The organism is Paracoccus niistensis (assembly GCF_042432925.1).
GTDB lineage: Bacteria > Pseudomonadota > Alphaproteobacteria > Rhodobacterales > Rhodobacteraceae > Paracoccus > Paracoccus niistensis.
Genome location: NZ_JBHLWE010000047.1, coordinates 113,751 through 169,326, shown reverse-complemented (window position 1 = coordinate 169,326; position 55,576 = coordinate 113,751). Strand labels below are relative to the sequence as shown.

The 55,576-nt window shown below is 68.1% G+C and carries 55 protein-coding genes, 1 tRNA gene, 1 pseudogene and 1 riboswitch (2 of these 58 only partly in view); of the genes and pseudogenes, 36 read left to right on the top strand and 21 right to left on the bottom strand.

The window, feature by feature from the left end; all coding sequences use genetic code 11:
• Nucleotides 1–558, bottom strand: the 5' portion of a protein-coding gene (locus ACFFII_RS15975; protein ID WP_377699859.1) for a class I SAM-dependent methyltransferase. Its footprint begins 252 nt before the window's first position; only the first 558 of its 810 coding nucleotides appear in the window; its start codon is at nt 556–558; the stop codon falls past the left edge of the window.
• Nucleotides 559–654: 96 nt separating this feature from the next.
• Between ACFFII_RS15975 and gloB the strand changes: the two genes are divergently transcribed.
• From gloB to ACFFII_RS15925, 10 genes are all read left to right on the top strand, one after another.
• Nucleotides 655–1,395 (top strand): hydroxyacylglutathione hydrolase, encoded by a 741-nt coding sequence (gloB, locus tag ACFFII_RS15970; protein ID WP_377699969.1) that lies wholly within the window; start codon nt 655–657, stop codon nt 1,393–1,395.
• Between the two features lie 187 nt (nt 1,396–1,582).
• A complete protein-coding gene (clpA, locus tag ACFFII_RS15965) occupies nt 1,583–3,898 on the top strand; it encodes an ATP-dependent Clp protease ATP-binding subunit ClpA (protein WP_377699858.1) in 2,316 nt (771 codons plus the stop codon).
• A gap of 160 nt (nt 3,899–4,058) precedes the next feature.
• Complete coding sequence (ppk2, locus tag ACFFII_RS15960) at nt 4,059–4,955, top strand: polyphosphate kinase 2 (RefSeq protein ID WP_377699857.1); 897 nt, start codon at nt 4,059–4,061, stop codon at nt 4,953–4,955.
• Nucleotides 4,956–4,965: 10 nt separating this feature from the next.
• Nucleotides 4,966–5,283, top strand: a complete 318-nt coding sequence (locus ACFFII_RS15955; protein ID WP_377699856.1) for a DUF1330 domain-containing protein — start codon at nt 4,966–4,968, stop codon at nt 5,281–5,283.
• Between the two features lie 46 nt (nt 5,284–5,329).
• Complete coding sequence (locus ACFFII_RS15950; RefSeq protein ID WP_377699855.1) at nt 5,330–5,785, top strand: tellurite resistance TerB family protein; 456 nt, start codon at nt 5,330–5,332, stop codon at nt 5,783–5,785.
• 64 nt (nt 5,786–5,849) lie between these two features.
• Entirely contained in the window at nt 5,850–6,665 is an 816-nt protein-coding gene (locus tag ACFFII_RS15945; RefSeq protein WP_090754728.1) for an ABC transporter ATP-binding protein, read from the top strand.
• Nucleotides 6,666–6,688: 23 nt separating this feature from the next.
• The gene (locus ACFFII_RS15940; protein WP_377699854.1) at nt 6,689–7,477 is read left to right on the top strand and encodes a transporter substrate-binding domain-containing protein; all 789 of its coding nucleotides are present in this window, start codon (nt 6,689–6,691) and stop codon (nt 7,475–7,477) included.
• Between the two features lie 49 nt (nt 7,478–7,526).
• Nucleotides 7,527–8,411, top strand: coding sequence for an ABC transporter permease subunit (locus tag ACFFII_RS15935; RefSeq protein ID WP_377699853.1), 885 nt, complete (start codon nt 7,527–7,529; stop codon nt 8,409–8,411).
• Nucleotides 8,408–9,235, top strand: coding sequence for an ABC transporter permease (locus tag ACFFII_RS15930; protein ID WP_377699852.1), 828 nt, complete (start codon nt 8,408–8,410; stop codon nt 9,233–9,235). The genes ACFFII_RS15935 and ACFFII_RS15930 overlap by 4 nt, the downstream gene beginning before the upstream one ends.
• A gap of 4 nt (nt 9,236–9,239) precedes the next feature.
• On the top strand, nt 9,240–10,574 hold the full coding sequence (locus tag ACFFII_RS15925; protein WP_377699851.1) for a glutamine synthetase family protein: 1,335 nt from the start codon (nt 9,240–9,242) through the stop codon (nt 10,572–10,574).
• Between the two features lie 18 nt (nt 10,575–10,592).
• On the opposite strand, the gene ACFFII_RS15920 is transcribed toward ACFFII_RS15925, so the two are convergent.
• Entirely contained in the window at nt 10,593–11,219 is a 627-nt protein-coding gene (locus tag ACFFII_RS15920; RefSeq protein WP_377699850.1) for an SOS response-associated peptidase, read from the bottom strand.
• A 174-nt stretch (nt 11,220–11,393) separates the two neighbouring features.
• The gene (locus ACFFII_RS15915; RefSeq protein ID WP_377699849.1) at nt 11,394–11,960 is read right to left on the bottom strand and encodes a YciE/YciF ferroxidase family protein; all 567 of its coding nucleotides are present in this window, start codon (nt 11,958–11,960) and stop codon (nt 11,394–11,396) included.
• Nucleotides 11,961–12,301: 341 nt separating this feature from the next.
• Here ACFFII_RS15915 and ACFFII_RS15910 point away from each other — a divergent pair, with 341 nt between their 5' ends.
• Nucleotides 12,302–13,303 (top strand): SDR family oxidoreductase, encoded by a 1,002-nt coding sequence (locus ACFFII_RS15910; protein ID WP_377699848.1) that lies wholly within the window; start codon nt 12,302–12,304, stop codon nt 13,301–13,303.
• A gap of 131 nt (nt 13,304–13,434) precedes the next feature.
• Complete coding sequence (rbsK, locus tag ACFFII_RS15905) at nt 13,435–14,367, top strand: ribokinase (protein ID WP_377699846.1); 933 nt, start codon at nt 13,435–13,437, stop codon at nt 14,365–14,367.
• On the opposite strand, the gene ACFFII_RS15900 is transcribed toward rbsK, so the two are convergent.
• A complete protein-coding gene (locus ACFFII_RS15900) occupies nt 14,343–14,831 on the bottom strand; it encodes an ureidoglycolate lyase (protein ID WP_377699845.1) in 489 nt (162 codons plus the stop codon). The genes rbsK and ACFFII_RS15900 overlap by 25 nt on opposite strands.
• A gap of 110 nt (nt 14,832–14,941) precedes the next feature.
• On the opposite strand from ACFFII_RS15900, the gene uraH reads away from it, so the two are divergent.
• Nucleotides 14,942–15,289 (top strand): hydroxyisourate hydrolase, encoded by a 348-nt coding sequence (gene uraH / locus ACFFII_RS15895; RefSeq protein ID WP_377699844.1) that lies wholly within the window; start codon nt 14,942–14,944, stop codon nt 15,287–15,289.
• A 1-nt stretch (nt 15,290) separates the two neighbouring features.
• Complete coding sequence (locus tag ACFFII_RS15890; RefSeq protein WP_377699843.1) at nt 15,291–16,511, top strand: urate hydroxylase PuuD; 1,221 nt, start codon at nt 15,291–15,293, stop codon at nt 16,509–16,511.
• A gap of 100 nt (nt 16,512–16,611) precedes the next feature.
• On the opposite strand, the gene ACFFII_RS15885 is transcribed toward ACFFII_RS15890, so the two are convergent.
• Entirely contained in the window at nt 16,612–17,508 is an 897-nt protein-coding gene (locus tag ACFFII_RS15885) for a LysR family transcriptional regulator (RefSeq protein ID WP_377699842.1), read from the bottom strand.
• 108 nt (nt 17,509–17,616) lie between these two features.
• On the opposite strand from ACFFII_RS15885, the gene xdhA reads away from it, so the two are divergent.
• From xdhA to ACFFII_RS15810, 15 genes are all read left to right on the top strand, one after another.
• The gene (gene xdhA, locus ACFFII_RS15880; protein WP_377699841.1) at nt 17,617–19,056 is read left to right on the top strand and encodes a xanthine dehydrogenase small subunit; all 1,440 of its coding nucleotides are present in this window, start codon (nt 17,617–17,619) and stop codon (nt 19,054–19,056) included.
• A 3-nt stretch (nt 19,057–19,059) separates the two neighbouring features.
• On the top strand, nt 19,060–21,399 hold the full coding sequence (gene xdhB, locus ACFFII_RS15875) for a xanthine dehydrogenase molybdopterin binding subunit (protein WP_377699840.1): 2,340 nt from the start codon (nt 19,060–19,062) through the stop codon (nt 21,397–21,399).
• Nucleotides 21,396–22,124 (top strand): xanthine dehydrogenase accessory protein XdhC, encoded by a 729-nt coding sequence (gene xdhC / locus ACFFII_RS15870; protein ID WP_377699839.1) that lies wholly within the window; start codon nt 21,396–21,398, stop codon nt 22,122–22,124. Before xdhB ends, xdhC begins: the two co-directional genes overlap by 4 nt.
• Nucleotides 22,125–22,138: 14 nt before the next feature.
• Nucleotides 22,139–23,434, top strand: a complete 1,296-nt coding sequence (gene guaD, locus ACFFII_RS15865) for a guanine deaminase (protein ID WP_377699838.1) — start codon at nt 22,139–22,141, stop codon at nt 23,432–23,434.
• 114 nt (nt 23,435–23,548) lie between these two features.
• On the top strand, nt 23,549–24,982 hold the full coding sequence (locus ACFFII_RS15860; RefSeq protein WP_377699837.1) for a Glu/Leu/Phe/Val family dehydrogenase: 1,434 nt from the start codon (nt 23,549–23,551) through the stop codon (nt 24,980–24,982).
• An 82-nt stretch (nt 24,983–25,064) separates the two neighbouring features.
• A riboswitch (TPP riboswitch) is annotated at nt 25,065–25,169 on the top strand.
• Nucleotides 25,170–25,216: 47 nt separating this feature from the next.
• Nucleotides 25,217–26,011, top strand: a complete 795-nt coding sequence (gene thiD, locus ACFFII_RS15855; protein ID WP_377699836.1) for a bifunctional hydroxymethylpyrimidine kinase/phosphomethylpyrimidine kinase — start codon at nt 25,217–25,219, stop codon at nt 26,009–26,011.
• Nucleotides 26,008–26,997: a glycine oxidase ThiO gene (gene thiO / locus ACFFII_RS15850; RefSeq protein WP_377699835.1), complete on the top strand. Its 990-nt coding sequence runs from the start codon at nt 26,008–26,010 to the stop codon at nt 26,995–26,997. Before thiD ends, thiO begins: the two co-directional genes overlap by 4 nt.
• Complete coding sequence (thiS, locus tag ACFFII_RS15845; RefSeq protein WP_377699834.1) at nt 26,975–27,172, top strand: sulfur carrier protein ThiS; 198 nt, start codon at nt 26,975–26,977, stop codon at nt 27,170–27,172. The genes thiO and thiS overlap by 23 nt, the downstream gene beginning before the upstream one ends.
• 1 nt (nt 27,173) lies before the next feature.
• Nucleotides 27,174–27,938 (top strand): beta/alpha barrel domain-containing protein, encoded by a 765-nt coding sequence (locus ACFFII_RS15840; protein ID WP_377699833.1) that lies wholly within the window; start codon nt 27,174–27,176, stop codon nt 27,936–27,938.
• Nucleotides 27,939–27,976: 38 nt separating this feature from the next.
• Nucleotides 27,977–28,573, top strand: a complete 597-nt coding sequence (locus ACFFII_RS15835; protein ID WP_377699832.1) for a thiamine phosphate synthase — start codon at nt 27,977–27,979, stop codon at nt 28,571–28,573.
• A 128-nt stretch (nt 28,574–28,701) separates the two neighbouring features.
• Nucleotides 28,702–29,652, top strand: coding sequence for a HesA/MoeB/ThiF family protein (locus ACFFII_RS15830; protein WP_377699968.1), 951 nt, complete (start codon nt 28,702–28,704; stop codon nt 29,650–29,652).
• Entirely contained in the window at nt 29,652–30,590 is a 939-nt protein-coding gene (locus ACFFII_RS15825; RefSeq protein ID WP_377699831.1) for an ABC transporter substrate-binding protein, read from the top strand. The genes ACFFII_RS15830 and ACFFII_RS15825 overlap by 1 nt, the downstream gene beginning before the upstream one ends.
• A complete protein-coding gene (gene tenA, locus ACFFII_RS15820; RefSeq protein ID WP_377699830.1) occupies nt 30,587–31,261 on the top strand; it encodes a thiaminase II in 675 nt (224 codons plus the stop codon). Before ACFFII_RS15825 ends, tenA begins: the two co-directional genes overlap by 4 nt.
• Nucleotides 31,251–31,937, top strand: coding sequence for an ABC transporter ATP-binding protein (locus ACFFII_RS15815; protein WP_377699829.1), 687 nt, complete (start codon nt 31,251–31,253; stop codon nt 31,935–31,937). The genes tenA and ACFFII_RS15815 overlap by 11 nt, the downstream gene beginning before the upstream one ends.
• A complete protein-coding gene (locus ACFFII_RS15810) occupies nt 31,934–32,662 on the top strand; it encodes an ABC transporter permease (protein WP_377699828.1) in 729 nt (242 codons plus the stop codon). Before ACFFII_RS15815 ends, ACFFII_RS15810 begins: the two co-directional genes overlap by 4 nt.
• Before the next feature lie 25 nt (nt 32,663–32,687).
• On the opposite strand, the gene ACFFII_RS15805 is transcribed toward ACFFII_RS15810, so the two are convergent.
• Both ACFFII_RS15805 and ACFFII_RS15800 read right to left on the bottom strand, forming a co-directional pair.
• On the bottom strand, nt 32,688–33,446 hold the full coding sequence (locus ACFFII_RS15805) for a CbiX/SirB N-terminal domain-containing protein (protein ID WP_377699827.1): 759 nt from the start codon (nt 33,444–33,446) through the stop codon (nt 32,688–32,690).
• Nucleotides 33,443–34,015: a DUF4202 domain-containing protein gene (locus ACFFII_RS15800; protein WP_377699826.1), complete on the bottom strand. Its 573-nt coding sequence runs from the start codon at nt 34,013–34,015 to the stop codon at nt 33,443–33,445. The genes ACFFII_RS15805 and ACFFII_RS15800 overlap by 4 nt, the downstream gene beginning before the upstream one ends.
• Nucleotides 34,016–34,116: 101 nt before the next feature.
• Here ACFFII_RS15800 and ACFFII_RS15795 point away from each other — a divergent pair, with 101 nt between their 5' ends.
• A complete protein-coding gene (locus ACFFII_RS15795; protein ID WP_377699825.1) occupies nt 34,117–34,722 on the top strand; it encodes a sulfotransferase family protein in 606 nt (201 codons plus the stop codon).
• Here the strand turns inward: ACFFII_RS15795 and ACFFII_RS15790 are convergent.
• Nucleotides 34,683–35,162 carry a type II toxin-antitoxin system RatA family toxin gene (locus tag ACFFII_RS15790; RefSeq protein WP_377699824.1) on the bottom strand — a complete coding sequence of 160 codons (480 nt, stop codon included), beginning with the start codon at nt 35,160–35,162 and terminating at the stop codon, nt 34,683–34,685. The genes ACFFII_RS15795 and ACFFII_RS15790 overlap by 40 nt on opposite strands.
• Before the next feature lie 51 nt (nt 35,163–35,213).
• Here ACFFII_RS15790 and ACFFII_RS15785 point away from each other — a divergent pair, with 51 nt between their 5' ends.
• The gene (locus tag ACFFII_RS15785) at nt 35,214–35,399 is read left to right on the top strand and encodes a hypothetical protein (protein ID WP_377699823.1); all 186 of its coding nucleotides are present in this window, start codon (nt 35,214–35,216) and stop codon (nt 35,397–35,399) included.
• A 3-nt stretch (nt 35,400–35,402) separates the two neighbouring features.
• On the opposite strand, the gene ypfJ is transcribed toward ACFFII_RS15785, so the two are convergent.
• Nucleotides 35,403–36,251, bottom strand: a complete 849-nt coding sequence (gene ypfJ / locus ACFFII_RS15780) for a KPN_02809 family neutral zinc metallopeptidase (protein ID WP_377699822.1) — start codon at nt 36,249–36,251, stop codon at nt 35,403–35,405.
• Nucleotides 36,252–36,372: 121 nt separating this feature from the next.
• Here ypfJ and ACFFII_RS15775 point away from each other — a divergent pair, with 121 nt between their 5' ends.
• From ACFFII_RS15775 to gyrA, 3 genes are all read left to right on the top strand, one after another.
• Nucleotides 36,373–36,969: a DedA family protein gene (locus ACFFII_RS15775; RefSeq protein WP_377699821.1), complete on the top strand. Its 597-nt coding sequence runs from the start codon at nt 36,373–36,375 to the stop codon at nt 36,967–36,969.
• Between the two features lie 13 nt (nt 36,970–36,982).
• Nucleotides 36,983–37,480, top strand: coding sequence for a disulfide bond formation protein B (locus ACFFII_RS15770; protein WP_377699820.1), 498 nt, complete (start codon nt 36,983–36,985; stop codon nt 37,478–37,480).
• A gap of 76 nt (nt 37,481–37,556) precedes the next feature.
• Entirely contained in the window at nt 37,557–40,331 is a 2,775-nt protein-coding gene (gene gyrA, locus ACFFII_RS15765) for a DNA gyrase subunit A (protein ID WP_377699819.1), read from the top strand.
• 103 nt (nt 40,332–40,434) lie between these two features.
• Here gyrA and ACFFII_RS15760 read toward each other — a convergent pair whose 3' ends face one another.
• The 4 genes from ACFFII_RS15760 to ACFFII_RS15745 all read right to left on the bottom strand — a co-directional run bounded on the left by ACFFII_RS15760 (nt 40,435) and on the right by ACFFII_RS15745 (nt 46,081).
• Nucleotides 40,435–42,996: a mechanosensitive ion channel family protein gene (locus ACFFII_RS15760; protein WP_377699818.1), complete on the bottom strand. Its 2,562-nt coding sequence runs from the start codon at nt 42,994–42,996 to the stop codon at nt 40,435–40,437.
• 5 nt (nt 42,997–43,001) lie between these two features.
• On the bottom strand, nt 43,002–44,033 hold the full coding sequence (locus tag ACFFII_RS15755; protein ID WP_377699817.1) for a cysteine synthase A: 1,032 nt from the start codon (nt 44,031–44,033) through the stop codon (nt 43,002–43,004).
• Nucleotides 44,034–44,105: 72 nt separating this feature from the next.
• Nucleotides 44,106–45,185 carry an NUDIX domain-containing protein gene (locus ACFFII_RS15750; RefSeq protein ID WP_377699816.1) on the bottom strand — a complete coding sequence of 360 codons (1,080 nt, stop codon included), beginning with the start codon at nt 45,183–45,185 and terminating at the stop codon, nt 44,106–44,108.
• Nucleotides 45,182–46,081 carry a hypothetical protein gene (locus ACFFII_RS15745; protein WP_377699815.1) on the bottom strand — a complete coding sequence of 300 codons (900 nt, stop codon included), beginning with the start codon at nt 46,079–46,081 and terminating at the stop codon, nt 45,182–45,184. Before ACFFII_RS15745 ends, ACFFII_RS15750 begins: the two co-directional genes overlap by 4 nt.
• 108 nt (nt 46,082–46,189) lie before the next feature.
• Between ACFFII_RS15745 and ACFFII_RS15740 the strand changes: the two genes are divergently transcribed.
• Together ACFFII_RS15740 and ACFFII_RS15735 are read left to right on the top strand one after the other, a co-directional pair.
• Nucleotides 46,190–46,279 (top strand) — tRNA-Ser (locus ACFFII_RS15740).
• 783 nt (nt 46,280–47,062) lie between these two features.
• Nucleotides 47,063–48,049, top strand: a complete 987-nt coding sequence (locus ACFFII_RS15735) for a LysR substrate-binding domain-containing protein (protein WP_377699814.1) — start codon at nt 47,063–47,065, stop codon at nt 48,047–48,049.
• Here the strand turns inward: ACFFII_RS15735 and ACFFII_RS15730 are convergent.
• The 8 genes and pseudogenes from ACFFII_RS15730 to ACFFII_RS15695 all read right to left on the bottom strand — a co-directional run.
• Entirely contained in the window at nt 48,046–49,302 is a 1,257-nt protein-coding gene (locus tag ACFFII_RS15730) for a TRAP transporter large permease (RefSeq protein ID WP_377699813.1), read from the bottom strand. The two genes, ACFFII_RS15735 and ACFFII_RS15730, sit on opposite strands and share 4 nt — an antisense overlap.
• Nucleotides 49,303–49,315: 13 nt before the next feature.
• The gene (locus ACFFII_RS15725) at nt 49,316–49,876 is read right to left on the bottom strand and encodes a TRAP transporter small permease (RefSeq protein WP_377699812.1); all 561 of its coding nucleotides are present in this window, start codon (nt 49,874–49,876) and stop codon (nt 49,316–49,318) included.
• Nucleotides 49,873–50,841: a TRAP transporter substrate-binding protein gene (locus ACFFII_RS15720; RefSeq protein ID WP_377699811.1), complete on the bottom strand. Its 969-nt coding sequence runs from the start codon at nt 50,839–50,841 to the stop codon at nt 49,873–49,875. The genes ACFFII_RS15725 and ACFFII_RS15720 overlap by 4 nt, the downstream gene beginning before the upstream one ends.
• Nucleotides 50,842–50,898: 57 nt before the next feature.
• Nucleotides 50,899–51,651, bottom strand: coding sequence for an SDR family NAD(P)-dependent oxidoreductase (locus tag ACFFII_RS15715; protein ID WP_377699810.1), 753 nt, complete (start codon nt 51,649–51,651; stop codon nt 50,899–50,901).
• A 42-nt stretch (nt 51,652–51,693) separates the two neighbouring features.
• Entirely contained in the window at nt 51,694–52,725 is a 1,032-nt protein-coding gene (locus tag ACFFII_RS15710; RefSeq protein ID WP_377699809.1) for a transketolase family protein, read from the bottom strand.
• Nucleotides 52,722–53,576, bottom strand: a complete 855-nt coding sequence (locus ACFFII_RS15705) for a transketolase (protein WP_377699808.1) — start codon at nt 53,574–53,576, stop codon at nt 52,722–52,724. Before ACFFII_RS15705 ends, ACFFII_RS15710 begins: the two co-directional genes overlap by 4 nt.
• A gap of 395 nt (nt 53,577–53,971) precedes the next feature.
• Nucleotides 53,972–54,892, bottom strand: coding sequence for a hypothetical protein (locus tag ACFFII_RS15700; protein WP_377699807.1), 921 nt, complete (start codon nt 54,890–54,892; stop codon nt 53,972–53,974).
• 167 nt (nt 54,893–55,059) lie between these two features.
• Nucleotides 55,060–55,576, bottom strand: a pseudogene (locus ACFFII_RS15695) (transposase); its annotated part runs 394 nt beyond the window's last position; the annotation flags it as partial.

The window sequence follows — 55,576 nt, the reverse complement described above, 5'->3', positions numbered from 1 at the left end:
CCGGTCCGAGGGCGGGATGTAGACGGCGGCCCCGGTCGCCTCCGTCACGAAGCCTGCGGCCCGCGCCTGCGCCTCGAGCTGGCCGCGCGTATAGCTGCGCCCGATGCCGAAGGGCGTGGCCTCGCTTTGCGCCCAAAGCCCGGCGCGGTTCGGCACCATCACCATCAGTCGCCCGCCGGGGCCGAGGACACGCCAGCATTCCGACAGCACCGCATCGGCGTGGTCCGCCGTTTCCAGCCCGTGCAATACGATCAGGCGGTCCACGCTGCCGGTTTCCAGCGGCCAGGCGGTTTCCTCGCACAGGACGCTGTGGTTCGGCGCGCCCGCGGGCCAGGGCATCACGCCCTGCTGGGCCGGCATCAGTGCGATGACATGGCGACCGCGCGCCAGATAGGGCCGCAGCAGGGGGGCGGCAAAGCCGTAGCCCGCGACGGTCATGCCAGAGGTCCGCTCGGGCGGCCACATCGCCGTCAGCCGGTCGCGCAGGATGCGCTGGACCACCCGGCCCAGCGCGCGCTGGTAATAGAAGCTGCGCAGGTCGAGAACGTCGTGATGCATGGCGCCATCAGGGCCCCGCGCAACTCTGCCGTCAAGCCGATGCCCCGGTTTGCCAAGCGGCCCGGCCGCACCTAACCTCACCCTGACAAGGAGGACATCATGGCCGAACTGGTGACGATCCGCTGCCTGACCGACAACTATGCCTATCTGGTCCACGACCGGGGCTGCACGGTGCTGATCGACGCGCCCGAGGCGGAACCGGTCCTTTCGGAACTGCGGGGCCGGGGCTGGAGCCTCGATGTCATCCTGCTGACCCATCACCATGACGACCACATCCAGGCCGTGCCCGAGATCGTGGCCGCAACAGGCGCACAGGTCTGGGGCAACATGGCCGACACGAGCCGCCTGCCGCCGCTGGACCGGGCGCTGGAAACGGGCGAGTGGACCGAGGTCTGCGGGCAGGCGCTGAACGTCATCGACGTGCCGGGGCACACGGTCGGGCATGTCGCCTTCCACATGCCCGACGCGGGCCTGGTCTTCACCGCCGACAGCCTGATGGCGATGGGCTGCGGGCGGCTGTTCGAAGGGACGGCCGCGCAGATGTGGGCCTCGCTGACCCGTCTGGCGGCCCTGCCGGACGACACGCTGGTCTGCTCGGGGCACGATTATGCCCGCGGCAACGGCGCCTTCGCGCTGTTCGTGGACCCCGAGAACCCGGCGCTGCGCGAACGGGTGGACGCGACGCTGGCGGGCGATCGCCCGGCCTCTCCTGCCACGCTGGGCGAGGAGAAAGCCACCAACCCCTTTCTGCGCGCGGCCGAACTTGCCCGGCCCGGCGAGCCTCCCCTGGACAGCTTCACGCGCCTGCGCGCGGCCAAGGACGGGTTCCGGGGCTGAACGGGGTGCTTGAAACCGGCCCCTCGCGTGATCACATCTGCCTCAACCGCAACTTATCGGCCGCGTCATCCCAACGAATCCCTTGCGCCGCGCCGAAATGCACCAATTCTTAATCGTATCGTGACAGTCTGGTCAGGTGGGATCCTCACGGGCCCCAGACCGCCAGTCGACTGACAGGAGCAGTGCCGTGCCGTCCTTCTCGACCACCCTGGAACAGGCGATCCATTCCGCCTTGTCGCTGGCCAACCGCCACCGCCATGAACTCGCCACGCTTGAACATCTTCTTCTGGCCCTGACCGATGAACCCGACGCGGTGCGCGTCATGCGCGCCTGCAACGTCGACCTGAACGAATTGCGGCGCATGCTGACCGAGTTCATCGACGACGACCTTTCGACCCTGATCACCGACGTGGACGGGTCCGAGGCGGTACCCACCGCCGCCTTCCAGCGCGTCATCCAGCGCGCCGCGATCCATGTCCAAAGCTCGGGCCGCAGCGAAGTCACGGGCGCCAACGTGCTGGTCGCCATCTTCGCCGAGCGGGAATCCAATGCCGCGTTCTTCCTGCAGGAACTCGACATGACCCGCTACGACGCAGTGAACTTCATCGCCCATGGGGTGGCGAAGAACCCCTCGTTCTCGGAATCGCGGCCCGTCAAGGGCGCCGAGGCCGAGCAGTCACAGACCGAGGAACGGCAGGGCAAGGAGGATTCGGCCTTGGCCAAGTATTGCGTGGACCTGAACGCCAAGGCCTCGCAGGGCGACGTCGATCCGCTGATCGGCCGCGCCGACGAGGTCGAGCGCTGCATCCAGGTGCTCTGCCGCCGCCGCAAGAACAACCCGCTGCTGGTGGGCGATCCGGGCGTCGGCAAGACCGCCATCGCCGAAGGGCTGGCGCTGAAGATCACGCGGGGCGAGACGCCGGACGTGCTGGTGGGCGCCACAATCTTCTCGCTCGACATGGGGGCGCTGCTCGCGGGCACCCGTTATCGCGGCGACTTCGAGGAGCGGCTGAAGGCCGTCGTGAAGGAACTTGAGGAGCATCCCGACGCGATCCTTTTCATCGACGAGATCCATACGGTTATCGGCGCAGGCGCGACCTCGGGCGGGGCGATGGACGCGTCGAACCTGCTCAAGCCCGCGCTGTCGGGCGGCAAGCTGCGCTGCATGGGGTCCACGACCTACAAGGAGTTCCGCCAGCACTTCGAGAAGGACCGGGCGCTTTCCCGCCGCTTCCAGAAGATCGACGTGAACGAGCCTTCGGTGCCGGATGCGATCAAGATCCTGATGGGCCTCAAGCCGTCGTTCGAGAAGCACCACGAGCTGCGCTATACCTCGGAAGCGATCAAGACCGCCGTCGAACTGGCCTCGCGCTACATCAACGACCGCAAGCTGCCGGACTCGGCCATCGACGTGATCGACGAGGCGGGGGCGGCGCAGCATGTGGTGGCCGAAAGCCGTCGCAAGAAGGTGATCTCGCCCAAGGAGATTGAGGCGGTCGTCGCCAAGATCGCCCGCATTCCTCCGAAAAGCGTCAGCAAGGACGACGCCGAGGTGCTGCGCGACCTTGAGAAGACGCTCAAGCGGCTGGTCTTCGGGCAGGATAGCGCCATTGAGGCACTCGCCTCCTCGATCAAGCTGGCCCGTGCCGGCCTGCGCGAGCCGGAAAAGCCCATCGGCAACTACCTGTTCGCGGGGCCGACCGGCGTCGGAAAGACCGAGGTCGCCAAGCAGTTGGCGAACACCCTGGGCGTCGAACTGCTGCGCTTCGACATGTCGGAATACATGGAGAAGCATGCGGTCAGCCGCCTGATCGGCGCGCCTCCGGGCTACGTCGGCTTCGACCAGGGCGGGCTGCTGACGGACGGCGTGGACCAGCATCCGCATTGCGTGCTGCTGCTGGACGAGATCGAGAAGGCGCACCCGGATGTCTACAACATCCTGCTGCAGGTGATGGACCACGGGAAGCTGACCGACCACAACGGCCGGCAGGTGGACTTCCGCAACGTGATCCTGATCATGACCTCGAACGCGGGCGCCGCCGATCAGGCCCGCGCGGCCATCGGCTTCGGACGCGACCGCCGCGAGGGCGAGGACAAGGAGGCGATCGAGCGGACCTTCACGCCCGAGTTCCGCAACCGTCTGGACGCGGTGATCTCCTTCGCGCCGCTGTCGCGCGAAGTGATCGTGCAGGTGGTCGAGAAGTTCATCCTGCAGCTGGAAGCCCAGCTCATGGACCGCAACGTCCATATCGAGCTGACCTCCGAGGCGGCGAACTGGCTGGCGGAAAAGGGCTACGACGACCGGATGGGCGCGCGTCCCCTGGCCCGTGTGATCCAGGAAACGATCAAGAAGCCCTTGGCCGAGGAGCTTCTGTTCGGCCGCCTGATCAAGGGCGGGATCGTCCGGGTCCGCATCGAGGACGACAAGCCCGTCTTCGACATTGAAGGCCCCGGCACGCCCCGGCTGGGCAAGGACCGCACCCCGCTGCTGACGGCCGAGTAAGGCCCCCGACTTTGAAAGGCGCCCTTCGGGGCGCCTTTTTCCATGCTTCCACGGCCAGAGCGCCCCCCCCCGCGCCCCGCGCCTTCGTCACCCGGCCGTCATGATCCTGTCACCTGTTCATGCTTCAAGGCCTGTCTGATCATCGGAAAGGGACTGGAACATGGTAAAGAGCCTCGATCTGCGCGCATTCGACGAGGCGCTCGACGAGGACGTCGAACTGGAGCTCGAGGATACGGCGATGCCCCTGCAGATCGCGGCAGCCTATCGCGAGATGCATCCCAATCCGCTTCCCAAGAAGATCTATTTCCACGAGCTGCTGCGCCTTCAGGCCGAGCTGATCAAGCTGCAGAGCTGGGTCGCCCATCACAAGGAAAAGGTCGTCGTCATCTTCGAAGGCCGCGATTCGGCCGGAAAGGGCGGCGTCATCAAGCGCATCACCCAGCGCCTGAATCCGCGGGTCGTGCGCACCGTGGCCCTGCCCGCGCCCTCGGACCGCGAAAAGACCCAGTGGTATTTCCAGCGCTATGTCCCGCACCTGCCCGCGGGCGGCGAGATCGTGCTGTTCGACCGCAGCTGGTACAACCGCGCGGGCGTTGAGCGCGTGATGGGCTTCGCCACCGAGGACGAGGTCGAGCAGTTCTTCCGCGACGTGCCCGAATTCGAGAGGATGCTGGTCCGCTCGGGCATCCGGCTGGTGAAATACTGGTTCTCGATCACCGATGTCGAACAGCAGATGCGCTTCCTCATGCGAATCCACGATCCCCTGAAGCAGTGGAAGCTGTCCCCGATGGACCTGCAGTCCCGCGTCCGCTGGGAGGCCTATACCAAGGCCAAGGAGGACATGTTCGAACGCACCTCGATCCCCGAGGCGCCCTGGTATATCGTTCCGGGCAACGACAAGAAGCGGGCGCGGCTGAACTGCATCAGCCATCTGCTGAGCCTGATCCCCTATACCGAGGTCGAATACGAACCGATCACCCTGCCCGAGCGCGTCTTCAACCCGGATTATGAGCGCGACGTCCTGCCGCGCGACCTCTTTGTTCCCGAACGTTACTGAAAGCACTCCGATGCCCAAGGCCTACTGGATCGCCCATGTCACCGTCGATGACCCCGACGCCTACGGCGCCTATCGCGAGGCCAACGCGGCCGCGTTCGGGAAATACGGCGCCCGCTTCCTTGTTCGGGGCGGCGACCAGCAGGTGATGGAGGGCACGCTTCGCCCCCGCGCCGTGGTGATCGAGTTCCCCTCGCGCGAGGCGGCCGAGGCCTGTTACCACAGCCCCGAGTATCAGGCCGCGCTGGCGCTGCGGCAGCCCGTCAGCACCGCCGACCTAGCCATCGTCGACGGCTGGGATCAGCCGGATCGCGCCGATGGAAGTAACTGATCTTCTTTAACTTGCGCAGGCTGGAAAGGGCACTGATAATAAAGCCATGTTCCGTAGCCTGCTGCCTCGCCTACTGGGAGAAGATCCCCCCGAAACCACGCTGTCGCATGATGACGCGGAGGTTGCGATCGCCGCGTTGATGGTGCGGATCGCGCGTGCCGACAATCATTACGGCAAGGACGAGCGGACCCATATCGACGCGCTGCTGGCCCGCCGCCGCAATCTGTCTGCGGCGGATGCGGCCGACCGCCGCGCTGCGGCCGAGATGATCGAGGCCGAGGCCCCCGACACCGTGCGCTTCACCCGCGCCATCAAGGATCGCATCGCGCTGGAAGAACGGGCCGAGATCATCGGCGCCCTGTGGGAAATCGCGTTGGCCGACGGCACGCGCAGCCCCGACGAGGACGCGATGATCCGGCTGGTCGCCAGCCTTCTGGGTGTCAGCGACGTGGAAAGCGCGCAGCAGCGCCAGCAGGTCGCCGGCGCCGCTTCGGGGCGCTGAGCGCGCCTGACGTTCCGACATCCCCGTTGCAATCCAGCCCGGATTCACGCCAGATGCGCAGGCAATGACAGCGCAAGCCCTTCGATCCCGCCTGCCCGCCGACGACGCGGCGCCCGCCCCGGTCATCCAGATCCGTGGGCTGCACAAGGCCTATGGCCCGCTGCAGGTGCTCAAGGGCGTGGACATGACGGCGCCGCGCGGCCATGTCGTCACGCTGATCGGCTCGTCCGGCTCGGGAAAGTCCACGCTGCTGCGCTGCTGCAACCTGCTGGAAATCAGCCAGGCGGGCGAGATCGTGATCGAGGGCGAGCCCGTCCGCTGGACCGGCGCCGGCCCCGACCGCCAGCCCGCCGACCGCGCGCAGGTCCGCCGCCTTCGCACCAACCTGTCCATGGTGTTCCAGCAGTTCAACCTGTGGTCCCACATGACCATCCTGCAGAACGTCATGGAGGCGCCCGTGACCGTGCTGGGCCAGCCCGCGGGACAGGTCGAGGCGCGCGCCCGCAAGCTCTTGGACAAGGTCGGCATCGGCGACAAGGCCGACGCTTGGCCCGCCCAGCTTTCGGGTGGTCAGCAGCAGCGCGCCGCGATTGCCCGCGCGCTCTGCATGGAGCCCCGCGCGCTTCTCTTCGATGAACCCACCAGCGCGCTCGACCCCGAACTGCAGCAGGAGGTCGTGAAGGTCATCAAGGATCTCGCGGCCGAGCACCGGACCATGATCCTCGTCACCCACGACATGCGGCTGGCGGCCGATGTCAGCGACCACGTGGTGTTCCTGCACCAGGGCCGGATCGAGGAGGAAGGCCCGCCCGACCAGATTTTCCGCGCCCCCCGGACCGACCGGCTGCGCCAATTCCTCAGCGCGACGATGAGCGCCTGAGACATAACCGACGGGAGACCACGATGAAGAACCTGCTGATCGCCGCCGCCGTGCTGGCCCTGAGCGCGGGCGCAAGCCTGGCCGAGCCGCTGCGGATGGGTACCGAGGGCGCCTACCCTCCCTACAACTTCGTCAACGAGAAGGGCGAGGTGGACGGCTTCGAGATCGAGCTGGGCAACGAGCTGTGCAAGCGCATCCAGGCGGAATGCACCTGGGTCCGCAACGACTGGGACTCGATCATCCCGAACCTCGTCAGCGGCAACTACGACACGATCATGGCGGGGATGAACATCACCGAGGAACGCCGCAAGTCGATCGCCTTCTCGGACGCCTACACGCCGCCCCCGCCCTCGGCCTATGTGGCGCTGACGCCCGATGCCGACGTGAAGGGCATCGTCGCCGCGCAGACTAACACCATCCAGGCGGGCTATGTCGCCGAATCCGGCGCGACCTTGGTCGAGTTCGCCACCGGTGAGGAAGCCATCGCCGCCGTCCGCAACGGCGAGGCCGACGCCGTCTTCGCCGACCGCGACTTCCTCGTGCCCTTCGAGCGCGACTCGGAAGATCTCGTCTGGGTCGACGGCCAGGACCGCGTCGTCGTGGGCGAGGGCCTGGGGATCGGGATGCGCCAGTCGGACACCGAACTGAAGGCCCGCTTCGACAAGGCCATCGCCGACATGAAGGCCGACGGCTCGCTGGACGCGCTGATCGTCAAGTGGCTGGGCGCCGAGGCCAAGACATTCGCCGGCATGGCCGCCGAGGGCGGTGCTGCCACCGACGCCGCTGCCGCGCCCGCCGCCGCCTCGAACTGACCCCTGAAAGGGGCCGCCGTCCCGCTGCGGACGGCGGCCTGCCCCGATCATGTTCGCCATGTGCGCCGACCCCAAGGCCCTTGAAGGGCTCGCCTGGATGCTGTGCTACCTCACCTCGGGGACGCACATGCTGTTCTATGCGTCCTTCGGCACGGTGCTGGGGCTGCTGGCGGTGACCGCGCCCGCGGCGCTGCTGCTGGGCTTTCTGGGGGCGCTGGCCGCGCGCTCGCCCGTGGCGCCGCTGCGCTGGATCGGGCGCACCTACGCCGCCATCGTGCGCGGAGTCCCGGACGTGGTCTTCTTCCTTTTCGTGCCCATCGCGCTGGACCAGGGAATCGAGTGGCTGCGCTCGCGCGTCCTTTGCGATCCTTCGGTCCCGGTTCGGCAGGGCAACGAGTTCGTGGTCTGCGCCGCCGCCAAGATGCCCCTGTCCACCAGCCCCGAATGGGTGCACGATCTTTATGGCATCGCCTTGGCCGTCGCGGCCTTCGCCTTCGTCTTCGGGGCCTTCGCGGCCAACGTCCTTTACGGGGCGATGGGTGCGGTGCCACGCGCTCAGCTTGAGACGGCCGAGGCCTATGGCATGACCCCGCGCCAGATCAACCGGCGCATCCTGATCCCGCAGATGTGGACCTATGCCCTGCCCGGCCTGTCGAACCTGTGGATGATCCTCATCAAGGCGACGCCGCTCCTGTTCCTGCTGGGCGTCGAGGACATCGTCTACTGGGCGCGGGAACTGGGCGGGTCCAAGACCACGACCTATGCCTATCCGCATGGCGACTGGCGCGTGTGGTATTTCCTGGCGCTGCTGGTCTTCTATCTGGCCATGACCTGGATCTCGCAGCGGCTGATCGACCGGCTGGCGGGCCGCCTGTCGCGCGGACAGGCGACCATGGCGGGCGAGGCCATGCGCAAGGCGGGCACCACCGCATGAACGAGTGCCTGCAAACCATCGCGGATTATGGCCTGCGCTCGGTCGGGATCGGCGAGCGGCTGCTGCCGCGGACCGACTTCACGCTGTGCCAGCAGTTCGTGCTGATCGGCTCGGGGCTGATCTGGAACCTTTACTTCGTCACCCTGTCGCTGGCTTTCGGCTTTGTTCTGGCGAACGGGCTGGCGCTGGCCAAGGCCAGCCGCAACCCCTGGCTCCGCCGCCCGGCCGATGGCTTCATCTTCGTCTTCCGGGGCAGCCCGCTCTTCATCCAGTTCTTCCTGGCCTATTCGGCGCTGGTGCTGCTGCCGCGCGACGGCGTGCAGCTTTTCGGCCTGACCCTGCCGACCGGCTGGCTGACCCGCGCCTGGGCGGGGGCGCTGATTGTCCTGACACTGAACACCGCCGCCTATTCGGCCGAGATCTTCCACGGCGCGCTGAGGAACGTGCCCAAGGGCGACCTCGAGGCCGCCGACGCCTATGGCCTGACCGGCTGGAAGCGGTTCCGGCGCATCGTCTGGCCGACGATGATGCGGCTGGCCTGGCCCGCGTATACCAACGAGGCGATCTTCCTCTTCCATGCCACGACGCTGGTGTTCTTTTCGGCCTTTCCGGCCATCCAGCAGATGGGCGACAGCCTGTATTACGCCAGCTACTTCGCCGACAAGACCTTCAACCCCTTCGTGGCCTATCCCATCGTGGCGGGCTACTTCATCCTTCTGACCCTGTGCCTGATCGGGCTTTTCGGGGTCGTCAACCGGCGGCTGAACCGCCATCTGCCGGGCGCGGCCAAGCGGCTGCGCTATCGGCCCAATCTTTTCAGGTGACATCATGGACTGGCTGAGGGAACACCCTGAAGTCAAGACGATCCGCGTGGCCGCGTCGGACCTGAACGGGGTCGCGCGCGGCAAGCGCGTGCCCGCCCGCTTCGCCGACAAGCTGCTGACAGAGGGGACCAAGTTCCCCTATTCGGTCCTGAACATGGACATCTGGGGCGAGGACGTCGAGGACAGCCCCCTCGTCTTCCAGGCCGGCGACCCGGACGGGCTGCTGATGCCGACCGAGCGGGGTTTCATGCCGATGCCCTGGCTGGACGCGCCCACGGGCCTGCTGCCCTTGTGGATGTTCCACCCCGACGGGCGCCCCTATGACGGCTGTCCCCGGCAGGCGCTGGCCCGCGTCATGGACCGCTACAAGGCGGCCGGGCTGACCCCCGTGGTGGCGACCGAGCTGGAATTCTTCCTGATCGACGACAGCAAGTTCGGCGAATTGCAGGTGCCGCCCTCGCCCCGGTCCGGCAAGCGGCGGACGGGGGCGGAAACACTGTCCCTGCGCGCGCTCGACGCCTTCGACCGTTTCTTCACGCAGCTTTACGACGGCTGCGAGGCGATGGACATTCCCGCCGATACCGCGATCTCGGAAGCCGCACCGGGGCAGTTCGAGATCAACCTGATGCACCAGCCCGATCCGCTGAAGGCGGCGGACGACGCCTGGCTGTTCAAGATGCTGGTCAAGGGCATCGCCCGGCGCTTCGGCTTCGCCGGGTCCTTCATGGCCAAGCCCTATGACGTGTTCAACGGCAACGGGATGCACATGCATTTCTCGATCCTGGACGCCGAGGGGAACAACATCTTCGACGACGGGACCGAGGCCGGGTCGCCCATGCTGCGCCACGCCGTCGCGGGTTGCCTGCGGGCAATGCCGGGCTCGACCCTGCTGTTTGCGCCGCACGAGAACAGCTATGACCGGCTGGTCCCGAATGCCCATGCCCCCACCGGCATCGGCTGGGCCTACGAGAACCGGACCTCGGCCATCCGCATCCCGTCCTCGCACCACAAGGCGCGCCGGATCGAGCATCGGACGCCCGGCGGCGACGTGAATCCCTACCTGACGGTCGCGGCGATCCTTGGCGCGGCGCTGAACGGGATCGAGGACCGGCTGGACTGCCCGGCACCGATCACGGGCAATGCCTATGACCATGACCTGCAGCAGTTGCCGGGCACCTGGGCCGGGGCCATCGACTGTTTCGAGAAATGTCCCGACATCCGGTGCATCTTCCCGCAGCACCTGATCGAGAACCTGCTGATGACCAAGCGGCAGGAACTGCACTACATGGCCGAGCTGTCGGACGCCGAGACGATCGAGCTGTATCTGGACACGGTCTGACGCGCACCGGGCGGGCCGCTACAGCGGCCTCTCGACCAGCCGCAGCGCCCCGTCCGGCAGAGGGCGCTGCAAGGCGCGGGCCTGCTCGAAGGGGGCGGTCAGCCATGCGTCCCATTCCTCGGGGGTGGTCAGGATGACCGGCATGGCCTTGGGGTGGATCGCGCCCACCTCGGCGTTCGGCGGGCAGGTGAGAAAGGCGTAAAGGTCGTCGGTGGTCTCGCCGTCCTTCACCTTGCGCACCGACCGCCAGCCGCGCACCTCAAGCCCCGCGAAGAACATGGGCGCGTCCTTGTCCGCTGGCGCGAACCACTGGTTGCCGCCTTTGCTGCGCTCGGCGAACGAGGTGAGCGGAACAAGGCAGCGGTGTGCAGGCCCCAGCCAGCGCCGCCAGTGGGGCGAGCCGGTATTGCGCACGTTGGTCACGCCGGGATCGCGTTGCGTCTTGAGGACCGAGGGCGGCGATGGCAGCCCCCAGCGCGCCAGGGCCAGTTCCAGCCCCTCGCCTCCGTGGCGCAGGATGGGCGCGCGCTGGTCCGGATAGACCTGCCCCCCTTCAAGGTTGCCTGCGTTGTTCTGAAAGGACTGGCCGGGGAAAAGCTGGCGAATGGCATCCACCGCCCGCGTGTGGCTGTAAAGATTGCACAAGATGGTGGTCCTTTCGTCCTGCTCCCGCGGCCGTGCCCCGTGCCAACGCACGACTGCTGCCTTGGATGCGCGAAGGGAGCCTGCGGCTCCCCTGCGGAATGACGAAGCCGCGGCGCGATGGCGCCACGGCTCGTTCTGCAGGCAATCCTGCAGGCGCGGGGGCTGCGGCAGGGATTACTCGCGGTCTTCGCCGCCTTCCATCTGCTCGCCCTCGGGCTGGCCTTCGCCGCCTTCCTGCATCTCGCCCTCGCCCTGGTCGGCCTGCTGGTTGGCGCGCTCGGCGATCTGGGTCAGCAGCTCGTCGGTGCGCTTTTCCTCCTCCAGCGTTTCCTCGAGCAGGCGGGCGGCATCCTCCATGCCGAGCTGCTGGGCCCAGGTGCGCAGGGTGCCATAGCGGGCGATCTCGTAATGCTCCATCGCCTGGGCGCCAGCGATCAGGACGGCGTCGGCGGCGTCGCTGTCCTTGAACTCCTCGAGGTGGTCCTCAAGCTCGGCGTTAAGGCCCTGGATGCTTTCGCAGGTCTTGCCGCGCGCCGCCTTGCCGATGATCTCGAAGACCTGCTGAAGACGCTCGATCTGTCCTTCGCTTTCCTGCGCGTGCTGTTCCAGCGCCTGGCGCAGCTCGTCGTTCTGGGCGGCCTTCGCGGCCTTCTTCAGCGCGCGGACCGAGGTGCGCTCGGCATAAAGGACGTCCTTGAGGCCATTGTTGAACGCATCCTCGAGGGTTTTCTGAGTCGCCATGAGAAGCTCCTGTCTGTGTTGGTCGATCCATGGCCGGGTCCGCGGCGGCCTCGGCCAGGCTGCGAGAGGTAAGTTCCTGACCCCCTCTCGGGTGCCGCGGCTTGTGACTAAAAAATGATAAGGTCGACAGGCGGGCCGGATCGAACGTCCCCCGCCTGTCGTTCGGCCCGGAACCACGCATGAGGCATCGGGAAGATGATCAACACGCGAACGCATGGCATCATGGACGACGCGACCGGCGCGCTTCCTCTTGTCGCGCCCTCTCCTTTCGGCCTCGCCGCCGGCAGGATCGAGCGATCGCTGCCGACGACCCGCCGCAACCCTGCGCGGATGGTGTGACCATGGCGGTGAAGCTGAAACCCCTGTCGAAGCAGGTCATGGTCATTACCGGCGCCTCCAGCGGCTTCGGGGCCGAGACGGCCCTGATGGCCGCGCAGCGCGGCGCCAAGGTCGTCTTGGCCGCCCGCAGCGGCGCGGCCCTGCAGGAAATCGCGCAGGAGATCATCGCGGGCGGCGGCGAGGCGCTGGTCGTCGCCACCGACGTCGCGCAGCGGTCCGACCTGGAACGGCTGGCCCGCCTTGCCGTGGAACGCTTCGGGCGCATCGACACCTGGGTCAACAACGCGGGCGTCGGCATCTGGGGCACGCTGGAGCAGGTCCCCGAGGAGGACATGCGCCAGCTCTTCGAGGTGAACTTCTGGGGCCTTGTCAACGGCTCGATGGTAGCCATCCCGCACCTCGAAGCGGCGGGCGGCGGCGCGCTGATCAACATGGGCAGCGTCGGGTCCGACCGCGCCATCCCGTTGCAGGGCATCTATTCGGCCTCGAAGCACGCCGTCAAAGGCTTCACCGACGCCCTGCGGATGGAGCTTGAGCATCGCGGCGCGCCGATCTCGGTCACGCTGATCAAGCCCTGGTCCTCGGGGACGCCCCTGCCCGACAAGGTCCGGAACTACACCGGCCGCAGGCCCAAGCTGCCGCCGCCGGTCGTGGACCCCTCGCGCATCGCCCGCGCGATCCTGAACGCGGCGCAGCATCCGGTGCGCGACTCCTTTGTCGGGGCAAACGCGCCGGTGACGGCGGGCTTGTCCAACGTCGCCCCCCGCCTGATGGACCGTCTGAGCGAGGCCATGATGTTCGAGGCCCAGTTGGGCGAGGAAACCGGAAACTCGCCCGGAAACCTGCGGGAAGGCGGCGGCGAGGCGCATGTCCGTGGCGTGGACGGCAGCAAGCGCCCGACCGCGCCGATCGCCGAGGCCGCCATGAACAGTCCCGTGACCGCCTCGATCCTGGCGGCGACCGTGCTGGGCTCGCTGGGCTATCTGGTTTTGCGGCGCCGCTGACAGGCGAAAACCGCCGCGGTCGTCCTTGCGAGGACGGCCGTTCAGTCCGGCTTTGACGATCCCGAGACGTTGCGGTTTGATCCGGCAGGCGCGCCCGGGGGCGCGTGGGAACAGCGCGGAAGGGATCATGCATGGCGGGACGGATCGCGGTGATCGGATCGAACAACGTCGATCTTGTGACCAACGTGCCCCGGATGCCGGGACCGGGCGAAACGCTGGCAGGCTCGCATTTCGCGACCCACTTCGGCGGCAAGGGCGCGAACCAGGCCGTCGCGGCGGCGCGGCTGGGGTCGCAGGTGACGATGGTCACGCGGGTCGGCGACGATTCCCTTGGCGGGGACGTGCTGCGGAACCTCGGGGACCAAGGCATTGACCTGACCCATGCGCGGGTGGCTGAAGGCACGGCGAACGGCGTGGCCTCGATTTTCGTGGATCCTTCGGGCGAGAACGTGATCGTCATCGTGGCCGGGGCGAATGGCACGCTGACACCCGCCGACGTGGACGCGGCGGCGGAGGATCTGGCCCGCTGCGACCTGATCCTGCTGCAACTCGAAGTGCCGCTTGAGACGGTCTACCACGCGATCAGGCTCGCCCAGCGGATCGGCGTGCCCGCAATCCTGAACCCCGCCCCCGCCGCACCGGGGCTCGATCTGGCGCAGCTTCACGGCCTCGCATGGCTCTGCCCCAACGAGACCGAGCTTGCCCTGCTGACCGGCCTGCCCGTCACGACCGGGGACGAGATCGCCGCCGCCGCGCAGAGCCTGTTCGCCCACGGCATCGGCAACGTCGTGGTGACTCTGGGCGCGCGCGGCGCCCGTCTGGTGACGGCTGACGGCGTGACGGCGATCCCCGCCATCCGCGTGCGGCCTGTCGACACGACCGGCGCGGGGGACGCCTTCATCGGCGCCTTCGCTCATTTCCTTGCCGAGGGTGAGGCGCCCGAGCAGGCGCTGGCCCAGGCTGCCGGCTATGCCGCGCTGTCGGTGACGAAGCCGGGCGCACAAGGGTCATATGCCTCGGCAGAGGAGTTCGCGGCCTTTCAGAGAACCACAGTCCAGTCCTGATCCCAGCGGTATTCCTGAAGGTTCGGCCCCTCGGCGCAGCGGTCCACTACCGCGAACAGGCCCGGATCAGCCAGTGGCGTCAGCACGCCGTGCCATGCCCCGCGTGCGAGATTGATCCCCTGCCCGGGCGCGGTCACGAAGGCCCGTGGCCGCCCCGGCTGGCCGCCTTCGTCCGGGGCAACGATCACAAGGAAGGGATGCTCGGTCATCGGCAGGAAAGCCTGGCTGCCCAGCGGATGCCGCTCGACCAGCCGGAAGGCGTGGGGAAGCCCCACCGAATGCGACCGGAAAATCGAGATCCCTGTCCGCCCCTCCACATCCAGCCGCGCACGGTCATGCCACCGGCCGCAGCGGCCCTCGTTGATGATGCGGTCGGGCTCGCCCGTGGTTTCCAGCACCTCGCCCCATGGCGCGAAGGCTTCGGCCGTCAGCGGCTCGGCCCTGATGATGCGGTCGTTGTCCATCCCTTCCCTCATTCTTCTGCGAAACGATAAGCTGAATGTGGTCTGGGCCACTGTCCAGCGCGGGTGAACCTGCCCTATCACGGCAGCAGCAAAGATGAACGGGGGGCCGGATGGCCGGATTTCTGACGACCCATGTGCTGGACACCGCGCGGGGACGCCCGGCAGCGGGGATGCGCATCACGCTCTACGCGCTGGACGGCGAACGGCGCCAGTTGCGCGAGGTGATCACGAACGCGGACGGCCGCACCGATGGCCCGATCCTGCCCGAGGCCGAGTTCAAGCTCGGCCGGTACGAGCTGGTCTTCCATGTCGGCGCATGGCTGGACATCGACGAGGACGCCGCCGCGCCGCGCTTCCTGGACGAGGTGCCGATCCGCTTCGGCATGGCGGAGGACGACCATTACCACGTCCCGCTGCTGATCTCGCCCTTCGGCTATTCCACCTACCGGGGCAGCTGAGATGGACGGCGTCAACCTTCACGACTGGGCGGCCTTCGCGATCCGCTGGCTGCATGTCATCACGGCCATCGCTTGGATCGGGTCGTCCTTCTACTTCATCGCGCTGGACCTCAGCCTGCGGAAGGCCCCCGGCCTGCCCGAAAAGGCGCATGGCGAGGAATGGCAGGTCCACGGCGGCGGCTTCTACCACATCACCAAGTACCTGGTCGCGCCCGAGCGGCTGCCCGAGCACCTGACCTGGTTCAAGTGGGAAAGCTACGCCACCTGGCTGTCCGGTGCGGCCATGCTGATGGTGCTTTACTGGGCGCAGGCCGAGCTTTACCTGATCGATCCGGCCAAGGTCGAGCTGTCCACCTGGGCGGCCGTCCTGATCTCGGCCCTGTCTCTGGGGATCGGCTGGGTGATCTATGACCGGCTGTGCAAGAGCAGGCTGGGCGAGAACCCCACGACACTGATGCTGCTGCTGTTTGCGCTGCTGGTCGTCATGGCCTGGGGCTACGACCAGGTCTTCACGGGCCGCGCGGCACTGCTGCATCTCGGCGCCTTCACGGCGACGATCATGACCGCCAACGTCGCCATGATCATCATCCCGAACCAGCGGATCGTCGTGGCCGACCTCAAGGCGGGCCGCACGCCCGACCCGAAATACGGCAAGATCGCCAAGCTGCGATCGACGCACAACAACTACCTGACCCTGCCGGTCGTGTTCCTGATGCTGTCGAACCACTATCCGCTGGCCTTCGCGAGCCGCTACAACTGGCTGATCGCCGCGCTGGTGTTCCTGATGGGCGTGACCATCCGGCACTTCTTCAACAGCTCGCACGCGGGCAAGCCCAAGCCGTGGTGGACTTGGGGCGCGACCGTGGCGCTGTTTCTGGGCATCGTCTGGCTCTCCTCGCTGGGCACCCAGCGGCTGGAGGGCGAGGCCGACCTGACCGCGCGCGAGGCACGCCTGACCGCCGACCCGCATTTCGAGGCCGTCCGCGACATCGTCGCGGGCCGCTGCTCGATGTGCCACGCGGCCGAGCCGAGCTGGGAAGGCCTCGCCACCGCCCCCAAGCGTGTGGTGCTGGAAAGCGACGCGCAGATCGCCCGCCACGCGCGCGAGATCTTCCTGCAGGCCGGCCTGACCGATGCCATGCCTCCCGGCAACGTCAGCTATATCGAGCCCGAGGAACGCGCCACCCTGCGCGCCTGGTTCGACAGCGCCGGGCGGGGCTGATCCCACCTGAAGACAGGGTCAGGAGGAGCCCCGCAGCTTTTTCCTGACCCGAATACCCTGGGGTAAGCCGTCCGCAGGACTGCGAGGGGCGAGACCCCTTCTACCCCAGCGCCCCCTTCAACTCGCGCGCGGCGAAGTCGATGAACAGCCGCACCTTGGGGTCCTGCAACTCGCGGTGCGGCGTCAGCACGCCGAACTCGGCGGCAAGCGGCGGCGTGTCGGGCAGCACCTCGATCAACCGCCCGTCCGCCAGCGCCTCGGCCACCTCATAGCGCGGCCGGTTGGCGATCCCGGCGCCGCCCAGCGCCCAGGACGTCAGCACTTCGCCGTCATCGGAATCGAAGGCCCCCGCCACGGCCAGCTTCTTCGGCCCCTCGGGTGTCTGCAGCATCCAGAAATACTCGGGCGAGCGTGGAAAGCGCAGCAGCAGGCAGTTGTGACGCTTGAGGTCCTCGGTCGCCTCGGGGGTGCCGTGCTGCGCCAGATAGGCAGGCGCGGCCACCAGCACGCGCGGGCAGTCCGCGATCTTGCGGCGGATCAGCGTCGAGTCCTCGGGCTGGCCCAGGTAGAAGGCCATGTCGATCCCGTCCTCGACGATGTTGACCGCGCGGTCCGACAGGCGCAGGCGCACCTGCACCTCGGGGTTCTCGGCCACGAAGCGCGGCACCAGCGGCGCGACCAGCCGCCGCCCCGCGCCCAAGGGGGCCGCCACGCGCAAGGCACCCTGCGGGGTGCCCGAGTGGCTCGCCACGGCGGCCTCGGCCTCATCCAGCGTCGCCAACACGCGGCGGGCGTTCTCATACAGCACCTGCCCGATCTCGGTCGGCGTCAGCGTCCGCGTCGTGCGGTTCAGCAGTCGCGCACCGAACTTCGCCTCGAGGTCGCGGATGCGGGTCGAGGCGGCAGCGGGTGACAGGCGCATGTCACGCCCGCCGGCCGTGATCGAGCCAAGTTCGACCACGCGCACGAAGACCCTGAGGCTTTCCAGATAGGACATCACGGCGTATTCTTCCAAAACGGCGTAAACTGTTCACGTGCCACGGCGTTTTGTGCAAGCGCGAAGTTGCGTCATCCTGTGCGCCACCCACGCGAGGGCGTCATTCCCATGATCCGTTTTCTTCTGAACGACACCGAGATCCAGCTGACCGAGGCCGGTCCCGGCGACACGCTGCTGGACTTCCTGCGCCTCGGCCGCGGCCTCACCGGCACCAAGGAGGGCTGCGCCGAGGGCGACTGCGGCGCCTGCACGGTGCTGGTGGGCCGCCTGCACGAGGGCGCGCTGGTCTATGAGCCGGTAAACGCCTGCATCCGCTTCCTCGCCGCCTGCCACCGCTGCCACATCGTCACCATCGAGCATCTGCGCGGCGCGGACGGCGGGCTGCACCCCATCCAGGCCGCAATGGTCGAGCATCACGGCAGCCAGTGCGGCTTCTGCACGCCGGGCTTCGTCATGGCGCTTTACGGGCTGTGGATGACGCATGAGAGCCCCGACGTGGTGCAGATCGAGACCGCGCTGCAAGGGAACCTCTGCCGCTGCACGGGCTATGAGCCGATCGTCAAGGCGGCGCTGGCCGCGGGCCGCGCGGGCGGGCAGTTGCAGGACTTCCTGACGCTGGAACGCGCCGAGGTGGCGGCGAAGCTAGCCGCCATGCCCGCAGGGGCCGAGGTCAGCCGGGGCGACGAGCGCGCCATCCTGCCTGCCGACACGGACGAACTGGCCCGCGTCCTGGTCCAGCACCCGCAGGCCACCATCGTCGCAGGTGCCACGGACGTGGGGCTGTGGGTGACCAAGCAGATGCGCCCGATCTCTCCGGGCGTATTCATCGGCCACCTGATGAAAGGGATCGAGGTCGGCGCGGAGGAGATCCGCATCGGCGCGGGCGTGACCTATTCCGAGTTCGCCCCCGTGATCGACGACCACTTCCCCGAGGTCGAGGACTATTTCCTCCGCATCGGCGGCTGGCAGATCAGGAACGCCGGGACCATCGGCGGCAACATCGCCAACGGCTCGCCCATCGGGGAAACCCCGCCCCTGCTGATCGCCTTAGGCGCGCGCATCGTCCTGCGCCTGGGCGATGAACGGCGCGAGTTGCCGCTGGAGGAGTTCTTCCTCGAATACGGCCGCCAGGACCGCCGGCCGGGCGAGTTCGTGGAAACCGTCGTGATCCCCCGCAAGGGCAGCGCGATGATCGCTGCTTACAAGATGTCCAAGCGCCAGTCGGCCGACATCTCGGCCATCTCGGCGGGCTTCCGCATCGCCGTCGAGAACGGCACCATCGCCAGCGCCCGCGTCGCCTTCGGCGGCATGGCCGGCATTCCCGCCCGCGCGGCCCATGCCGAGGCCGCTCTGGAGGGCCAGCCCTTCACGGCGGCCAGCTTCGAGGCCGCGGCCCGTGCCGTGAAGGAGGACTTCACTCCGCTTACCGATTTCCGGGCGACCACCGACTATCGCCAGGCGGTCGCCGCCAACTTCTTCCGCCGGTTCTGGCTGGAACACTCGGGACAGGAAGTCCCGGTCCGCCTGAACCGCGCCGTGGGGGAATAAGCCATGAAACACGAAACGCTCGCCCCGCCGGTCACGCCCGAGACGCCGCATGAATCGGCGGAAAAGCACGTTACCGGCCGGGCGGATTACACCGACGACCTGGTGCTGCCGCAGGGTGCGCTGCACGCCTATCTGGGGCTGTCGACCGTCGCGCATGGGCGCATCCTGTCGATGGACCTCGACGCGGTGCGCGCCGCGCCGGGCGTCATCGACGTGCTGACCGCCGCCGACATCCCCGGCAAGAACGACGTGAGCCCCATCGGCAGGAACGACGACCCGATCCTCGCCGACGGCAAGGTCATGTTCCACGGCCAGCCGGTCTTTGCCGTGATCGCTGAAACCCGCGAACAGGCCCGCCGCGCCGCCCGGCTGGCGAAGATCGACTATGAGCCCCTTCCCCATGTGCTGGACCCCGTCGCCGCGCTTGAGGCGGGCGGAGACCTGGCTGTCCCCGGCATGACCCTGCGCCGGGGCGACCCGCAGGCGGCGCTGCCGAAGGCGCCACGCCGGATCGACGGACGTTTCACCATCGGCGGGCAGGACCACTTCTACCTTGAAACCCAGATCGCGCTGGCGATCCCGGGCGAGGACGACGAGGTGGTGATCTTCACCTCGACCCAGCACCCGACCGAGGTGCAGCACATGGTCGCCCATGCGCTGCACGTTCCGGCCAACGCCGTTGTCGTGAACGTGCGCCGGATGGGCGGCGGCTTCGGCGGCAAGGAAACGCAGATGAACCTGTTCTGCTGCGTGGCCGCCATTGCCGCCAAGAAATGGCACCGCGCCGTCAAGCTTCGCCCCGACCGCGACGACGACATGATCGCCACCGGCAAGCGCCATGACTTCGTGGTGGATTACAGCGTGGGCTTCGACGACACGGGCCGCATCCACGCGGTTCAGGGCGACTGGTATGCCCGCTGCGGCTTTTCGGCCGATCTCAGCATGGCCGTGACCGACCGCGCGCTGTTCCACGCGGACAACGCCTATTTCTACCCCGACGTCGAGGTCCGCTCGCATCCCCTGCGGACGAACACGGTGTCGAACACCGCCTTCCGCGGCTTCGGCGGCCCGCAGGGCGTGATCGTGGCCGAGCGGATCATCGAGGAGATCGCCTATGCCACCGGCCAGGACACGCTGGCCGTCCGCAAGGCGAACCTTTACCGCAACGGCCAGCTCACCCCCTATCACCAGCCGGTCGAGGACATGATCCTGCCGCGCATCTTCGCGGAACTTGAGGAGTCCTGCGACTATGCCCGCCGCAGACAGGCCGTGCTGGACTGGAACGCGCGGATGCAGGCGGCGGGCGGGCCGATCCGCAAGGGCATCGCGCTGACCCCGGTCAAGTTCGGGATCAGCTTCACCGCCACGCATTTCAACCAGGCCGGCGCGCTGGTCCATATCTACACCGACGGCTCGATCCAGCTGAACCACGGCGGCTGCGAGATGGGCCAGGGCCTGCACACCAAGATCGCCCAGATCGTGGCCGAGGCCTTCAACGTCGGCCTCGACCGGATCAAGGTCACGAAGACCACGACCGAGAAGGTGCCGAACACCTCGGCCACGGCGGCCTCCTCGGGGACCGACCTGAACGGCATGGCGGCGCTGGACGCGGCGAACCAGATCAAGGCGCGACTGGTCGATTTCCTTTGCACCGCCAAGGACGCCACTCCCGAGGAGATCCGCTTCGTTCCCGACCACATCGTCGTGCGCGACGAGACGATCCCCTTCAGCAAGGTCATCGAGATGGCCTACCTTTCCCGCGTCCAGCTGTGGGCGGCGGGCTTCTACGCCACGCCCAAGATCCACTGGAACCGGGCCGAGGGGCGCGGGCGGCCCTTCTACTACTACGCCTATGGCGCGGCCTGTTCCGAGGTGTCGGTGGACACGCTGACGGGCGAATATGTGATCGAGCGGACGGACGTGCTGCATGACGTGGGCCGCTCCATCAACCCGGCCTTGGACAAGGGACAGGTCGAGGGCGCCTTCGTGCAGGGCACCGGATGGCTGACCAGCGAGGAGCTGTGGTGGGACAAGGAAGGCCGCCTGCGGACCCACGCGCCCTCGACCTACAAGATCCCGCTGGCGTCCGACCGGCCCAAGGTCTTCAACGTGAAGCTGGCCGAGTGGTCGGAAAACAAGGAGCGCACGATCAAGCGGTCCAAGGCCGTGGGCGAGCCGCCCTTCATGCTGGGCATCTCGGTCTTCGAGGCGATCGGCCACGCCGTCGCCTCGGTTGCGGATTACCGCGAATGCCCGAGGCTCGACGCGCCCGCCACGCCGGAACGGGTGCTGATGGCCGTCGAACGGCTGCGGGGCGGGCCGCTGGGCCTGCGGGACGGATGATCCGCGTCCGCATCACCCGCGCCCGAGGCTCTACCCCGCGCGAGGAAGGGGCCGAGATGATGGTGGGCGCAGAGACCGTCACCGGCACCATCGGGGGCGGTCAGCTGGAATACCTCGCCATCGACCGGGCGCGGCAGATGCTGGCGCGGGGCGAGGAGCAGGCGGTGATGGACGTCCCCCTCGGCCCCGAGATCGGCCAGTGCTGCGGCGGCCGGGTGGAACTGATGCTGGACCGGGAACCTGCCAGCCCGGCGGCGCTCCGGCCCTCGGTCCTGATATTCGGCGCAGGCCATGTCGGCCGCGCGCTTGCCCGCGCCATGCTGCTGCTACCGGTGAATGTGCGGCTGATCGACCAGCGCGCGGCGGAACTGGCGCTGGCGCCGGACGTGCCGGGGGAGTTGACCCCCCTGCCCGAGGCCGAAGTCCGCCGCGCTCCCTCGGGTTCGGCCTATGTGATCCTGACCCACGACCATGCGCTCGACTTCCTGATCGCGGCCGAGGCGCTGGCGCGGGGCGACGCCGCTTACGTCGGCATGATCGGCAGCGCCACCAAACGCGCCACCTTCTCGCGCTTTGCCCGTCAGCGCGGCATCGACCCCGCGCCGCTGATCTGTCCCATCGGCGGCACGGTCCGCGACAAGCGCCCCGAGGTCATCGCGGCCTTCACGGCGGCCGAGATCATGGCTACCCTGCTGGCCCGCCACCCGGCGCACGCAACCGCCTGAACCGAAAGCCCTCCATGACCAAGACCATCCTGCGCGGCCGCGTGCTGAGCTTCCATGCCGACCCGGCCGAGACCGCCGAAAGCCACCATTTCTGGGAGAACGGCGCGATCCTGGTCGAGGATGGCCGCATCCTTTCCGTTGGCGACCATGCCGAGGTCCGCGACCCGGAGGCCACCGAGATCGACCACCGCCCCCACATCATCATGGCGGGCTTCGTCGATCCTCACATCCATTTCCCGCAGGTGCAGGTCGTGGCCGCTTGGGCCGCGCAGCTTCTCGACTGGCTGAACGACCACACCTTCCCCATCGAGGCGCAATACCGCGATCCTGCCCATGCCGCCCGCATGGCCGAGGCTTTCCTCGACCAGTTGCTGCTGAACGGCACCACCACGGCCAGCGCCTTCTGTTCCGTCCACCGCGAAAGCGCCGAGGCGCTGTTCGCGGCAGCCGAAGCGCGGGGCATGGCGATGCTGGCCGGCAAGGTCATGATGGACCGCAACGCGCCCGACGCGGTGCTGGACACGGCGCAGGCTTCCTATGACGACAGCCGCGCGCTGATCGAGAAATGGCACGGGCGTGGGCGGCTGGAATATGTCATCACCCCGCGCTTCGCGATCACCTCGACGCCCGAGCAGTTGCGCGCGGCCCAGACGCTCGCCGCCGAGAACCCTGGTCTTGCGATCCAGACCCACCTGAACGAGAACCGCGCCGAGATCGAGCTGACGATGCAGCTTTATCCCGAGGCGAGCGATTACCTCGACATCTACGACCGCTTCGGCCTGCTGGGGCCGCGCAGCCTGATGGGCCACGCGATCCACATGAACAAGCGCGAGATCGCGCGGATGGCGGAAACGGGAACGCGGGCGATCCATTGCCCGACCTCGAACCTGTTCCTCGGCTCGGGGCTGTTCGACGACCGGGGGATGCGGGATGCGGGGATAGTCACCGGCGTCGCCACCGACATCGGCGGCGGCACCAGCTGGTCGATGCTGGCGACACTGTCCGAGGCCTACAAGATCGCCCAGATGCGCGGCGAGCGGATGCACCCGTTCGCGGCCTTCCACTGGGCCACGCGCGGCAACGCCCTTGCATTGGGGATCGAGGACCGGATCGGCAGCGTCCAGCCGGGCCGTTTCGCGGACCTCGTGGTGCTGGACCCGCGCGCCACCGAAGTCATGCGGCTGCGCCATGACAAGGTGGATTCCCTGATGCAGGAACTGTTCATCCTTCAGGTCATGGGCGACGACCGGGCGGTGGTGGAAACCTATGTCGCGGGCCGCGCGATGAAGGCGACGCTGGCGGCGAACTGACCAGCCGCACCGACGGAACGTCACTCCGTCGTGGACGGGGGGCGCCCGGGCTGCCTAATCTCCGGGCAGCACATGGCCCCGGCGCCGGCAGGCGCCTTTCAGAAGGATGCCCCGATGAACGCCCCGCTCATGCACGCCTCGTTCCGCGATTCCGTCGATCGGATGTTCACCCATGCGGCGCAGCTGATGGACCTTGGGCCAGGGCTCGAGGAAAAGATCCGCGTCTGCAACTCGACCTATGTGGTCCGCTTCGGGGTGCGCCTGCGGGGCGAGATCCACACCTTCACCGGCTATCGGTCCGTCCATTCCGAACATCACGAGCCGGTCAAGGGCGGCATCCGCTATGCCCCGAACGTCAACCAGGACGAGGTCGAGGCGCTGGCCGCGCTGATGACCTACAAATGCTCGCTGGTGGAACTGCCGTTCGGCGGATCGAAGGGCGGGCTGACGCTGGACCCTCGCGCCTGGGAGGAGGACGAGCTTGAAAAGATCACCCGCCGCTTCACTTATGAACTGTCGCGGCGCAGCCTGATCTCGCCCAGCCAGAACGTGCCCGCCCCCGACATGGGCACGGGCGAGCGCGAGATGGCCTGGATGGCCGACGCCTACAAGCGCCTGCATCCCGAGGACATCAACGCCCGCGCCTGCGTCACCGGCAAGCCGCTGCGGCTGGGCGGCATCGCGGGCCGGGTCGAGGCCACGGGCCGCGGCGTGCAATACGCCCTGCGCGAGGTCTTCCGCACGCCCGAGGTGCTGAAGCGGGCGGGTCTGACCGGCGGCCTTGAAGGACAGCGGATCGTGGTGCAGGGCCTGGGCAACGTGGGCTTCCACGCGGCGCAGTTCCTGTCGGCCGAGGACGGGGCGAAGATCATCGCGGTCGCCGAGCGCGACGGCGCGGTGATGAACGAGGCGGGCCTCGACATCACGGCACTTCAGGCCCACATGCGCACGACCGGCGGCGTCAGGGACTTCCCCGGCGCGAGTTTCGAACCGAACTCGGCCCGTGCGCTGGAACTGGACTGCGACATCCTGATCCCGGCGGCGATGGAGGCGGTGATCCATGTCGGCAACGCCAGCGCCCTCCGCGCCAGGCTGATCGTCGAGGCCGCGAACGGCCCCGTCACCGCCGAGGCTGACGAGATCCTGCGCAACCGCGGCGTGGTCATCGTCCCCGACCTTTACGCCAATGCGGGCGGGGTCACGGTCAGCTATTTCGAATGGGTCAAGAACCTGCAGCAGATCAGCTTCGGCCGGCTCGAACGCCGGCAGGAGGAAGCGCGCCACGCCCTGCTGGTGGACGAACTGGAACGGCTTGCCGCCGAGACGGGACTGAAGGGGGCGCTGTCGCACGGCTTCAAGCAGAAATACCTGCGCGGCGCGGACGAACTGGAACTGGTGCGCTCGGGCCTTGACGACACGATGCGCGCGTCCTTCCAGCAGATGGTGACGGTGCTCGACGGCGATCCGCGCGTGCCGGACCTGAGGATCGCGGCCTATATCGTCGCCATCCGCCGCATCGCGGCCAGCTACGACGCGCTGGGGCTGTAGGCCGGACCGGGGCGCGCGTCCCCCTGCGCGCCCCTGCCAAGAATGAGGTTGCCTCGCAGGCGCGAGGGCCTATAGTCGCACGCAACGCTCGTTGGGGCGCCCCGCGCGGGGCTGAGATGTGCAAGGCACAGCACCCATCGAACCTGATCCGGGTCATGCCGGCGAAGGGAACGGGCAGTGCCGCGCGACCCGTGGCCTGATGTTCCCCCATGCCGGGCTTTGTGGGGGAAAGACATGGCGATCGCGCTGACCATCGCGGGGTCCGACAGCGGCGGCGGGGCCGGCATCCAGGCCGATCTCAAGACATTCTCGGCGCTGGGCGTCTATGGCGCCAGCGTCCTGACCGCGATCACCGCGCAGAACACCCGCGCCGTGACGCGCGTGGAAGGCGTCTCGCCCGAAATGATCCGCGCGCAGGTCGATGCAGTCTTCGACGACCTGGACATAGGCGCGGTCAAGATCGGGATGCTGGGCACGGCCGAGGCGACCCGTGCCGTGGCCGAGGCGCTGGCGGGGCGGAACGTGCCGCTGGTGCTGGACCCGGTGATGATCGCCAAGTCCGGCGACCGGCTGATCCGGGACGACGCCATCGACGCGCTGCGCGACCTGCTGATCCCCCGCGCCACGGTCCTGACCCCGAACCTGCCCGAGGCCGCGCGGCTACTGTCCCGCATGGTTGCCGCCGACCCGACCGAGGCCGAGGCACAGGGCCGCACCCTTTGCACGCTGGGCGCGGATTGGGTGCTGATGAAGGGCGGCCATGCCGAGGGTCCGGTCTGCACCGACCTGCTGGTCGGTCCCGAGACGCATTGCTTCTCGGCCCCCCGGATCGAGACGAAGAACACGCATGGCACCGGCTGCTCGCTGTCCTCGGCCATCGCGGCCGGGCTGGCGCAGGGCCTGTCCGTGCCCGAGGCCGTCGGCCGCGCACATGCCTGGTTGCAGGGCGCGATCGCCGCGGCCGACCGGCTGCGGGTCGGCTCGGGCCACGGGCCGGTGCACCACTTCCATGGCTGGTGGCGGGAATGAGCGGACCCTTCACCATCCTCGGCACGGGTGTCCTGGGCCTTGCCGTGGCGACCGAGCTTGCCACGCGTGGCCATGCCGTCAGGCTGGTCGATCCCGCGATGGGCCCCGGAGGGCATGGCTGTTCCTGGTGGGCGGGCGGCATGCTCGCGCCCTTCTGCGAGTTCGAAAGCGCCGAGGAGCCCGTGCTGCGCCACGGGCAGGCCTCGATCGACTGGTGGGACCGCCACGCGGGCGGCGTCAGCCGCAACGGCACGCTGGTCGTGGCGCTGGGCCGCGACCGTGCGGAACTCGACCGCTTCGCACGTCGGACCGAGGGCTACGAGGTTATTGGCGGCAACCACATGGCCGAACTTGAACCGGACCTCGCCGGCCGCTTCGACCGCGCCCTGTTCTTCGCGACCGAGGCGCATCTGAACCCCCGCGCCGCGCTGGCCGCGCTGCAATCGGGCCTCGCCGCACGCGGCACCACCGTCGCGGCCGCGCCGCCCGATGACGCGGGCGAGGTCATCGACTGCCGGGGCCTTGCCGCCCGCGACATCCTGCCAGACCTGCGCGGCGTGCGCGGCGAGATGCTGGTGCTGCGCTGCCCCGAGGTGACGCTGGCCCGCCCCGTCCGCCTGCTGCACCCGCGTGTGCCGATCTATCTCGTCCCGCGCGGCGAGGGGGTCTTCATGCTGGGCGCGACGATGATCGAAAGCGACCGGCGCGGCGTGGTCACGGCACGGTCCGTGCTGGCACTGCTCAGCGCAGCCTATGCCTTGGACCCGGCCTTCGGCGAGGCCGAGATCCTGGAACTGGGGGCCGACGCGCGCCCGGCCTTCCCCGACAACCTGCCCCGCATCGGCCGCGCGGCTGGGCGGCTTTATGCGAACGGCCTTTATCGTCATGGTTATCTTCTTGCGCCGGCACTCGCGCGGCAGTTGGCTGACCATGTCGAGACGGGCGAGAAACCGGAGTTCTGGCATGAAACTGACGATCAACGGTAATCCGCAGGACATCGATGCCGCGACCCTCGCCGAGGCTCTTGCCGCGCTTGAGCTGTCCGAGGCCCGCGTGGCCACCGCCCTGAACGGCACCTTCGTGCCCGCCGCCGCGCGCGCCGCCACGGCGCTGTCGCCGGGCGATTCGCTGGAAATCGTCGCACCCATGCAGGGAGGGTAGGATGCCCACCTTCTATGACACGCAAGTTGTCTCTCCGATGATGCTGGGGACCGCGCAGTATCCCAGTCCCGCAATCCTTGCCGCCGCCTTCAGCGCCTCCGGCGCAGGCATCGCCACCGTGTCCCTGCGGCGCGAGGCGGGCGGCGGGCAGGACTTCCTGCGGCTGATCGAGGGACTTGGCGTCGCGCTGCTGCCCAACACCGCCGGCTGCCATACGGTCAAGGAGGCCGTGACCACCGCGCAGATGGCGCGCGAGCTTCTGGGCACCGCCTGGATCAAGCTCGAGGTCATCAGCCATGGCGACCTGCTGGCGCCCGACGTCTTCGCGCTGGTCGAGGCCGCGCGCGAGCTTTGCGCGCAGGGCTTCAAGGTCTTCCCCTATTGCACCGAGGACCTGTCCGTCTGCGACCAGTTGCTGCGCGCCGGATGCGAGGTGCTGATGCCTTGGGGCGCGCCGATCGGCTCGGGCCTGGGACTGAACAACCTTCTGGGCCTCAAGGCGCTGAGGGCGGCCTTCCCCGAGGTCCCCATGGTGATCGACGCGGGCATCGGCCGCCCCAGCCACGCGGCGGCGGCGATGGAACTGGGCTTCGACGCGGTGCTTCTGAACACTGCCGTCGCCATGGCGGGTGACCCGGTGACGATGGCACGCGCCATGGCGCAGGCGCTGGACGCGGGCCGCGCGGCCTACATGTCCGACCCCATCGAGCCGCGCGAGATGGCCACGCCCTCGACCCCCGTGATCGGCAAGGCCTTCCTGCAATGAACGGCGTTTCCGGACAGCCCCCTGCGGAAGGATCGCCGATGTCCCTGCCCCGCTTCTACCCCATCTTCGAGTCGGCCGACTGGGTGGCATGCGCGCTGGCGGTGGGCGTCCGCATGGTGCAGTTGCGGATCAAGGACACGCCCGAGGACGCCCTGCGAACCGAGATCACCCGCGCCCGCGACCTCGCGCAGGATGCAGGCGCGATCCTTGTCGTCAACGACCACTGGCGGCTTGCCATCGAGCTTGGCTGCGACTGGCTGCACCTGGGGCAGGAAGACCTGGACGAGGCCGATCTGCCCGCCATCCGTGCGGCCGGTCTGCGGCTGGGCCTGTCCACCCACGACGGCGCCGAACTCGACCGGGCGCTGTCCGTCCGGCCCGACTACGTCGCGCTTGGCCCGGTCTGGCCCACGATCCTGAAGAAGATGCCTTGGGCGCCGCAGGGTCTGGACCGCGTGGCGGAATGGAAGCGCCGCGTGGGGGACGTGCCGCTGGTCGCCATCGGCGGCCTGACGCCCGAACGCGGGCGCGCGGCGCTGGACGCGGGGGCGGATGTCGCCTCGGCCGTCACGGACATCACGCTGAACCCCGATCCCGAAGCGCGGATGCGGGAATGGCTGCAGGTGACGGGATGAGCGGAGCGCCCGAAAGCGGGGGTTTCACACCCCCCCACGGGCCTGCCGGCCCCTCCCTCGCTGAAAACGGTCCACTGGACCGTTTTCCAGGCGCTCGGAAGCCCCGTGGGATATTTGAACGAAGAAGAATACGGCATGCCCGACAAGTGATCTTGCCCGAGGTGGGCGAGCCGGGTCAGACGCGGCTGCAAGGCGCAAGGCTGCTGGTCGTCGGCGCCGGTGGTCTGGGCTCGCCCGCGATCATGTATCTCGCAGGGGCTGGCGTCGGCGCGCTGACGGTCGTCGATCCCGACGTGGTCGAGACGGGCAACCTGCACCGCCAGCCCATCCATGCCGGGCGCGTGGGCTGGAACAAGGCCGAGTCGGCGCGCGCCTTCGTGCAGGCGCTCGACCCCGAGGTTTTCGTGGAGGCGCTGACTCGGCCGCTGACGCCCGCCAACGCGCCCGCACTGGTCGCGGGTGCGGATGTGGTTCTGGACTGCGCGGACAGCTTCGCCGTCAGCTATGTCCTGTCGGACGGCTGCCTTGCGGCGGGGGTGCCGCTGGTCTCGGCCTCGGCGCTGGGAATGTCGGGCTATTGCGGCGGCTTCTGCGGCGGCGCGCCCAGCCTGCGGGCGGTCTTTCCCGACCTGCCGGACCGCGCCGCCAACTGCGCGACAGCGGGCGTGCTGGGGCCGGTGGTCGGGATGCTGGGCATGGCGCAGGCGCAGATGGCGCTGGCCGTGCTGCTGGGTCTTGAACCCTCGCCCCTCGGGCAGCTTCTCACCATGAGCCCCGGCCTGCGGTGGGGCGGTTTCCGTTTCGGCGGCGCCCCCGAGCCCGAGGGCGGCTTCCGCTTCATCGACGCAAGCGACATCCGCCCGGGCGACTTCGTGCTGGACCTGCGCGGCGAGGACGAGGCCCCCGTCCCCATCCACCCTTGGGCCCGGCGCGCCGATCCCGCCGCCCCGCCCTTGCCACCCCAGGGCGCCCGCGCCGTGCTGGCCTGCCGCTCGGGCCTGCGCGCCTGGCGGGCGGCGCGCCTGCTTGCCCCCACCCATCCCGAGATCGTGCTGATCGCTGCCGGAGACCATCACTGATGAAGCACCTGCTGACCGCCGCGCTGCTGGCGCTGGCAAGCCCTGCCGTGGCGCAGGACAAGTTGACGCTGATGCTGGACTGGTTCGTGAACCCCGACCACGCCCCCGTCGTGATCGCGCAGGAACGCGGGTTCTTCACCGACGCGGGGCTTGAGGTCGAGATCGTGGCCCCCGCCGATCCCGCCGACCCGCCCAAGCTGGTCGCCGCGGGGCAGGCCGACCTTGCCATCACCTACCAGCCGCAACTGCACCTGCAGGTGCACGAGGGGCTGCCGCTGCGCCGCGTCGGCACGCTGGTGGCGATGCCGCTGAACTGCCTGATGGTTCGCGCCGACGGGCCGGTGCAGAAGGTGGCCGATCTCAAGGGCCGCAGGATCGGCTATTCGGTCGCGGGAGTGGAGCAGGCGCTGGTTTCGGCGCTGCTGAAGACAGCCGGACTGACGCTGGACGATGTCGAGATGGTCAACGTCAACTGGTCGCTGACGCCCGCGCTGCTGTCGGGTCAGGTCGATGCGACCATCGGCGGCTTCCGCAATTTCGAGGTGACGCAGATGCGGCTGGCGGGCGGCGAGGGCCGCTGCCTGTTCCTGGAGGAAGAAGGCCTGCCCGCCTATGACGAGCTGATCTTTGTCGCCAACCCCGACCGCATGGACCGCGAGCGCATCAGCCGCTTCCTGTCCGCTGTCGAGCGCGGCACCCAGTTCATGCTGAACCACCCGGAGGAAGCGCGCGAGGTCTTTGCCGCCCATGCCCCCGACCTGTCGGACGAGCTGAACACCCAGGCTTGGGCGGATACCTTCGGCCGCTTCGCCCTGTCCCCCGCCGCGCTGGACCACGGCCGTTATCGCCGGTTCGAGCAGTTCCTGCTGGACGCCGGGCTGATCGATGAGGCGTGGCCGGTGGACCGCGTCGCACTTGATCCGGGGGCCGTGGAATGACGGACTACGGTCGCAGCTTCGCTGCCTGGCGCGAGGCTGCCGGTGCGTGGGATGCCTATGTGCGCCATCCCTTCGTGCAGGGCCTGGGCGACGGCACGCTGCCGCGTCAGGGGTTCCTGCGCTATCTCGTGCAGGACTATCGCTTCCTGATCCATTTCAGCCGCGCCTGGGCGCTGGGCGCGGCCAAGGCCGGAACGCTGGCCGAGATGCGCGCCTGCATCGCCACGGTGGACGCACTGGTCAACCACGAGATGCCGTTGCACATCCGCATCTGCGCCGAGGCGGGGATTTCACCCGAGGCACTGGAAGAGGCGCCCGAGGCGCCCCAGAACCTCGCCTATACCCGCTATGTGCTGGAAGCGGGCTACAGCGGCGACTTCCTGGACTTGCTGGCCGCGCTGGCACCCTGCGTGCTGGGCTATGGCGAGATCGGCCTGCGCCTTTCGCGCGAGGGGGCGGCGGACAGTCCATATCGCGACTGGATCGAGACCTATGCGGGCGAGGATTACCAGCGCGCCTGCCGCGAGGTCGGCGCCCTGATCGACGCGGCGGTCGCCGCGCGGCTGGGCAGATCCCCCGAGGCCCTGCCGCGTTGGGCAGAACTCGCCGGGCGCTTCGCCACCGCGACGCGGCTCGAGGCCGCCTTCTGGAACCTGGGCCTTGAAGAATGACGCCGCGCCGCGGGTCGCGGGCGAGGCGCCGGGGCTGTTCGCGCCCCTCGACCTGACACTGGCGCCGGGGCGGCTGACCTGCCTTCTGGGCGCCTCGGGCGTCGGAAAATCGACGCTGCTGCGGCTGTTTGCCGGGCTGCCGACAGGGGTCGAGTTCCGGGGCACCGTGTCCACCCTGCCCTGCGCGCTGATGGGGCAGGACGGGGGGCTGTTCCCCTGGCTGACCGTGGCGCAGAACATCGGCCTTGGCGCACGGCTGCGGCGCGAGCCCGTGCATCACGCCCTTATCGCCCGGATGGTCGGGGCCGTGGGGCTGGACGGTCTGGAAGACCGGCTGCCCTTCCAGCTTTCGGGAGGCCAGCGGCAGCGGGCGGCCTTGGCGCGGACACTGGCCGAGGACCGGCCGCTGGTGCTGCTGGACGAACCCTTCTCGGCGCTGGACGCGCGGCTGCGGCTGCAGATCGGCGACATGGCGGCACGGCTGTTGCAGGGCACGACGGTCCTGATGGTCACCCACGACCCTGCCGAGGCGGCGCGCTTGGGCGACCGTATCCTTGTGATGACGCCCGGCGGACTTGCCGAACATCCCGCCCCGCCCGGCACCGTCCCCCGCCGCCATGACGCGCCCGAGGTGCTGGCCGCGCAGGCCGCCCTGACGGAAAGGCTGCTCGCATGAGGGCGCTGCTGGCCATCGCCGCGGCCCTGCTGCTGTGGGAAGGCTTCGTCCGCCTGACCGGCCTGCCGCCCTACCTGCTGCCAAGCCCCATGGCCGTGGGCAGGGCACTGTGGGTCCATCGCGCCGAGCTTGCACCGGCGGCAATGCTGACTGCTTGGGAAACGCTGGTGGGGCTGGTGCTGGGCGCAGGCTTCGGCATCGTCACGGCGGCGGCAATGGCGGCCGTTCCCCGGCTGGGCCGGGCGCTGTCCCCGGCGCTTGTGGTCAGCCAGGCGATCCCGGTCTTTGCGCTGGCCCCGATCCTGACGCTGTGGCTGGGCTTCGGCATGGCGCCCAAGGTGGCGATGGTGGTGCTGATCGTCTTCGTGCCCGTGGCGCAGGCGCTTTACGACGGCCTGATGGCCCCGCCCGCCGCGCAGATGGACGTGGCGCGGACCATGGGCGCGGGCCGCTGGGCCGAGTTGCGCCACCTGCGCTTTCCGGCGGCGCTGCCCCGGCTCGCGTCGGGGCTGCGGCTGGGGGCAATCTATGCGCCCGTGGGCGCGGTCATCGGCGAATGGGTCGGCGGCGCGCGAGGCCTGGGCGCGCTGATGATCCAGGCGAACGGACGGATGAAGACCGACCTGATGTTCGCGGCCCTGATCGTCGTCGTGGCGCTGTCGCTGACGATCTACACCGCGATCAACCATGCGCTCGCGCGGATGCTGCGCAAGCGCGGCTTCTGAGGTTCCCGCCCCAAAAGCCCGAACTTCAGCCTTCGACGGGCTCTTCGGCGGTGCGCAGGGCGGCGGCGATCAGGTCCGGGATGGCGTCGTTCATCCCGATCGGCGGCGCGATGGGACCGTGGCCGCGCCAGCCTTGCGGGATATCCTCGGTCGTGTGGCCACCGTTCGTGGCGAAGAAGGGCAGGCAGACGGCGGGACCTTCGGGCACCACGTCGTCGAGAAAGGGCGCTTCCTCGATGAAGGCGGTGGTCACGGCGGCGAAGCCCGCGCGATCCGGCAGCGCATCGGCGAAGGCGCGGGTGCTGTTGGCCGATGCGCGCGAGCCCTTGGACCCGTGGCCGACGACTACCAGCGTCGCCCGCGCCGGGTCGATGCCGGCGCGCCGCGCCGCATCTTGGGCGATCCGTGCGCCGATGGCGGGCAGTTCGGGGTCGAGCCCCAGGGGCGCGATCAGGCGGGCGCCCTCGACCCCCGCCTCGGCCAGACGGCGCGGCGTTTCGCTGCGGACGAACCAGCCGTCGGCCATGAATTGCGGGAAGACCAGCCGCACGCCCTCCAGCGCCGACAGGCTGCGGCGGCAGGCAAGCGTTGCGCCGCGCACGGTCCAGCCGGGCAGCAGCGCCTGCACGCGGGCGGCCAGCGCCTCGAGTTCCGGCTGCAGCGCGCCGGGGTCGCCCGGCTGGCCATGCGCCACGATGGCGGCAAAGGGCGGGGCGGCGGGCTCGACGGCGGCCGCGCCGGTGGCGCAGCGGCAGCCCTGGCAGCGGGGTGCAGCGTCGATCACCTTGCATCCTCCAGATCGAAGGCGGCGGCGAACTGGGCGGGCATGGGGAATTCGGCCAAAGCGCGGGTGCGGGCCTGCGGAGACATCTTGCGGGCAGTCTTCTGGACGATGACCAGCAGCGCGTCCGGTTCCTGCGTGGTGGCGAAATCGCCGAGGTAATGGCGGATGAAGGTGAAGCAGGCGACATCTTCCAGCGCCTGCACGGCGGGGTCGCGCTTGATGCCTTCCTTGCGCAGCATCCGGCCGGCGTGATCCACCTGCTCCTCGGGATAGCCCGCGTCGCGCATCAGGCCCATGACGCGCTCGGCGTGCCGGCGGCCCTGTTCGCGCCGCCAGGTCAGGTAACCCTCGCGCCCTTCGGGGAAGTCCTTGCGGGGCAGCAGCCAGCGCTCGATATGCTGGCCGCGGCAGGCGATGGCCAGAGCGTCGGATGCGTCGGGATACAGCCGCTCCTGCTCGGCGGTCATGCGCTGGCCGTAAAGCAGCTCGACCGGCTGGCCGTCTTCAAGCCGCGGGTCCGCGGCGTTGGCGGCGTCGATGGCGGCGAAGACCTGCTGGCGTGACGTCATGCTGCGCTCCCTTGCGTTGCGTCCAACAGGTGCCACGGCCGCGCGGCCTTGCCAAGCCGCCCCCTGCCGGGAATACCCCGGCCAACAGGAAAGGTTTGCCGATGCTGGCTTTCGTCGCCCCCCGTCTGGTGCTGCTGTCGATCCCCAAGACGGGAACCACCGCGCTCGAGACAGCATTGGCGCCGAAGGCCGAGATGGTCCTGCGCTCGCGCCCCGAGATCAAGCACCTGACGATGAGCCAGTACAACCTGCGGATCGAACCCCTGCTGCGCAACATCCCCGGCCCGCCCTTCCGGGTCGCCGCGGTGGTGCGCGAGCCGATCTCGTGGCTGGGAAGCTGGTTTCGCTATCGCCAGCGCCCGCAGACCATGGGCAAGCCCAACAGCACCATCGGCATCAGCTTCGAGGGCTTTGTGCAGGACTACCTGTCCGAGGACCGCCCTCCTTATGCCGCGCTGGGGCGGCAGTCGGGCTTCCTGTCGCCCGCCCCCGGCCGGAACGGTCCCGACCTCCTGTTCCGCTACGAACAGATGGACGAGGTGCTGCGCTTCTTCGGCGAGGCGCTGAAGACGGAACTGACGCTGAAGCGCGTCAACGTCTCGCCCCCCGCCGACATGACGCTGGCCCCGGACACCGAGGCGCGGCTGCGCGCGGCGCTGGCCGAGGATTACGCTCTGTGGGAAGCCGCCGCCCGGCCCGCGCCGTAAAGGGCGCGCGCGCGATCCTCGAAGGCGCGCACGATGCGGTGCATGGCCTCGCCGAAGACGACGCCGATCACGCGGCGCAGGATGGCGTTGCGGAACTCGAAGTCCACGAAGAAGCAGACCTCGCAGCCGCCCTGCGGGCGGTCCTTGAAGGTCCATTCGCTGTGCAGATGCGTGAAGGGGCCGTCCAGATAGCGCGTGTCGATGCGCTTCTGGTCGGGAAACAGCGTGACGCGGCTGCCGAAGCGTTCACGGAAGACCTTGAAGCTGATGACCAGGTCGGCCTCGATCACCTCGGACCCGTCGGGGCCGGGCGTGCGGGACCGGATGCGCGCCGCCGTGTTCCAGGGCAGGAACTTCGGATAGCTTTCCACGTCCGCGACAAGGTCATACATCTGCTGCGCGGTATAGGGCAGCACCCGTGTTTCGGTATGAGTGGGCAAGGGGCAGTCCTTCGGCGTCAGGCGGGCACGGTCTAGCAGAGGTTTCGGGCGATGAACAACATGATCTGGCTGATGCGGGCGGCCCGATGGGTCCGCAACCCGCCCTCGGCGGGGCGGGTCAAGCTGGTGATCGCCATCGTGGTGGTGGTGATCCTGCTGGGCACGGCCGACTGGATGGGCTGGGTGCCCGAGTGGGCGCAGATGGACCGCGCCCCGCGCCGCATCCCAGGGACCTGAGGCTTAAAGCCCGGCCTCGGCGAAGGTGTTGCAGTCGGCCATCTCGCCCGACTGCATTCCCCGGACCAGCCACTCGCTGCGCTCCGCGGCAGAGCCATGGGTGAAGCTGTCGGGCATGGGCGCGCGGCCCGCCTTTTCCATCAGGATGTCGTCCCCGACCGCACGCGAGGCGTTCACGGCCTCGTCGATGTCGCCGCGCTCGATCGAGCCGAAACGGTCGCCCGCGTGACGCGCCCAGATCCCGGCAAAGCAGTCGGCCTGCAGTTCGGTCAGGACCGACAGGCGGTTGGCGTCGGTCTGACCCACCTGCCCGCGCAGGCGGTTGACACGCGGCAGGATGCCGATCTGGTTCTGGACGTGGTGCCCGATCTCATGCGCGATCACATAGGCATAGGCGAAGTCGCCCCCTGCCCCCATCTGCCGCTGCATGACCCGGAAGAAGTCGGTGTCGAGATAAACGCGCTGGTCGCCGGGGCAGTAGAAGGGTCCCATGGCCGAGGACGCGCCGCCGCAGGCCGACTGCACGGCGCCCGAAAACATCACCAGCCTGGGTTCCTGGTACTGCAGCCCCGCCTGCTGGGCGAGGACGTCGGTCCAGATCTCCTCGGTGTCGGCCAGCACGACCGAGACGAACTGCCCCATCTCCTGTTCCTCGGCGCTGAGCTGGCGCTCCACGCCGGGGCGCGCGTCGTCCTGCATTCCGCTGACCAGGGGCGAGATGTCCACGCCGAAGAACCAGCCCACCGCCAGCACGACCAGCGTGCCGACCAGCCCAAGGCCGCCCGCCCCGGCGGTGCCCATGCCGCGCCGATCCTCGATGTTGCTGCTGCCGCGGCGGCCTCGCCATTCCATGTCGCGCATCCTTTGGGGGTGATCCGTCCCAACGGTTACGCAGGCTTGACGGACCGCGCAAGAGTTGGAAAGGAAACGGCGTTGCGGACGTCTGAACCGTGGCCAGGGATGCGAGGGGCGGATGTTCGACTGGGTACTGTCGGTGATCGAGGGCTGGGGTTATCCCGGCATCTTCTTCCTGATGCTGGCAGAGAACGTCTTTCCGCCGATCCCCTCCGAGGTCATCATGCCGCTGGCGGGCTACCTGGCCGCGACGGGCAAGCTGTCCTTCCTGCCCACGGTGCTGATCGGCACGCTCGGTTCGGTTCTGGGCACGTCCCTGTGGTATCTCATCGGAGCCTGGATCGGGGCGGCACGGCTGAAGCGCTGGTCGGCCCGCCACGGCCGGCTGCTGACGGTTTCGCCCTCGGACATCGACCATGCGCAGGCGTGGTTCGACCGCCACGGCGGCAAGGCCGTGCTGATCGGGCGCATGATCCCTGCCGTCCGCACGCTGATCTCGGTCCCGGCGGGCGTCGCGCGGATGCCCTTCGGCCGCTTCCTGGCCTTCACGGTGGGGGGCAGCCTGCTGTGGACGACGCTGCTGGCCAGTGCCGGGCTTGCGCTCGAGGCGAACTATCACCGTGTCGCCGATGTGATCGACCCGCTGTCGAAGCTGGTCGTGGTGACGGTGGTTGTGGTCTACCTCTACCGCGTCATCACCTGGAAGCCGCATTGAGGACAACCCGCCCATGATCCGCGCCCCGCATCCCAACGCCCGCGTCTGGGCAGTGCTTGCCGCAGCCGGCTCGGCCGCGCTGCTGGCGGGGGCCTTCTTCTTCCAGGCCTTGGGCTATGCGCCCTGCGAGCTGTGCCTGCTGCAGCGCTGGCCTCATGCCGCCGCCGTGGTGATCGGCCTTGCCGTGGCCGCGACCGGCTTCCGCAGGGTTTGGGGGCTGCTGGGGCTGGTGGCGGCGATCCTCGCTACCGCCTTCGCCATCTATCACGTGGGCGTGGAACAGACCTGGTGGGCCGGGCCAAGCGCCTGCTCGGGGGGGCTGGGCGATCTTTCGCTGGTCAGCACGGACGAATTGCTGGCCCGCATCCGGGGCGCGCAGGTGATCCGCTGCGACCAGCCGAGTTGGATCTTCCTCGGCCTCAGCATGGCCGCCTGGAACGCGATCCTGTCGGCGGTGCTGGTTGCCGTCTGGACACTGTCGCTGCGTCGTTCCGGGCGCCGAAAACCCTGAAAATTCAGGCGAAATGGTTGAATTTCAAGGTGGCAGATGATACATCGTCCACCAACAACATCTAAAGGCGAAACCCTTGGCCGATACCCCCGAAGACAACCTGCCGACGGACGATCCCGAAGGCGCGGAAGCGCCCGAGCGCGCCGTGATGCCTCATGACGGCCCCACCATCGACATCGCGACCGAGATGCGTACCGCGTATCTCGATTACGCCATGTCGGTCATCGTCAGCCGCGCGATCCCCGACCTGCGCGACGGGCTCAAGCCCGTCCATCGCCGCATCCTGTTCGCGATGGACGAGACGAACAACACCTTCGACAAGGCTTACCGGAAGTCGGCCCGTCCCGTGGGCGACGTGATGGGCAAGTACCACCCGCATGGCGACGCCGCGATCTATGACGCGCTGGTGCGGATGGCGCAGGACTTTTCCATGTCCCTGCCCCTGCTGGACGGCCAGGGCAACTTCGGGTCCATGGACGGCGACCCGCCGGCTGCCATGCGCTATACCGAGGTCCGGATGGCCAAGGCCGCCAACTGGCTGCTGATGGACATCGACAAGGAAACAGTCGATTTCCAGGACAACTACGACGGCAAGGACCGCGAGCCGACCGTCCTCCCCGCGCGCTTCCCCAACATGCTGGTCAACGGCGCGGGCGGCATCGCCGTCGGCATGGCGACCAACATCCCGCCCCACAACCTGGGCGAGGTGATCGACGCGACGCTTGCGCTGATCGAGAACCCCGACCTGCCGACCGAGCGGCTGATGGAGATCGTACCCGGCCCGGACTTCCCCACCGGCGGCGTGATCCTGGGCCGGTCCGGCATCCGCAAGGCCTATCTGGAAGGCCGCGGATCGATCACCGTGCGGGCGCGGACACGGATCGAGACCGTGCGCGCGGGCCGCGAGGCGATCATCCTCGACGATGTGCCCTATCAGGTGAACAAGGCCACGCTGATCGAGCGGATCGCGGACCTTGCGAAGGAAAAGAAGGTCGAGGGCATCGCCCATGTCCAGGACGAATCCGACCGTCAGGGCGTGCGTGTGGTCATCGAGCTCAAGCGCGACGCGACCGCCGAGGTCGTGCTGAACCAGCTTTTCCGCTTCACGCCCATGCAGTCCACCTTCGGCGCGAACATGCTGGCGCTAAACGGCGGGCGGCCGGAACAGCTGACCCTGCGCGACTTCCTGACCTACTTCATCGCCTTCCGCGAAGAGGTCGTCGCCCGCCGCACGGCCTATGAGCTGCGCAAGGCGCGCGAACGCAGCCACATCCTCTGCGGCCTTGCCGTGGCGGTGTCGAACGTGGACGAGGTCGTGGCGACCATCCGCGCCTCGCGCGATGCGGCCGAAGCGCGCGACCGGCTGATGGAACGCCGCTGGCCGGCGCATGAGATCCTCGAATACCTCAAGCTGATCGACGACCCGCTGCATCCGGTGAATGATGATGGCACCTACAACCTGTCCGACGCGCAGGCCCGTGCCATCCTTGACCTGCGGCTGCAACGCCTGACGCAGCTCGGGGTGCAGGAAGTCACGAACGAGCTGCAGTCGCTGGCCGACGCCATCCGCGACTATCTGGCGATCCTCGCCAGCCGCCAGCGCGTGCTGGGCATCATCTCGGACGAGCTGCGCGAGGTAAAGGAACTGTTTGCGGTGCCGCGCCGGACCGAGATCGTCGAATGGGCGGGCGACCTTGACGACGAGGACCTGATCGAGCGCGAGGACATGGTCGTGACCATCACCTCGGGCGGCTACGTCAAGCGCACGGCACTCAGCGAGTTCCGCAGCCAGCGCCGCGGCGGCAAGGGCCTGTCCTCGATGGCGACCAAGGAAGACGACGTGGTGACGACGCTGTTCGTCGCGAACACGCATACCGAACTGCTGTTCTTTACCACCGACGGGATGGTCTACCGGCTCAAGACCTGGCGGCTGCCCCTGGGCGGGCGGACCGCGCGGGGCAAGGCGCTGGTCAATATCCTGCCGATCGACGGCGGCACCTCGATCGCGGCGCTGATGCCGGTGGACGTGCCCGAGAAAGACTGGGATGCGCTGCAGGTGATCTTCGCCACCTCGGACGGCGACGTGCGCCGCAACGCGCTGTCGGACTTCACCAACGTCAAGTCGAACGGCAAGATCGCGATGAAGCTGCCCGAGGGCGTCAGCCTGGTGGACGTGCGCATCGCGGATGAAAACGACGACGTGATGCTGGTCACGGCCATGGGCCGGGCCATCCGCTTCCCGACGACCGACGTGCGGATCTTCAAGGGCCGCGACTCGACCGGCGTGCGGGGGATCCGCCTGGCCAGTGGCGACCGCGTCGTGTCCATGTCGATCATCCGCCACTTCGAGGCGAGCCCCGAGGAGCGCGCGGCCTATATCAAGATGCGCCGCGCCGTCGAGGGTGCCCTGGATGACGGGGCCGAGCCGGACGAGGACGAGAACGTCAGCGAGGCCGCGCTGTCCTCGGAACGCTATGCCGAGATGAGCGCGCATGAGGACCTGATCCTGACCGTGACCGCACGCGGTGCGGGCAAGCTGTCTTCGGCGCACGACTATCCGGTGCGCGGGCGCGGCGGTCAGGGCGTGATGGCGATGGACAAGGCCATGCGCGGCGGCACGCTGATCGCGAGCTTCCCCGTCACGCGCGACGACCAGATCATGCTGGCGACCTCGACCGGCCAGTCGATCCGCGTGCCCGTGGAAGGCATCAGCTTCCGCTCACGCTCGGCAGGCGGCGTCCGCGTCCTGAACACGGCCGAGGGCGAGGAGGTCGTTTCGGTCGCCCGCGTCGCCGACCAGAGCGACGGCAACGGCGGCCCCGAGATCGACACCGTCGAAGCGGAAAGCTGAGATCCTCTCCCCATGAACCGAAAACGCCGCGCTTGGAAAAGCGCGGCGTTTTTCATTGAAAAGGCTGACCGGCTGAGACGCCGGCTGGCCGGTACAGGAGGGCCTAACGCTGGCCGGGGCTGTCGTTGTCGCCGGCATCCTCCATTCCGCCCGACGAGGCACCGGCGATGCGGGGGTCGAGGCCCTCGGGATCGTTCCCGCCGGGCTTGGGGCTGACGGCAGCGGCCGTCCTGAGTGGCACGCCCTCGTCTTCGCCCTCCTCCTCCTCGTCGTCGGGCGCCTTGCCTGCGATGGCGGCGGCCTGGGACAGGACCGTGCCCTCGTCGTTGTAGAAGTCGCGCACGGTGAAGGGGATGGCGATGCCCTCGCGCCGGAACCTTTCGATGATCTGGTGCCGGATCTCGGTCGAAACGCCCATCCCCTGGTTGATGTCCGAGATGATCGCCCGGATCTCGAAGGTCATGCCCTCGTTGACAAGCCCGGTGAACAGCACCGAGGGCGCGGGGTTGATGAGGACCGTGGGTTGGTCCTCGGCGATTTCCAGCAGGATCTTCGACACGCGGCGCGTGTCCGCCCCGTAGGCCACGTTCACCGGCACGATGATGCGGCCCTGCAGGTTGCCGCGCGTCCAGTTCGTGACCTCCTTCGAGATCAGGTCCGAGTTCGGCACCACGATGTCGGTGCGGTCGAAGGTCTGGATGCGGGTCGAGCGGACCGAGATGCGCCGCACATAGCCCTGCGCGTTACCGACCTGGATCCAGTCGCCGACCGCGACCGGGCGCTCGACCAGCAGGATGATGCCGGACACGAAGTTCGACACGATGTTCTGCAGGCCGAAACCGATACCCACCGACAGGGCACCGGCGACAATGGCGAGGCTCGACATGTCGATGCCCGCCGAGGTGATCGCCACCAGCGCCGCCAGAACGATCCCCACATAGCCCAAGCCCGACACAGCCGCGTTCTTGGCGCCCTCGTCCAGCTTGGTGCGCGGCAGGATCGAGTTGCGCACCGTCCCCTGCACCACCCGCGTCAGCAGGTAGCCCAGCGTGAAGACGATGATGAAGGTCAGGATCGCGCCGGGCGACAGCCGGACGCCGCCAAGGGTGACGCCCTGCCGCAGCCGGGTCCAGGCCTCGACAAGCTCGGTCCCCCGCGCGCCCCAGATCAGCGCCAGCACCGGCAGGGACAGAAGGACCAGCGCAAAGCCGATCAATACCGGCGTCAGGTCGTCACGCGCCCCGTTGCGGTTGCGGCGCAGCAGCACCCACAGATCGGTCGAGAACTCCTGCAGCAGGATCAGCAGGGCCAGCAGCCCGACCGTCATCGCCATCGGCCACAAGAGGGCGTTGGCCATGGTGACGAAGCCGACCACCAGCGCCAGCGGCGCGATCACGGCCGTCAGCCGGGCAAGGTTGCCCGCGAAGCCCACCACGCGGGTGCGATATCCCGGCGTGCCCGGCGTGGTATAGCTGGGAGCGCGGCGCAGGATGTTGCCAAGGCGATACAGGACCACCGCGCCCAAGACGACAAGCGGCAGGTGCCAGACGGCGGCGGCGGCCTCGCTGATCTCCATGGGCACGCGGCGGCCCAGCGGCGCGCCGGCGCGCAGGCCCGACAGAGGCAGCAGCGCCTGGGCAGCGACGTAATGGGCCGCCACCATCACCGACAGCAGGGTCGAACAGATGCGGCCGCGCTGGCGCAGCTCGTCCGGGTAGCAGATCGGCGGGTCGCTGTTCATCGGGAAGAAGCGGCGCCCCAGCCAGCGCCCGGCAAAGACCAGAAGTGCCGCGATCGGCAGCGCCATCAGGATCGGCCGCCCCCAGGGGCCGATCAGGCCGGTGGTGTCGATGGCGCGGACCAGCAGGTAGGCGCCCACCGTCGGAATGACGATCTGCCCCAGCGAGGCCGCAAAGGCGACCGCGTCGCGGGCATAATCGCTGGCCCGCGAGGACAGGCGCGAGGGCAGAGAATCCACCCAGCGCCGCCCGAAGATCAAAAGCCCCAGCGCCGCCAGCAGGTGGATGAGGATCACCGGCACCCGCTCGATCAGGGCCGAGCGCGCCGCCCCATAGGTGCGGTCGCGCATGTCCTGCACGATGCCCTGGACGACCTGCATCCCCGCATCGGCCGCCGCAGCCCAGCTGGCCGGCAGCAGCGGCGAAGGGCTGAGCCGCAGCAACTCGTTCGTCTGCTGGGCGCGCGCCTGTTCGTCGATGGCCCGCACAAGGCTGTCGGCGCGGCTGTAGGCTTCGGTCGCCCGCTGGCCAGGAGCCTGCAGCTCGGACAACTGCTGGTTCAGCTCCTTGCGGCGGGCGGCGATGTCCTCGGCCTCGGTCTCCCCTTCAGCGGGCGCGGGACCAAGCGCGGCGATCTGTTCACGCACGGTCGCGATGCGCGGGGCATTCAGCGTCTGTGCCTGGGAAAAGCGCTCGCGCCAGCCCGCGACCTCGGCCCGCGCCGCATCCAGCGCAGCGGGCGAAGTGTCCGCGGCGTCCAGCAGTTGCTCGGCCCGGCCAGCTGTCTGTTCCCAGGCGGCATAGTCGAGGTCGTTGGCGGGTTGCGCCAGCGCAGCCGTGGCCAGCGACAGCCACAGCGCCGCCACCAGGGCAAGGGCAAGCGCCGCCAGCCGCGAGGGTGCGGCACGAACAGAACCGACGTGCATGGAGGTCACGCCTCGGTCACGTCCGGCAGCGAGGATGCCCCGCGTTCCAGCCAATGCGGCACCGGCAGGCCCTTGCTGCGCAGGAACACCGGGTTCCACAGCTTGGTCTGGTAGCGCGTGCCCACGTCGCAGAGGATGGTGACGATGGTCTTGCCCGGACCCATCTCGCGCGCCATGCGGATGGCGCCCGCGACGTTGATGCCCGACGAGCCGCCGAGGCACAGGCCCTCGTATTCCAGCAGGTCATACAGCACCGGCAGCGCCTCGTCGTCGGGCACGCGGCAGCTGAAATCCGGCGTGATCCCGTCCAGGTTCGCCGTGATCCGGCCCTGCCCGATCCCTTCGGTGATCGAGTTGCCGGGCGCGCTCAGCTCGCCCTCGGTATAGAAGGAATGCAGGGCCGAGCCTTCGGGGTCCGCCAGCCCGATCTTCACGCCCTTGTCCTGCAGGGCCATCGCCACGCCCGCCAGCGTCCCGCCCGAGCCGACCGAGCAGATGAAGCCGTCCACCTTGCCCTGCGTCTGCTCCCAGATCTCGGGGCCGGTGGTTTCCAGATGCGCCTGGCGGTTCGCGGTGTTGTCGAACTGGTTGGCCCAGATCGCGCCGCCCGGCAGCGATTTCGCCAGCGCCTCGGCCAGGCGGCCCGAATAGCGGACATAGTTGTTGGGGTTCTTGTAGGGCTGGGCCGGCACCTCGACCAGCTCGGCGCCTGCAAGCCGCAGCATGTCCTTCTTTTCCTGGCTCTGGGTTTCCGGGATCACGATCACGGACTTGAAGCCCATGGACGCGCCGACCAGCGCCAGCCCGATGCCGGTGTTGCCCGCAGTCCCCTCGACCACCGTGCCGCCGGGGCGCAGTTCGCCCCGCGCCACGGCGTCCTTGATGATGTACAGCGCCGCGCGGTCCTTGACCGACTGGCCGGGGTTCATGAACTCGGCCTTGCCCCAGATCTCGCAGCCCGTCGCCTCGGAGGCGCGGTTGAGACGGATCAGGGGGGTATGGCCGATCGCGGCGGCCAGGTCGGGACAGTTGCGCATGAGCGGGGCCTTTCCTTGTCGCCCCCGTTAAACCAGCAGCCGACAGGACGGGCAACCCGGCTCGCGCAGGCGTCAACCGGGCGCGAGACCCCGCTTCAGCTCGTCCGCCATGCGGTTCAGCCACAGTGCCAGGATCATCAGCGGCCCGCTGACGATGCGGCCGTCCAGCACCATGCGCATCAGTTCGTCGCGCGACACGAGCTGGCCGCGGATGTCCTCTCCCTCGGACGGCAGGCCGGTCACGGTGGCAACGCCGTCGGGCAGGTCCGCAATGCCGATGAAGCCATAGATGAACTCGGCCGCGATCCCCGGCGTGGGATAGAAGGCCGGCGCGGGGATCAGCCGGGACAGCGTCAGGCCGGCTTCCTCGACGGCTTCGCGCAGGGCGGTGGACTCGGGCGTCTCGCCCGCGTCGATGCGGCCCGCGACGGGTTCGTAGATCCAGGGCTGGCCGTCGCCCCGCGCGGCAGGCCCGGCGCGGAACTGGTCCACCAGCAGCACCCGGTCGCGGGCCGGGTCCCATGGCAGCACGACGACGGCATCGCCCGAAACGAAGACGGCGCGTTCCAGCGGCTCGGACCAGCCGCCCTGATGCAGACGATGCGTCAGCCGCAGCGATTCGACCGAGAAATACTGCCCATAGGGCTCGCGCCTGCTTTCGATCCGCAGCCGGTCCTGGTCCCTGGGGCCGGGCGGCAGGGCTTCGCCACGCTCGGCCGCCGCGCGCAGGCGAGAGGCCGCCCACCAGGCAATCATCGGCAGCCGTGCGCGGATCGTCTCGGCAGGCTGGTCCGGGTCACGTGCCAGCAGATCGGCGGCGACCCGGGCTGCAAGGTCCCGCTGGAAGGCGCCGTCTTCGGGCCGGGCGCCGGGAACCGCGCCCATCACCCTGCCCTGCGGCGCCTGGACCGGCTGCAGGTCCATGATCTCGGCATAGCGCCTCAGCCCGTCACTCGCCTCGACCGGCTGCGCCACGACCTGACCCTGCGCCTCGCGGTCCCAGCCGGGCCAGCCGTCGCGGGCGATCCCCGCGCGAGCGCCGCCCGAAAGCCGACCGGGCAGCGTGATGGCGGCGCCGGCAGGCTCAAGCCCCAAGGCCGCCATCATGGCAGGATCGGCCAGCGGTCCGACCAGCAGCAGACGGGCGCTCACAGACGCTCGCCCTGCAGGCGCAGCGCCGAGGCGCGACCCAGGTTGCGCGCAATCTCGACAAAGGTCCCGGTCGCGGCCTCGTTCAGGATCGCGCCAAGACGGCGGTTGCCGCGGTGGTCCGAGGCCTCGATCAGCCGGACCATCTCGGCATCCGACAAGGGCGCGCTGGCCATGAAGACCAAGGCTTCGATCCAGCCGGTCTGGTCGGCGCGGATTTCGGGTTCCTGCGCCCAGGCATCCTCGAGGATCGAGAAATTGCGCGCACCGCCCTGCGCCGCCTCCTGCGCGCCCTGCAGCGTCGCCACCGCGATGTTCAGAGAGGCGGCGACGGCCGGTTCGACCAGGTCCGCGGCTTCCATCAACTTGCGCACCTGCTCAGCGCGGGGATGGCTCCGGGCCGCGGCGGCCGCGAAGCTTTCCCGCGCCGTGGCCTCGATATCGGGCGAGGCCATCGCCTCGCGTGCGCCGATCTCAAGCAGGACGACGCGGCGGCCCAGGTCGCCTTCCCAGAAGCTCAGCGCCTCGGCCACAGCGGCGCGCTCGGCAGGATCGCGCAGCCCTTCGACGCCACGGGCGATGCCGTCACGCAGCTCCCTGCGGATGTGCTGGGCCGGCGCGATCCGTTCGACGATCACGCGCCAGCCCTCGTCCGGGCCCGCATGCGGCGGTGTGTCTGGCCGGAAGGGATCGCCCGAGGCGGCAATCTCGGCCGCAAGCACGTCGGCCAGCAGGTCGACCTGCATGGCGGCCACGATGCGGTCGGCATCCACCGCCTGGAACTGGGGCGGTGCCTGCCCCGGCGCAAGCGGCGCCTGGGCGAAAGCGGTCGGCGCGGAAAGGCCCAGGTAGGCGGCCAGAACGAGGCCGGTCAGGCCGATGGATGCGGTTCGGATCATCGGGACGGGTCCTCTGGCGCGGGCTCATCTGCCACCGTGCGATTTTTCCGCGAAAGCCCTTGCGCTTCAACCCCTGCCCCGATAAATGCCCCGCACCACCCAAAGCGCGGAGAGGTGCCGGAGTGGTCGAACGGGGCGGTCTCGAAAACCGTTGAGCCTTCACGGGTTCCGTGGGTTCGAATCCCACCCTCTCCGCCACTAACTTCCTGTAATACCGTAAAATTCCGTAGATCCGTGTGAGGACTGCGCACAGCCGTTTCGTGGCCTAGTCGGCATACTCTGCCGGCTCTCCGTAAAACTGAACGCGCCTACTATGCCGTGTCGGCACTCGCACTGGTTTCAGTGGGCACCAGATGGACTGGGCCGTGGAATGACGAAGCGCCGCCTTTTCCGTGACGCATTCTGCGTTGTAGGGCACGGCCTCCGCTAAAGGGTCTATCACAAACCTCGTGAAGGGCGGCACTTTTGGGTCGCCTTATTCGCTTCGGCTGCTCCTGTGCCTTTGCTGCACGAAGACCCGCATCCGGTTTCTCATCTGCCGCAACCTTGACCGTATGGCAGGTGCTCCTGACAGTCGAACAGATGCGGGGCTTGCTGTGCAGAGCCTCTGGTCGCGGAATGCGGCGCACCTCTTCACGGGGCCTCGTCATGATATCTCGATCGCTGCGAAGGTCGGTTCCGAACCCACTGGCGACGGTCAGTCCGAGCGGCAGCATGGTCGAGACATTGCAGCTGCAGAAGGGCACTCTCAGCCAGGCGCGCGTTTCAAGCCGCTGAGACATGCTTTCGACATGCTGATAGCCAAGGCGAAGTTGACCCCCCAAGGCCGCGGGCGTGGTGCGCCAATGCCGTTTTCAAGGGCGAGCCAGGCGCGAAAGGAAGCCGCCTCTTCCGATGGGGGATATTCCGGCACGCCGTCAGATACGGCGCCTTGCGGATGACCCGACTTGGTATCCCGAGAAACGCCGGTATTGTCAGCCCATGCGGGACCTCAACCTCAAGGCCATGGAGTACTTCGAAGCGGTGGCGCGGCTTGGCACCGTGACCAAGGCGGCCGAGGAGCTGGCCGTCTCGCCCTCGGCCGTCAGCCAGCAGATCGCCACGATCGAGACCCAGCTGGGCGTGAAGCTCTTCCGGCGGGAAAAGCAGCGGCTGGTGCTGACGCTCGACGGTGACCGGATGTTCCAAACCGTCACGCAGGCCTTCGGGGCGATCCGCAACGCCCGCTCGGCCATCGCGCATGGGCGCGACCTCCGCAACCTGACGATCCGCGTCAGCCCCAGCTTCGGCGTGCGCTGGCTCGGGCCGCGGATCGGCGGCTTCGCGGCCGAAAATCCGGACTGGAACATCAGGGTTGACGCCACTCCGGATTTCTCGGCCTTCGACACGGAAAGCGTGGACTTCGACCTTCGCTACGGGACCGGCGGCTGGAGCGGGCTGACGGTGATCCCCGTCATGCACGACCTGGTGCTGCCGCTTTGCAGCCCGGACTATCTCGTCCGGCTCCGGCAGGTGTCGAACGATCCGGTGGAGCAACTGGCGCAGGCACGGCTGATCGACAGCGTCAAGATGCTGTACCGCTGGGACCTCTGGCTTGCCGGCAACCGGATCACGTTGCCGAACCTGACCTATCCCTTCCGCTTCGACCGCTCCTCCATGTCGATCGAGCTGGCGAAACAGTCCATCGGGATCGCGCTCGACAGCGTGACGCTCTGTCTGGAGGAACTCGAGCGGGGTGAACTGGTGCCCTTCTCGACGCGCTTCGAAGTCATCGATTTCGCGGCCTACTGGTTCGTCTGCCCGTCCCGGCATCTGAACCGGCGCGTGGTCAAGCGGTTCTCGGACTGGCTTGCCGGGGCAACCGCCGCGCATGATGCTGCCGCGCGCAGCTTTCTGGCGGCGCGCGGCTGTTCGTTCCGGCAGGGTTCGGCCGCCGAGCTGATCGACGTGAAGCCTTGGGGACTTTAGTAGATGGTCAGTGCCGGGATGAAGGAGAAGGCCAGAAGAATGACTACGGCCACCAGGTAGAAGGGCAGCAGGGCACGGGTCGTTTCGCCGATCCCTGTGCGGGCGATCGCCGACGAGATGAACAGCGTCGTTCCCACCGGCGGCGTGTAGAGCCCGATCGACAGGTTCAGCACCATCATCAGCCCCAGTTGCACCGGGTCCAGGCCGATCGAATTTCCGATGGTCACGAACAGGGGCGCCAGCAGGAGCACTGCCGCGGGCAGGTCGAGGAACATGCCCACCACCAGCATCACGAGGTTGAGCGCGATCAGCACCATCCACGGTTCGGTCAGGTGGGTCGAGACGAAGCTTGCAAGGTTCTGGGGCACCTGCTCGGCGGTCAGGATCCACTGGATCGTGCCCGAAGCCATGATGATCAGCATGACCGCACCGGTCATCAGCCCGGTATCGACCAGCGCGTCCCAGATCAGCCGGGGCGTCACGTCGCGGTAGAAGAAGATGCCGATCAGCAACGCATAGGCCACGGCCATCACGCTGACCTCGGTGGGCGTCGCCACGCAGAAGCGCAGGGTGCCGATGATGAAGACCGGCATCAGCAGCGCCGGCAGGGCGAAGAGGATCTGGCTCTTGAAGGCGCGGAACCCTCCCGGCAGGGGCGAGGAGGGCAGGCCCCGGCGCCTGGCCACGAACCACACCATCACCATCATGCCGGCCGCCAGCACCAGCCCCGGCAGGATGCCCGCCACGAACAGGTCGACGATCGAGACGTTCGCCACAAGCCCGTACAGGATCAGCGGGATCGAGGGCGGGATCAGCACCGCGATGGTCGAGGACGACGAATTGATCGCCGCTGCGAAGGGTGCGGGATAGCCGTCGCGCACCTGCACCGGGATCAGCGCGTTGCCCATGGCCGAGGCATCGGCCACGGCCGAGCCCGAAACGCCGCCGAACATCACCGAGCCGATGATGCTGACCTGCCCCAGGCCGCCACGGAAGCGGCCAACGAGGAGGCGGGCGATATTGACGAGGTACTCGCCGAACTTCCCGTGCATCATCAGCGAGCCCGCCAGGATGAAGTAGGGGATCGCCAGCATCGGAAAAGCCTGGGTCGGCGCATAAAGGCGCTGCGCGATCACCGCCAGAGGCTTTCCGTCCAGCAGAAGAGCCAGTGCGGTTCCACCCAGCATGGCATGCGCGACTGGCACCGAGACTGCCATCAGCGCGAAGAAGGTCACGACAAGGATCGGGGTCATGGCTGCGTCTCCCTCAGCTCAGGCTCGAGGCCACTTCAACGTCACGCAACGTGCGCCCCATCAACGCAGCGACCGCGTCGCAAAGGCAGATCACGGCGATCCCGCCGAAGCCGTAGATCAGGCTCGCATAGCCCCAAAGCTGGCTGATGCCGCCCAAGGCGCTGATGCGCTGGTATTGCGCCGCCTTGATGATCGGGAATGACGACCAGACCACGAAAAGCGAGATGACCAGCGTCAGGACGGACGCGACAAGAAAGACGATCCGCTTGCCCGCGGGCGACAGCAGGTCGGGCAGGATGGTGATCGCGATGTTGCGGCTTTGCACCGTGGCGATCACCACGCCCCCGGCGATCATCCAAGGCAGGAGGATGGCGTGGATGTCATAGGCCCAGTCGAGGCCGCGGCCGGACGCATAGCGCAGGATCACGTTCGCCATCAGCCCGATGAACAGCACGACCAGAGTCACGACGCAGATCAGCCGGCCGGACATCTCCAGCGTGGAGACGATGTTCCGCAGGATGGAGGGCGCCGGGCGCCCGTCCTCCTTGCTCATGACGGGTGCGGGGCTGGTCATTTCCGCGCCTCCGCCACGATCCTGTCGACCAGCTCGGGGAAGCGTTCGCGCCATTCCTCGTAGACGGGCGCGGTCGCATCGATGAAGGCCTGCCGGTCGGCAAGTTCGGTGATGGTCGCGCCTTCGGCTTCCAGCTTGGCACGGACCTCGGTTTCCGCCTTCTGCGCCGTGTCGCGCTGGAAGGCCGTCGCCTCGTCGGCGGACTGCTGGACGCAGGCCTGATCCTCGGGCGAGAGCGAGGCCCACCAGGCCATGCTGGCCAGAAGCGGCGAGGTCTCGTACTTGTGGCCGGTCAGCGAGATGTACTTCGTGATCTCGTGCAGCTTGGACGAATAGATGTTCGTCAGCGGGTTCTCCTGCGCCTCGAAGACACCGGACTGCAGCGCGGTCGGCAGCTCGGCAAAGGTCAGCGGCGCGGGATTGGCCTTCAGCGTGTTGAAGATCGAGATGGTCATGTCATCCGGCGGCGTGCGGATCTTGACGCCCTCAAGATCGGCGGGCGTGGTGATCGACTTGGACAGATGGGTGACGTGGCGGATGCCGTTGTCCCAGAAGCCCAGCAGCTTCAGCCCGGCCGCCTGCGCGCGTTCGTCGATCATCCCCCTGATGTCGCCGTCGATCACCGACCAGGCGGTCGGCGCATCCGCGAACAGGAAGGGCAGGCCGATCACGTTCAACTCCGGCACGATCTGGGCGGTGGCGCCCTGGCTGTTCGCGGTCATCTGGATCACGTTGGCCGAGGTCGAGGTCAGCGCCTCGACATCATCGCCCATCGTCGCCGCCCCGGCCACGCTGACGGTGAGGCTGCCGTTGCTGCAAGCCGCCACCTTCTCGGCGAAGAAGTCGGCGGCCAGCGACCGCGGATTGCCCGGCGGCTGCGCGTGGGCGAGAATGACAGTCTCGGCGTGAGCCATGCCGGACAGCGCGGCACTGCAAAGCAGCGCAGCAAGAGTGATGCGTTTCATGAGGTTTCCTCCCAGGGTTTGAGTTGGCCCGCCGCCTCCTCGCGGCGGGACAGAGGTTCAGTGGATCAGCGAGCCTCCGTTGACGTCCACTTCCGTGCCGGTGCAGTAGGCCGACAGCTCGGAGGCCAGGAACAGGGCGCAGCCCGCGACATCCGATGCGGCGCCCGCGCGGCCCATGGGGATGCCGGCGAGGATCTGTTCGTTCATCTCGGGCGTCAGCTTGCCCGCGGTGATGTCGGTTGCGATGAAGCCGGGGCAGATCGCGTTCACGCGGACATTGTCGGGGGCCAGCTCGCGTGCCATGGCCTTGGTCAGGCCCAGCACGCCCGCCTTGGCGGCCGAGTAGTGCGGCCCCCCGAAGATGCCGCCGCCGCGCTGCGCCGAAACCGAACTGAGGTTGACGATGCTGCCCGACTTCTGCGCGCGCATGGCCGGGATCACCGCCTGGCTCATGTAAAGCGTGCCGCGCAGGTTCACGTCCAGCACCGCGTCATAGTTCTGGGGGGTGATGTCCATGATCTTCAGCGGCTGGGTGATGCCGGCGTTGTTCACGAGCACGTCGATCCGGCCCCAGCGGTCCAGCAGCGCCCTGACCGCGGCCTCGCAGCCCGCCTTGTCGGTCACGTTGCAGGCCAGGCCCACATGCCCCCCGCCCAAGCCGGCCGCCGCCGCTTCGGCCGCGCCCGCGTCCAGGTCCAGGATGGCCACCGTCGCGCCATGTTCCGCGAACATCGCGGCGGTCGCCTTGCCCAGACCGCGCGCCGAGGCCGCGCCCGTCACGATGGCATACTTGTCCTTTAGAAGCCCCATGGCCTCTTTCCTTTCGGTTGGAATGTCAGAGTTGGGTGGCGGTCAGAGCCAGCCCTTGATCCGCTCGGAGACCTTGTCGACAGTCAGACCGTACATCTCATGCAGCGTCGGCAGCGCGCCGGCCTCGAGGAACTGGCCGGGCAGCCCGATCATGCGGAACGTGGGCGCAATGCCATTCGTCAGCAGCGTGCTTGCGACCGCCTCGCCAAGGCCGCCGACAATCGTGTGGTTCTCGGCGGTGACGACCAGCCGCCCGCCTCGGCCTGCTTCGGCCAGGATCGTCGCGGCGTCGAAGGGCTTGATCGTCGGCACATGCAGCACGGCCGCATCCACGTTGTCGGCGGCGAGCCGTTCGGCCGCGTCCAGCGCGCGCATGGACATGAAGCCGGTCGAGATGATCAGCACATCCCTGCCCTCGCGTATCACCTGCGCCTTGCCCAGCTCGAACTTGTAATCGGGCTTGTGGCGCGTCAGGACGCTCGGAACCTTGCCGCGCGGCAGGCGGGAATAGACCGGCCCGTCATGAGCGGCGATCTGGGGCACCATGCCGATGATGTCGTCGGCGTCGCAGGGATCGATGATCGTCATGTTGGGGAGGCCGCGGAAGATCGCGAGATCCTCGGTCGCCTGGTGGCTGGGGCCATAGCCGGTGGTCAGCCCCGGCAGGGCGCAGCAGATCTTGACCGGCAGGTTCTCCTCGGCGATCGCCATGGCGATGAAGTCATAGGCCCGGCGCGAGGCGAAGACGGCGTAGGTCGTGGCGAAGGGGTTGAAGCCCTCGCGCGCCAGACCGGCCGCCGCCGACATCAGCAGCTGCTCGGCCATGCCCATCTGGTAGAAGCGATCCGGCATCGCCTGGGCGAAGATGTGCAGGTCGGTGTATTTCGCGAGATCGGCGGACAGGCCCACGATGCGGTCGTCCTTTCTCGCGGCCTCCACCAGGGCGTGGCCGAAGGGCGCATTGACCGTGTCATAGCCCTCGGCGGCAAGCGAGGCGATCATCGCCGTGGTCGCCACCTTCTGCTCGGGGATACGGCGGGGCTCGTACTTGCGGGCCATGGAGGCAAGGGTCATTGCGGCTTTCCTTCCTCGAGCTTCGCCAGCGCCTTGGCCCATTCGTCGGACTCCACCCGCACGAAATGCGTGATCTCGCGGGTTTCTAGGAAATCGACGCCCTTGCACATCCGGGTGTCGAAGATGATGACGCGGGGGCCCGGATGGTCGGTGCCGCGCGCCTCGTCAAAGGCCGCGACCACGGCGCGCAGGTCGTTGCCGTCCACCCGCTGCGCGTGCCAGCCGAAGGCCCGCCATTTCGCCAGCTCGTCACCCTGCGCCAGCGCCGCGGTGGACTTGCCGTCCGCCTGCTGGTCGTTGAAATCGACAAGGCAGATCAGGTTGTCCAGCCGGTGCTGGACCCCGGACATCACCGCCTCCCAGGTCGAACCCTCGCCGAGTTCCCCGTCCGACATCAGGTTGAAGACAAAGGCCGGGTTGTTCTTGCGCTTGAGGCCCATCGCCATGCCGACGGCGATCCCCAGGCCATGCCCCAGCGAGCCGCCGGTGATCTCCATGCCCGGCGTATAGGAGGCCATGCCCGACATGGGCATCCGGCTATCGTCCATGCCGTAGGTCTCAAGCTCGTTCTCGGGCAGGATGCCCGCTTCCATCAGAACGGCGTAAAGCGCGATGGCATAATGGCCGATCGACAGCAGGAAGCGGTCGCGGCCTTCCCATTCGGGATCTTCCGGGCGGTATTCCAGCGCATGGAAATAGGACGCCGCAAGCACGTCGGCCACGCCGAGCGCCTGCCCGATATAGCCCTGCCCCTGAACCTCGCCCATCAGCAGGGCCTTGCGGCGGATGTTCCACGCGCGCATCTCCAACGAAACGTTGGACAGCGCCGCGGAGCGGCTTTCCGAGTTCATCATGTCCTCCCCAAGACGTTGTCGCGTCTTGGGAATGAGGTAGCACGGCAGGACGGTTCGGTATTTTAAGAAAAATTCATTACTTGTTAAGGTTAGCTTCATTTCTGTCGGGTGCCCTGGAGGGTTGGGCCCAACCAGCAGCTTCGACATCGTATTGTTGTACTGGGTCATCCTCCGGTATGCGCCCATCCCGAAGGTCGCGCTGGATCTCGCATTGGACCAGATCTGCAGGGTCTCGGCCTTCTTAAGCTGGCCGGCGCCGAACTCGATGCGGCAGCGAGTTGACGAGCTGCTTCGTTCGCAAAGCTGCCATTGTCCCGCACCCTACAACTCCACCTCCTCTGGTGGATTCAGGAAGATCCTACTTCCGTTGGAGCTTGCTCCACAGGGGCGTACTATGGACGAGCCAAGGGCTGGTAGAGCACCCTGGCCAGGTTCGGCAGCTTCGGGCTCTCGCTGTCGGCCTTCACCTGATGGATGCCGGCCCGCATGGCCGGCGACCGCTTCAGGGGCGCCCGGCGCCGCTGCTTGGGGATCTCGATGCGCTGGTCGGAACCTAGCACCGCGAGGCTCGTGGTCCCATCCTGCACATGGGCGGTTTCCTCGTGCCTGTTGATCGGCGACACATACTGCCGGACCTCGAAGAAGTTGTAGTGAACCCTGAAGATGGTCACGAGCGTGATCAGGATCCGGGGATTGTAGGCGGCACCGTTGAAATACGTGCTACCCGACCGTGAGCCCCGCCCACCCGCACGCCTCGCGAAGGCCAGCCGATCCTGCACGGCGTTCATGAAGGTGCTCACCGGCTGCAGCGTGGCGTTGGTCACCCGCCGAGTGATGGCGTCAAGGAGATCCGGATCGGTGATCGGGCCCTGGAACCCGAGCTTGCGATAGGCGGCACGGTAGCGCGGCGACAGGATCGGAAACCCGATGACCTTGTTCGTCTCGCCGCTTGCCTGGATCGGGCTCCTGATCCAGAGGGCGGTAAAGGCCTTCGAGCCGAAGTTTGAGCCCGGGAATGGCTCTGGAGTCCCCTTCCTGGCCTCCTTCGTGGCGGGTGTGAGCTGTGTCCGGATCCAGGCAAGAAGGGCATCGGGAACCGTCAACGTCGGATTTGTATCCCGGAAGGCCCGGAACGCGTCGTCGAAGGCCTTGGTGCGGCGCAGGATCTGAGGCTTCTTCGCATCCCTGTCGAAGTTCGCCACATGCCACTCAAAGCGGTCGGCCAGGATCTCGTCGCGGAAGATGTGCGAGACGACCCGTGCCATGCTCGCCTCCTGCTCGCCCACGGGCGTAAGCTTGCCTTCGGGCAGCATCTCCTTGAGCAGGCCAGGTGGGCCGCCTTGGTGCAGGTGTTTCGGGTCATGATGCCGGTGACGGCGTTGCGGCCGGTCGGACGCTGGAACGACATGCGGAGCGCGATAAAGGCCTCGCCGTTGGCCTTCGTGTATGGTCTGGAGGGCTCTGGCTCTGTGGGTTGAGATTATGCTGCTTGGCGCTGATGGATCAAGCGCCGGCTCTGGATGGTCAGTTTCTTGATCTTCTCTCGTTCTGCCAGCACGGCCGGGCCGCGCCCGAAGTAGACGTCAGCTGGCGTGAGATTGCCGAGGCTCTCGTGATAGCGGTTGTTGTGGCAATGCTCGACAAAGGCGGCGATGGCCGCCTCGAGTTCGCCCTGCAGGCAATGGTTTTCCAGAAGGATGCGGTTCTTGAGGGTCTGGTGCCGGCGTTCGATCTTGCCCTGCGTCTGGGGGTGATTTGGGGCGCCGCGGACATGATCCATGCCGTGTTGGTCGAGGTATTCGGCCAAGTCGCTGGCGATATGACAGGGCCGTTGTCGCTGAGCAGCCGGGGCTTGTGCAGCACGGTGACCCGGTCACACCCGGATGCCGCCACGGCATTATCCAGCGTTGCGCTGACATCGTCCGACCCCATGCTGGTGCAAAGCTTCCAGCCCACGATGCGGTGCGAGAAGCCATCCGGCACAGTGGACAGGTAGA

Bases quoted from the DNA above. Each gene is read 5' to 3' on its own strand.
- ppk2 (WP_377699857.1), top strand. From the start codon at position 4,059: ATGGTAAAGAGCCTCGATCTGCGCGCATTCGACGAGGCGCTCGACGAG.
- ACFFII_RS15955 (WP_377699856.1), top strand. From the start codon at position 4,966: ATGCCCAAGGCCTACTGGATCGCCCATGTCACCGTCGATGACCCCGAC.
- ACFFII_RS15950 (WP_377699855.1), top strand. From the start codon at position 5,330: ATGTTCCGTAGCCTGCTGCCTCGCCTACTGGGAGAAGATCCCCCCGAA.
- ACFFII_RS15945 (WP_090754728.1), top strand. From the start codon at position 5,850: ATGACAGCGCAAGCCCTTCGATCCCGCCTGCCCGCCGACGACGCGGCG.
- ACFFII_RS15940 (WP_377699854.1), top strand. From the start codon at position 6,689: ATGAAGAACCTGCTGATCGCCGCCGCCGTGCTGGCCCTGAGCGCGGGC.
- ACFFII_RS15935 (WP_377699853.1), top strand. From the start codon at position 7,527: ATGTTCGCCATGTGCGCCGACCCCAAGGCCCTTGAAGGGCTCGCCTGG.
- ACFFII_RS15930 (WP_377699852.1), top strand. From the start codon at position 8,408: ATGAACGAGTGCCTGCAAACCATCGCGGATTATGGCCTGCGCTCGGTC.
- ACFFII_RS15925 (WP_377699851.1), top strand. From the start codon at position 9,240: ATGGACTGGCTGAGGGAACACCCTGAAGTCAAGACGATCCGCGTGGCC.
- ACFFII_RS15915 (WP_377699849.1), bottom strand. From the start codon at position 11,960: ATGGCGACTCAGAAAACCCTCGAGGATGCGTTCAACAATGGCCTCAAG.
- ACFFII_RS15910 (WP_377699848.1), top strand. From the start codon at position 12,302: ATGGCGGTGAAGCTGAAACCCCTGTCGAAGCAGGTCATGGTCATTACC.
- rbsK (WP_377699846.1), top strand. From the start codon at position 13,435: ATGGCGGGACGGATCGCGGTGATCGGATCGAACAACGTCGATCTTGTG.
- ACFFII_RS15900 (WP_377699845.1), bottom strand. From the start codon at position 14,831: ATGGACAACGACCGCATCATCAGGGCCGAGCCGCTGACGGCCGAAGCC.
- uraH (WP_377699844.1), top strand. From the start codon at position 14,942: ATGGCCGGATTTCTGACGACCCATGTGCTGGACACCGCGCGGGGACGC.
- ACFFII_RS15890 (WP_377699843.1), top strand. From the start codon at position 15,291: ATGGACGGCGTCAACCTTCACGACTGGGCGGCCTTCGCGATCCGCTGG.
- ACFFII_RS15885 (WP_377699842.1), bottom strand. From the start codon at position 17,508: ATGTCCTATCTGGAAAGCCTCAGGGTCTTCGTGCGCGTGGTCGAACTT.
- xdhA (WP_377699841.1), top strand. From the start codon at position 17,617: ATGATCCGTTTTCTTCTGAACGACACCGAGATCCAGCTGACCGAGGCC.
- xdhB (WP_377699840.1), top strand. From the start codon at position 19,060: ATGAAACACGAAACGCTCGCCCCGCCGGTCACGCCCGAGACGCCGCAT.
- xdhC (WP_377699839.1), top strand. From the start codon at position 21,396: ATGATCCGCGTCCGCATCACCCGCGCCCGAGGCTCTACCCCGCGCGAG.
- guaD (WP_377699838.1), top strand. From the start codon at position 22,139: ATGACCAAGACCATCCTGCGCGGCCGCGTGCTGAGCTTCCATGCCGAC.
- ACFFII_RS15860 (WP_377699837.1), top strand. From the start codon at position 23,549: ATGAACGCCCCGCTCATGCACGCCTCGTTCCGCGATTCCGTCGATCGG.
- thiD (WP_377699836.1), top strand. From the start codon at position 25,217: ATGGCGATCGCGCTGACCATCGCGGGGTCCGACAGCGGCGGCGGGGCC.
- thiO (WP_377699835.1), top strand. From the start codon at position 26,008: ATGAGCGGACCCTTCACCATCCTCGGCACGGGTGTCCTGGGCCTTGCC.
- thiS (WP_377699834.1), top strand. From the start codon at position 26,975: ATGAAACTGACGATCAACGGTAATCCGCAGGACATCGATGCCGCGACC.
- ACFFII_RS15840 (WP_377699833.1), top strand. From the start codon at position 27,174: ATGCCCACCTTCTATGACACGCAAGTTGTCTCTCCGATGATGCTGGGG.
- ACFFII_RS15835 (WP_377699832.1), top strand. From the start codon at position 27,977: ATGTCCCTGCCCCGCTTCTACCCCATCTTCGAGTCGGCCGACTGGGTG.
- ACFFII_RS15825 (WP_377699831.1), top strand. From the start codon at position 29,652: ATGAAGCACCTGCTGACCGCCGCGCTGCTGGCGCTGGCAAGCCCTGCC.
- tenA (WP_377699830.1), top strand. From the start codon at position 30,587: ATGACGGACTACGGTCGCAGCTTCGCTGCCTGGCGCGAGGCTGCCGGT.
- ACFFII_RS15810 (WP_377699828.1), top strand. From the start codon at position 31,934: ATGAGGGCGCTGCTGGCCATCGCCGCGGCCCTGCTGCTGTGGGAAGGC.
- ACFFII_RS15800 (WP_377699826.1), bottom strand. From the start codon at position 34,015: ATGACGTCACGCCAGCAGGTCTTCGCCGCCATCGACGCCGCCAACGCC.
- ACFFII_RS15795 (WP_377699825.1), top strand. From the start codon at position 34,117: ATGCTGGCTTTCGTCGCCCCCCGTCTGGTGCTGCTGTCGATCCCCAAG.
- ACFFII_RS15785 (WP_377699823.1), top strand. From the start codon at position 35,214: ATGAACAACATGATCTGGCTGATGCGGGCGGCCCGATGGGTCCGCAAC.
- ypfJ (WP_377699822.1), bottom strand. From the start codon at position 36,251: ATGGAATGGCGAGGCCGCCGCGGCAGCAGCAACATCGAGGATCGGCGC.
- ACFFII_RS15775 (WP_377699821.1), top strand. From the start codon at position 36,373: ATGTTCGACTGGGTACTGTCGGTGATCGAGGGCTGGGGTTATCCCGGC.
- ACFFII_RS15770 (WP_377699820.1), top strand. From the start codon at position 36,983: ATGATCCGCGCCCCGCATCCCAACGCCCGCGTCTGGGCAGTGCTTGCC.
- ACFFII_RS15760 (WP_377699818.1), bottom strand. From the start codon at position 42,996: ATGCACGTCGGTTCTGTTCGTGCCGCACCCTCGCGGCTGGCGGCGCTT.
- ACFFII_RS15755 (WP_377699817.1), bottom strand. From the start codon at position 44,033: ATGCGCAACTGTCCCGACCTGGCCGCCGCGATCGGCCATACCCCCCTG.
- ACFFII_RS15745 (WP_377699815.1), bottom strand. From the start codon at position 46,081: ATGATCCGAACCGCATCCATCGGCCTGACCGGCCTCGTTCTGGCCGCC.
- ACFFII_RS15735 (WP_377699814.1), top strand. From the start codon at position 47,063: ATGCGGGACCTCAACCTCAAGGCCATGGAGTACTTCGAAGCGGTGGCG.
- ACFFII_RS15730 (WP_377699813.1), bottom strand. From the start codon at position 49,302: ATGACCCCGATCCTTGTCGTGACCTTCTTCGCGCTGATGGCAGTCTCG.
- ACFFII_RS15725 (WP_377699812.1), bottom strand. From the start codon at position 49,876: ATGACCAGCCCCGCACCCGTCATGAGCAAGGAGGACGGGCGCCCGGCG.
- ACFFII_RS15720 (WP_377699811.1), bottom strand. From the start codon at position 50,841: ATGAAACGCATCACTCTTGCTGCGCTGCTTTGCAGTGCCGCGCTGTCC.
- ACFFII_RS15715 (WP_377699810.1), bottom strand. From the start codon at position 51,651: ATGGGGCTTCTAAAGGACAAGTATGCCATCGTGACGGGCGCGGCCTCG.
- ACFFII_RS15710 (WP_377699809.1), bottom strand. From the start codon at position 52,725: ATGACCCTTGCCTCCATGGCCCGCAAGTACGAGCCCCGCCGTATCCCC.
- ACFFII_RS15705 (WP_377699808.1), bottom strand. From the start codon at position 53,576: ATGAACTCGGAAAGCCGCTCCGCGGCGCTGTCCAACGTTTCGTTGGAG.
- ACFFII_RS15700 (WP_377699807.1), bottom strand. From the start codon at position 54,892: ATGCTGCCCGAAGGCAAGCTTACGCCCGTGGGCGAGCAGGAGGCGAGC.